This window comes from Flavobacterium salmonis, from assembly GCF_903819435.1.
Classification (GTDB): domain Bacteria; phylum Bacteroidota; class Bacteroidia; order Flavobacteriales; family Flavobacteriaceae; genus Flavobacterium; species Flavobacterium chungangense.
In genome coordinates this window covers 1-57671 of record NZ_CAIJDP010000070.1, presented here as the reverse complement: position 1 = coordinate 57671, position 57671 = coordinate 1, and the positions used below count along the sequence as shown (strand labels likewise).

The following is a 57671-nucleotide window of genomic DNA, read 5'->3' as shown; positions in this document are numbered from 1 at the left end:
TATCATTAATTACTATTTTACCGTATTTTCAAATGAAAAAAAGTATTGAACGAATGAAATATGATTTAGAAAGAGAATTCTACTATTTAACAAAAGAATAAAAACTGCCTACAACACACGCTACAACGGATTTGGGCATTTGGCTTAATGGAAAGTTGGTCTTGTACTTGGTATGATTTGGCAAATCCGAAAATAGAACTTAATTTACTTCAAAACCCGCTGTAATGCTAGACCTGAGGGTAAGCTTTGGCAAAATCTGTATAAAATAAAACAATCGTTCAAAGTTAATTTGTAATTTTGAAAAAAGAAAGACAGAAAAAATGGATTTGCAAACTCGAAAATTAAACTTTATAAAAGATTTTCTCAAACTAGAAAGTGAGAAAGCAATTTCTCATTTAGAAAAACTATTACAGAAAGAAACCCAAAATAGTTTTGAGTTGAAACCAATGACAATGAAAGAGTTTCAGAAAAGAATTGATCAATCAACAGAAGATTCTAAAAATGGAAAACTTACCGAGAACAGTAAATTAATTTCCGAAATAGAAAAATGGGATTAGAAATTTATTGGACTGATTTTTCAAAAAAAGAACTAAAAAATATCTTCGATTACTACAAAGAAGAGGCAAGTTTAAATGTTGCAAGAAATGTTGTTCTTGGAATTACAAAAGAAGCGGCGAAACTTAAAAAGAATCCAACTATTGGACAAGAAGAATTACTGGACAAAGACTCTAGAGATTTTCGCTATCTCGTTTTTAAAAATTATAAAATCATTTATTGGGTAAACTTAGAGAAAAACAGAATTGAAGTTTTTGATATATTTGATACGCGACAAAATCCAACAAAAATAAAGCGTACAAAATAAGCCACCTCTAATAAGATGTTTTAACAAATTTTGACTAAGTTTATAATGCAAAGATGTTATTACATTTGACTTCAGTCTGAATGGAATGTTGCAATATAAACCCAAACTTCTCCAAGCTCAAAAACGTCTGGCATAATTGCAAGCTAAAAGAACTCGAAATTATCTGATTACCAGTTACAGATTAGTTTTGAAACGTTACTTAATAATCCCCTCTTTATAAGTAGCAATCGCACGATCTCTCGCAAAAGCATGATCAACCATAGGCTCATTGTAACCAAAATCAAATTCAGGAATCCATTTGCGTATGTAGATTCCTTTTTCGTCAAATTTCTTCAGTTGAATTTCCGGATTGAAAACCCTGAAATAGGGTGCCGCATCACAGCCAGTTCCGGCAGCCCATTGCCAGTTGCCTACGTTGGAGGCCAATTCAAAATCTAATAATTTCTCTGCAAAATAGGCTTCTCCCCATTGCCAGTTAATGAGTAAATGTTTGCATAAAAAACTAGCCACTACCATACGCACGCGGTTGTGCATGTAACCGGTTTCATTGAGTTGTCTCATTCCGGCATCCACCATCGGATATCCGGTAGTTCCGGAACACCAGCGTTTGAAATCGTCTTCGTTATTGCGCCATTGAATTCCATCATAAGCTGACTTAAAATTATGATTGACACATTTCGGAAAGCTAAAGAGAATCTGAATGAAAAATTCTCTCCAGATCAGTTCGCTTAAAAAAGTCTGGTTTTTACGATTCGCCCAGTTCACCAATTTTCGGATACTTACCGTTCCAAAACGCAAATGCGGAGACAAATAAGAAGTTCCATCTAAAGCAGGAAAATCACGGATTTCCTTATAATTCCCAATCTGGGTTAAGTTATGAGGAAGTACTTTTATTGTACTTATCTCAAAACCAATTTGTGATAATTCGGGAAATGGAAATTGTTTTTTTACAAAGCTGCTCAATAATGGTTTGGTGTCATATTCAGGTGCTTGCCCGGAAAGATGATAGTTCTCCAGCCATTTGTTTTTGTAGGGCGTGTAAATCGTGTACGGAAGCCCGTCCGCTTTTGTGATTTCTTTTTCTTCAAAAATCACATGATCTTTGAAAGAAAACGATTCGATATTATTTTGCTTTAATACTTTACCAATGGCCAGATCCCGTTTGATGGCATACGGTTCATAATCTTTGTTAAAAAAAACATTTTGAATGTCGAATTCGGCAATAAGCGAATTCCATACTTCAAATGTTTTTCCTTTTTTGATTAAAAGTGAGGAATCAATTGTTTTAAGTTCCTTGTTTATTTTTTCAAGTGAGTCATAAATAAAACTTACCCTGGCATCATCTTTAGGAAGGTTTTCCAGAATCTCATCATCAAAGATAAAAAGAGGAATCACAGGAAAATCTGATTGCAACGCGTGAAATAATGCGGTATTGTCTTCTAAACGCAAATCACGTCTGAACCAGAAAAGAGTAACTTTTTGTTTTGCCATTGTATGAGTTTTTACTGAATATTTTTTAACACATAGGCACATAGATTTTAATTTCCTGAAAAGGGTATAAAAGAGAAACACATTACTAAATACATAGCTATGTGTTTTCATGCAAGTGAAACGCCTTTAACCACTAAGAGAATCTATGTTTCTATGTGTTTAAACTTAAAATCTGTAATTATAATTTCGAATTGAACAATTCCTCGATCTTATTTCGACGATAATCAAAGATGGTTTTCAGTTTGTTTTTTACTATCAATGTATTCATAAAACGGCCTAAAATTCCTAATGGCAACGCATAATGGACAATGTCTGTCATTTTTGTTTCTCCATTTTCTGTTGATTCAAAAAAATGTTTGTGATGCCATAAAGCATAAGGTCCAAAGCGCTGTTCGTCTATAAAGTATTGGTTTTCCTTGCATACTGTAATAATAGTAACCCAATTAATTTTGATTCCTAAAAGCGGTTTTAAAGTATAGGTGATAATTTGTCCGGGATACATGCGTTTGCCATCAAAATCCTGAATTTCGAAACTCATGTTGTCAAGTGTAATGGTTTGAAGGTTTTTTGGGCTTGAAAAAAAATCCCAGCATTCTTCAACACTGGCGTTTATAAGTTGTTCGGTTTCTATTTTGTATAATTTCATAAATACAATTATTTACGTATAGTTCCTGAAATACGGTTGCGTTAGGGGTTGTAGTGGAGCTCTTTTTGTGGCAGGCATTTATTTCGTTTGTCGCTATCGTTAAGGTCTGCCTGTCACAAAAAAGCGGGAACGGAAAACCCGACCCTTGGGGAACGCCCAAATTATACTACATTTTATAATATTTGAAAGGGACAAATAACATTCCGAAGCATTCTCCATGCTCTTTTCCTAAATGTTTGTGATGAATTTTATGTGCTTTTCGTAATCCGATCAGATATTTGTTTTTGGTATTTTTGAACCATTTAAAACGCTGATGAATTAGCACATCATGAATCATAAAATAGCATATTCCGTATGCCGTGATGCCACATGCTATAAAAAACAAATAATTTAACCCACCCTGCACTCCAAAATAAAAGAGAACAATACTCGGAATGGCGAAAATGACAAAAAAGATGTCGTTGCGCTCAAAAGTGTGCTCGTATTTGGGCTGATGATGGTCGGCATGAAAATACCACATCAATCCGTGCATAATGTACTTGTGCGTGAGCCAGGTCACACATTCCATAAACAGGAACACACCTAAAAAGATTAAAAAAGAAATCATTTTGTATTTGTTGATTTATTAAAATTATTGTTTAAAAAATTTAGGATTAAGCTTTAAATGATAAAAGATTAACTCTAAAGGTTTTTAATTCATTACTTCACTCAATCTTGTCATTCCGACAAAGGAGGAATCTCCGTTGCAAAATCGACAAAGATTATAACCTTTGATTACGGAGTTTCTTGTGAAGATTCCTCCTTCGTCGGAATGACAAAAGAACTAAAAAACCTAAACCAATTTCAGTTTGTAAGTTACAAAAGATTGCGCTAAAAGTCCGGCTTTGGTGTAATTAGAAACGCGGATTCTTGAATTTCCAATTTCTGAACACGGTGTGTTTTTTAGTTTTTTAAGCAATTTTTTATAATAAATAAATGCCGTATAAACACCAAACTTTGCTTCCATAGGCAGCTTCACAATTCCCTGATAGGCAACTTTGAAATCTTCTTCGATTTCGTTGATGATAGCAGTTTTTGCATTTTCATCGAATGAATTCAAATCGGCTCCCGGGAAATAATTTCGGTTTAAAACCAAATTGTCGTCTTTTAAATCCCTCAGGAAATTCACTTTTTGAAACGCAGAACCCAAACGCATTGCTTCATTTTTTAGCTGATCATACTTTTGATTGTTTCCTTTTACAAAAACTTTAAGGCACATTAAACCCACAACATCTGCAGATCCGTAAATGTAATCTTCATACTCAGCTTGTGAGTTGTAAGTTGATTTGATGAGATCTAATTTCATGCTTCGTAAAAATGCCTGAACCAAATCGTCTGTGATATTGTATTGTTTTACAGTGTGCTGGAAAGAGTTAAGTATAGGATTCAGGCTAATTCCTAATTGCATGGCTTTGTAATATTCTTTTTCGAAATCATCGATAAGATATTCCTTTTCGTAATCATGAAAAGAATCGACAATTTCGTCTGCAAAACGTACAAATCCGTAAATGCTGTAAATGGCATCGCGAATGCTGGGCGATAACATTTTAACTGCCAGCGAAAATGAGGTGCTGTAATTTTGTGTAATTAGCTTACTGCATTTAAAAGAAACGGCGTCGAATAGTGCTTTCATTTTTTAAGATCTAAGTGATTTTTGAATTAACTCAGCAACTAATTTTCCTGAAATTAAAGCAGGCGGAACCCCTGGTCCAGGAACAGTTAATTGTCCTGTAAAATATAAGTTACGAACTTTTTTGCTTTTTAGTTTTGGCCTCAAAAAAGCAGTTTGTAATAAGGTATTTGCCATTCCGTATGCATTTCCTTTGTAAGCATGGTAATCTGTTACAAAATCGTTTTTACAGAATGATCTTTTAAAGATAATGTTATTTTTAATTTTTTGTTGCGTAATCTGCTCAAATCGATTAATTATTTTTGCAAAATATTCTTCTCTAAGCAATTGACTGTCATTTATTCCCGGTGCAAGCGGAATTAGGAAAAACCCGGTTTCCATTCCTTCAGGTGCAGCAGTTTCATCTGTTTTTGATGGAAAATTAGCGTAAAATAATGGCGCATCAGGCCATTTTGGATTGTCATAAATATCAGCTGCATGCTGGTTAAAATCGACATCAAAAAATAAAGCATGGTGGGTAATGTTTTCTATTTTTTTATCGAAACCAACAAAAAATAAAAGAGATGAAGGGGCAAAAACTCTGCTTTCCCAATATGTTTCAGAATAAGAACGATGCTGTTTTTCGAGTAAAGTTTCGGTATGGTGATAATCGGCACCACTTAAAATGATGTCAGATTTAATTTTTTTTCCGTCAATTATGATTCCGGTTGCGGTTTGGTCTTCAATAATTATTTTTTCAACAGGAGAGTTCGTTTTTATTGTTACTCCTAATTCCAAGGCTAATTTTTCGATACCACGAACCACATCAAACATTCCGGTCTTAGGATGCCAGGTTCCTAAACCAAAATCGGCATAATTCATAAAATTGTAAAATGAAGGCGTCTTCGAAGGTTTAGCGCCCAGAAACAAAACCGGGAATTCCAGAATCTGAATTAATCTTTCATCTTTGAATTCTTTTCGAATATCAGAACTGACGTTGCTAAGAAACTGGTTAAGTTTTAAAATCGTTTTTGATGTAATTAGTTCCAGAGCAGAAACTCCGGGACGATATACTAAATCTTTTATCGCGATATCATAATTGCTTTTGGCGCTATTGATAAAACTTTGCAGTTTTTGACCACTACCTTTTTCAATGTTTTCAAAAGTCGATTTTATAGCCTCAAGATTATCATGGATAGAAATAAAATCATCTATTCCAAAATAAACCCGATAAGCCGGATTTAACTTTATAAGCTCATAATATTCAGATTGTTTTTTATCGAAGTCGTTAAAGAAACGTTCAAAAACATCCGGCATCCAATACCAGCTTGGTCCCATATCAAAGGTAAAGCCATTGCTTTTAAACTGTCTTGCCCGGCCACCAATTGAATCGTTTTTTTCGTAAATTGTTACCTCATGCCCTTGTTGTGCAAGGTAGCACGAAGCTGCTAAAGCAGAGAATCCAGAACCTATTATGGAGATAGTTTTTTTCATTTGTTTAACAAATGTACAAAAACTTTAAACAAAATTATATTTTATTAATTGTTTCTTCCATAGAATCGAAAACATAGGTTCTTTCAGATAAGTTTCTTCTGTCAATATGTTCTGTCATTTTTCCGATAAGCCAGATTTCATTGCTTTTAAGTAATAATTTTTGTTCCATTGTTTTTACATACTGATTCACTATGTTTCGGTCCGGCTGAACAGTCATGAAGGTCACAAAAGTGATTGTATTAAAATATTTGGTAAGGTCCTGCAGGTTTTCGATAGGCATGCTTTCGCCTAAATAAATAGTTTTATATCCTTGCAGTAAAATTTCATATTGAAGATACAGCAATCCTATTTGATGAATCTCATTCATTGGTAAGGAGAGCACAAAAACTTTATCAGTTTTGGTGGGTTTCAGGATTTGAAGATTTTCTGTATAAATTAATATTTTTTGTTTGATCAAATGGCTCATGAAATGTTCATTTGCCGGGCTTATAGTTTGCGATTGCCATAATAGCCCTAATTCTTTTAAGAGAGGAAGAAAATGTTCCTTAAAAACCTCCTGAAATGATTTTTCAGAAATTAACCAGTCAAAGGTGTTGAAAAAGATTTCCTGATCGAAATTCATCATAGACATCTTAAAGGAATTGATAGCATAGTTCTGTGAATTTTTCATAGAAATAATTTCACGAACTAACTGCGGTATTTTTTCTTCAGGGAAAGTGGCTATTTTAGATATTTTGTACCCATATTCGTGAAGTAATGTAATATTTAGCAGCTTTTGTAAACTGGCTAAATTGTATAGTCGAATATTGGTATCTGTTCGCATAGGTTCAAGAACATTATATCTTTTTTCCCATATGCGAATGGTATGTGCTTTTATTCCGGATAAGTTTTCAAGATCTTTTATGCTGAAAACGGTTTTTATATTGTTTATCATTTCGTAGTATTGGGATAAACAAAAATAGAATAAAAACTGAGATAACCTTACTAACGTGTTTAAAATGATAAAATATTAGAAAGTTACTCGTTCGAAGCTGTTTAACAAGTCTAAATGCAAAATTGTTTTTGAGCCATTTTTGCTTCGGTTGTACATGGTTTTAAACCTGGCGCCATATATAATTTCATTAAAAGTATATGAGGTTCTGGCAGCGACAGTATTACTGAACATATCATCAAAAGTGGTAATGAATACCAAAATTTCACCATGAATTTTCTTGAAATCTTCTTCTGTAAAATTATAGACAGGGCTGTTCTCTGTAATGGGGTGAACTAATGTCCAGCTTAACGAAAGAGCATTAATTCTGTCTAATTCTAAATCAAGATTGTAAAATTTATTGGTCATTATTCCGTTCTCTTCTACCGTCATTCCAAGGGTTACTTTTGCTTTGGCATCTGTAAAATTGGTGTTCTTAAAAGGTACAAGCCGAATCATTAAACCTTTATGGTCCTTGTAAGGAGCAATTAACGCATGGTGCGAAAACTTTAAAAATGCAGTTGGCTTACTGAATCTTCCAAAAAATAAACCGGTAGCAATAGCAAAACTCAAAAGACCAATCAAAGCTTCGGCAGCTGAAAGTGCACTCGTGAAAAATCCCGTTGGACTGATGTGTCCATAACCAACAGTGGTAAAAGTTTGGGCACTGAAGAAATATGCCTGTCCAAATTGTGTCAATACACTTTGAGATTGTGCAATTCCATCAAGATGCTCAATTCCGATTGCGTAATACAGAACGGCAAAAATAAAATTGATTACGATGTAAAATGTAAACAGAATGAGCATAAACTTCCAGTTGGGCATATCAATCATGGTATGGTACCAGCTGATTCGGCGTAACAAGTGCATACCTCTTTTCTCGATATTCGGGGTTCCGTTTTTATTTACAAAACGTCCGCCATAACTATTTGCATTGGTACCGAAACCCGAATTTTGATCTGTTTGGGCTTTGTTATTTATTTTTCTTAAGAGAGCCATTTATTTTATTTTGAGCAAATGTAATACTATCTTTTTAGGCTGGAGATATGCGTTTTTTACAAAAAAAGCAATCTGTAAAATTTGAATTCTACAGATTGCTCAGGAATATTTTTCAGCTACTATATTATTTACAAAAAGTAGCTCTGTTTTTTATTGCACTCTGGCTGCCTAATTCAATGGCTTTAGAGAAATCTTTGCAGCAATTTTTTTTGTCGCCTGATTTGTTATAAGCTAAAGCTCTAAGGTTATAAGCAACATAATCTTTAGGATTTAACATAATGGAATAAGAGCAATCCTTTATAGTTTCAGGATACTTTAATAATTTGTAATTAACGTTAGCCCTTCCGGTAAAGGCATCAGCGTTCATGTTGTCTAATTCGATTGTTTTGCTAAAATCGGCTAAAGCTCCTTCTAAATCGTTGAGCTTGTATTTGGCAACACCTCTGTTTTGATAAGCCTCAACAAATTTTGAATTCATACTGATTGCTTTCGTATAGTCTGCAATAGCGCCTTTAGTGTTTCCTGCTTCGGCTTTTTTCATTGCCTTGTCAAAATAGGCAGTTGCAGATTGTGACCATACAGAACAGGTCGCCATAAAAAATAAAGTAAGTAATACGTGTTTCATAAAAACTAATTTGGGGTTAAATTAATATGTGACGAATATAGAAATATTTATTTTCTAAGAGAAGGTGTTTTACTTAAAAAAATGGAAATTAAAAATTAAATTTTCTGTACAATGCAAGTAATCAATTTTTAAAGAATGAGGGAATATTTGGGATTAAAATATATTCCTTGATTATAGAATCTATTAAATGTCGCCTTTATTTGAAATTATATGTCAAAAACATCTAATAATGCGTTTAAAAAAACTATCATGTGTTGGCGGCCTGCAAAGCCGTAAAATCAAAATTAAATCTCGAAATAAATCAAAAACATCGTCTATTATTTACAAATAAAATCTGAAAATTAAATTGTTACGTTTTATATCCGCAATAGAAAACGTTTTCGTTGTTTTTAGTTGTTAAACCTTATTAAAATTTCTTTTTTTGTTTTGATACTTTGCTTACTTTCGCACCCATATGAAAAGAATAATTGTATTTATGGTATTTATGAATTTCCTTCTGTTTGGCGGAGGGCAATATCTAAGTGCGGGTACACATCAAAATTCTGGTCATACTTACGGGCACAAACACCATATAAAATATACCAGTCAGGAGCAGGGAAGTTCTATTATAGAAGAAGCCGATCTGGATCTGGATGAGGAATATTCCGGTGATGCTCTTAAAAACGGTTTAACAAATAAAGTTTTTACTGCAAATTACAGTCTGCTTGATAATTGGTATTTGACGTTCTCAGATCAAATTACGGTTAATTATCACAGCCACTTCAAATTTTTCGTGCCCTTCTGCGGCAATTCAAATCCTATTTATATTACGCAGCGCGTTTTAAGAATCTGATAAATATTATACATCAGTTGCCTGAGTTATGAGCATTCATATCTCATAGATGTATATTTTTTTACTTCTTTCATGGTACAGTTCTGTTCTGACTATGGTTACTGGTGCTTTTACTTTTAAGGGAATTTTTGCATTCCCGATATTCAATCGCTTAATTTCCATACTTAAATCATGAAGAGAATTGTTGTATTAGCAGGCTTAATAGCCTTGGTGTGCCTAACCAGTTGTACGTCTAAAAAAGAAGAAAAAGAGGAAGCGGAAAAATTCACGGTTACCAATCCGGTTAGAATTGACACTTCATTTACCAAAGAATATGTTTCGCAGATTCGCTCTGTACGAAACATCGAAATCCGCGCCCAGGAAAAAGGGTTTTTGCAAAATATTTATGTTGATGAAGGTCAGTTTGTTAAAGCCGGCCAGATACTATTCAGAATCATGCCGAAAATGTATGAAGCGGAACTGCTTAAAGCACAGGCAGAACAGAAAGCAGCTGAAATTGAATTGCTAAATGCCAAAACACTGGCAGATAAGAATATTGTTTCTAAAAACGAACAGGCAGTAGCGCTGGCCAAAGTGCAATCAGCTAAAGCTGAGGTTGCTCTGGCAAAACTTCATTTGTCTTTTACAGAAATCAGAGCTCCTTTTGACGGAACGATTGATAGAATTCCTTTAAAATTAGGAAGTCTTATTGACGAAGGCGAATTGTTAACCAGCCTTTCAGACAACAGTCAGATGTTTGCTTATTTCAACGTTTCGGAGCCGGAATACCTTCAATATCAAACCAATGTGAAAGACCGTGCCGAAAACACAGTAAACTTACTTTTGGCAAACGGTGAATCTTTTAAATACAAAGGTAAAGTAGAACTTATTGAAAGTGAATTTGATAATGAAACCGGAAATATTGCTTTTAGAGCAAGGTTTGCTAATAACGGGAAACTGCTTAGAAACGGAGAAACCGGAAAAGTTCAAATGCTGGTTCCTTTGAAGAATGCTGTTGTAATTCCGCAAAAAGCAACTTACGAAATTCAGGACAAAAAATATGTTTTTGTTGTAGGCAAAAACAATAAGGTAAGTTCAAAAGAAATTACGATTACAGGCGAAATTCCGGATTTGTATGTGATAAGCAGTGGAATAACTGAAAATGATAAAATTTTACTTGAAGGTGTTCAGAAAGTAAAAGAAGATGATAAGATCAATTACAGTTATATAGCTCCTCAAAAGGTGATCAAAAATTTACGATTAAAAGCGGAGTAAGTTTTGTTTAAGTTTTTTCAGGTTTTTAAAGTTTTACGCTGAGTTTTAAACCTGAAACTTGAAACATTCCAATTAGTCTAATCATTAAAAAATATTTAAATGTTTAATAAATTTATACAAAGACCTGTACTGTCGATCGTTATATCGTTGGTAATTGTCTTTTTAGGGATATTGTCGGTAATAAGTTTACCGATCACCCAGTTTCCTTCGATTTCTCCTCCGATGGTTAATATCACGGCAGATTATCCGGGATCGAATGGTGAGTTGATGATCAAATCGGTTATTATTCCGTTGGAACGCGCCCTTAACGGTGTTCCGGGAATGAAATATATGACATCTGATGCCGGAAATGACGGTGAAGCCAGTATTCAGGTGGTTTTCAATTTAGGTACAGACCCAAATCAGGCAGCTATCAACGTTCAGAACCGTGTGGCATCGGTTACCAATAAACTTCCTCCTCTGGTAGTTAGGGAAGGGGTAAAAATTACCCGTGAGGTTCCAAGTATGCTGATGTATGTGAACCTTTACAGTAACGATAAAAATACTGATATGAAGTTCCTTTACAATTATGCAGATATCAATATACTGTCAGAATTGAAAAGGGTAAACGGTGTTGGTTCGGGAGATATTTTAGGAACACGTGAATATGCTATGCGTATCTGGTTAAAGCCTGACCGAATGCTGGCGTATAAAATTTCAGCCGAAGAGGTAATGGAAGCATTATCAAGCCAGAGTTTAGAAGCTTCGCCCGGTAAAACGGGAGAGAGTTCCGGTAAACGTTCTCAGGCATTCGAATATGTATTGAAGTATTCAGGGCGTTTTACAACTAAGGAGCAATACGGTAATATTGTAGTAAGATCTAATCCTAATGGAGAACTTTTACGTTTAAAAGATATTGCCACTGTAGAATTTGGAAGCTCGATGTATGATATTTATTCCAATTTAAATGGAAAACCATCTGCAGCAATCGTATTGAAACAATCTTTTGGAAGTAATGCGAATCAGGTTATTGAAGATGTAAAATCCAAACTGGAAAAAATCAAAACCAAATTTCCAAAAGGAATGGATTATGAAATTTCGTATGACGTTTCTAAATTCCTTGATGCTTCTATCGAAAAAGTAATTCATACTTTAATAGAAGCCTTTATTCTGGTAGGTTTAGTAGTATTTCTTTTCTTGGGAGACTGGCGTTCTACCGTTATCCCGGCAATTGCGGTGCCGGTTTCGCTGATTGGAACTTTTGTATTCATGACCTTCTTCGATATTTCGCTTAACCTGATTACTTTATTTGCACTGGTACTGGCAATTGGAGTCGTCGTCGATGATGCGATTGTGGTTATCGAAGCTGTTCACGCCAAGATGGAAGAAGAACATCTGTCGCCATTTAAAGCTACAAAAAAAGCGATGCACGAAATTGCGGGGGCTATTATTGCAATCACTTTTTTAATGGCGGCAGTATTTATTCCGGTTGCGTTTATGTCAGGTCCTGTGGGGGTTTTCTACAGACAGTTCTCGATTACAATGGCAACTGCAATTATACTTTCGGGTATTGTGGCTTTAACTTTAACGCCTGCACTTTGTGCGATGATGCTGAAAAATAATCATGGTAAGCCTAAAAAGAAAACACCGGTAAACAGATTCATTGATGGTTTCAACAATAAGTTTAACCTGGCTCAGGGTAAATACCAAAATGTATTGGCAAAAATTGTAAACAGAAGAGCCGTAACTATTATTGCACTTCTTGGATTTTGTGCCGGAACCTGGTTAATCAGCAGCACGGTTCCTTCCGGATTTATTCCGAATGAGGATCAGGGAATGTTCTATGCCATTATCCAGACACCTCCGGGTTCATCATTAGAGCGAACAAATAATATTGCAGAGAGATTGCAAAAAATAGCCGAAGGCATAGAAGGGGTGAAATCAGTTTCATCACTTGCAGGTTATGAAATCCTGACGGAAGGTACCGGAGCGAATGCGGGAACCTGTCTGATCAATTTAAAAGACTGGAATGATCGTAAACAATCTGTTCAGGAAATTATGATCGAACTCGAAGAAAAATCGAAAGACATTCCTGGAGCCAATATTGAATTTTTCCAGCCACCTGCAGTTCCGGGATATGGAGCAGCTGGAGGATTTGAACTTCGTCTTCTGGACAAAACGGGTACAAGTGATTTCAAAAAACTGGAAGAAGTCAATAAAGAGTTTGTAGAAGAACTGAACAAACGTCCTGAATTAACAAACGTCTTCAGTTTCTTTAGTGCGAGTTTTCCTCAGTATATGATGAAAGTAGATAATGATCTGGCACAGCAAAAAGGCGTTTCGATCGAAAATGCAATGAACACTTTATCAACGCTTGTAGGGAGTAACTACGAAATCAGTTTCATTAAATACGGAATCAACTATAAAGTAATCGTTCAGGCGGCACCGGAATATCGTGCTCAGCCGGATGATATCTTAAAACTGTATGTAAAAAATGACCGGGATGAAATGGTTCCTTTTTCAGCTTTTATGAAACTGGAAAAAGTATACGGACTTTCAGAAATTACGCGTCATAATATGTATACTTCAACCGAAATCAGTGGTGGTCCTGCTATAGGATATAGTTCAGGAACGGCTATCAAAGTTATTCAGGAAGTAGCGGCCAAAAAATTACCGAGAGGATATGATATCGACTGGGCAGGTATTTCTGCCGATGAGGTAGCGCAGGGCAATCAGGCCATTTGGGTGTTCTTAATCTGTTTAGGATTTGTTTATTTGGTTTTAGCAGCGCAATACGAAAGTTTCATTTTACCATTATCAGTAATTCTTTCGTTGCCGGCGGGTATTTTTGGAGCTTTCTTTTTATTGAAATTAACCGGATTAGAAAATAACATTTATGCTCAGGTTGCCATGGTAATGCTTATTGGACTGCTGGGTAAAAATGCCGTACTGATTGTAGAGTTTGCGATTCAAAGGCATGCCGCAGGAAAATCAGTTTTGGAAGCTGCAATGGAAGGCTCAAAAGCCAGGTTTCGTCCTATTTTGATGACTTCATTTGCGTTTATCGCCGGATTATTACCGCTAGCTTTTGCAACCGGTCCGGGTAAAATTGGAAACAGAACCATTGGTACAGCAGCGGCAGGAGGAATGCTTATTGGAACTATTTGCGGAGTATTTGTGATTCCGGGATTGTATTACATTTTTGGTAAAATTGCCGAGAAACACAAATTGGTGAAACATGAAGAAGAAAATCCATTAACTGAAGAAATTGATAACAATCATGTATAAATTTAAATTATATCAATGCAGTATTGCAGCAAGTATTTGTCTTGCTGCAGTAAGCTGTAAGGCTCCCGCTCCAGAGGTGTCAACTGCCAGCAAACCGGTTCCTGAATCTTTTGGTTATGCCAAAACTCAGGACACAACCTCAACGTCAGCTATTGCGTGGAAGGACTTTTTTAAAGATAAAAACCTGACAGATTTAATTGATGTCGCCCTGAAAAACAATCAGGAGTTAAATATTACGCTTCAGGAAATTGAAATAGCCAAAAACGATATTCGTATCAAAAAAGGGGCTTACCTGCCAACAGTTGGTGTGCGTGCCGGAGCCGGAGTTGAAAAAGTGGGTCGTTATACCAGTCAGGGTGCCGGAGATGCGACCACAGAAATTAAACCAGGCAAAGAAACCCCGGATCCGCTTGGTGATTTTACGATTGCTGCTTACGCTAACTGGGAAGTAGATATCTGGAAAAAACTGCGTAATTCTAAAAAAGCGGCTGTAACCCGATATTTAGCCACGGTTGAAGGAAAGAATTTTGTAGTAACTAATCTTATTGCCGAAATCGCTGACAATTATTATGAACTGTTAGCCTTGGATAGTCAACTGGATATTGTAAAACAGAACATTCAGCTCCAAACCAATGCTTTGGAAATTGTAAAAGTTCAGAAAGAAGCAGCAAGAGCAACAGAATTGGCTGTTCAAAAATTTCAGGCTGAGGTTTTGACTTCTAAAAGTATGGAATTCGACATTCTTCAAAAGATAAAAGAAGCTGAGAACCGAATCAACTTCTTGTTAGGGCGTTATCCGCAGGAAATCAAAAGGGAAAAAACCAATTTTATCGATTTGGTACCGGCTACCGTAAATTCCGGAATTCCTTCGCAATTACTGCAAAACCGTCCCGATGTAAAACAAGCAGAATTAGAACTGGCAGCAGCAAAACTGGATGTAAAAGTAGCTCGTGCCGAGTTCTATCCATCACTGGATATTTCAGCTGCGGTGGGTGTACAGGCCTTTAATCCTTCGTATTTGTTTACGTTTCCGGAGTCTATTTTGTATTCATTAGCTGGAGATCTGGCTGCACCGCTGATCAACAGAAATGCCATCAAAGCAGAGTTTTCAAGTGCCAATGCAAGACAGCTTCAGGCCTTGTATAATTATGATCGTACAATTTTGAATGCCTATCTGGAAGTTTCCAATCAACTTTCAAAAATTGATAACCTGCAAAAAGGATACGATTTAAAATCACAGCAGGTAGATGCCTTAAATAAATCGATTGATGTTTCTAATGATTTGTTTAAATCTGCCAGAGTAGATTATTTTGAAGTTTTGATGACACAGCGTGATGCCTTAGAAGCCAAACTGGAATTAATAGACACCAAAAAAGAGCAATTAAACGCAACAGTTCATGTTTACAGGAACTTAGGCGGTGGCTGGAAATAATATCATTTTTTATATTAATAGTTGTAGGACTGAACCTCCCGGAAAGTAAAATTTCGGGAGGTTTTTTGGTTTGTGATTTGAGTACTGATTTTCTTTTGTAATAATAAGATTGTTATATTAGCTGAAATAAATTTCAGGTGTTCTTGATACAAAGTCCACTTTAGTATATGGAATTGTAGTTGTTTTTATGGCTGTTATGTAATTCAATCATTAATATGAAATATCGAAAGCTCAGTTATCTGTTTATTATAAAAATTTGTTGTATTATCTTTTTTGGATTTTGCTTTTGGTATTTAAATAATATTATAACCAATCTGTATAATTTTCAGGTTGATCAAAATTTAAGGCATAATAGTATTGGCGCTACGGAGATGCAAAAAATACAACTTAAAATTGCTGGCTCTGAAGCTAAAAGAAGTTTTTCAACTTTTTTGTCTTATTTTTTTATCTTATTTGTATTTGCATGTTTAATATTTAGTTTTATTAAATCTAAAGTTGATAAGGAAAATGAAAGGCTGGATACAGAAGAGTTAATGCAGAAGTAATACATTATAATCCTGCAGAGGCTCAAGTTGTGTTTAATGTATGTGATTATATAAACAGCAATTATAGAAATTACGAAGAAGATATACTGTTTTTTGTAATGTTGCAGTTGAGCCATTGTGGTAAACGAATAGCGTTGCAAACGCTTCGATTAGTGTTTTAAAGTAAACAGGTGCTCGTTTGCAAACATAAATTAAAAGAATTGTGGTAGCGTTTGCAACGCGGTAAACTAAGACATCAGTCATACAAACGAAAAAAATATATCTGAAACAATAAACAATGTCAGAAAAGTATATAGTAATAGACAGTACAGTTTTAATCTGGTGCTCGTTTGCAACGAGTACCTACATAAATTAAAAGGACGGTGGTAGCGTTTGTAACGCGGCTAACTAATAAAACAGTCATAACAAACGAAAAAAATATATCTGAAACAATAAACAATGTCAGAAAAGTACAAAGTAATAGACAGTACAGTTCCCACTTTTATAACAATAACAGTAGTTGACTGGGTAGATTTATTTATAAGATCTGTTTATTGTGACATTTTAGACGAATCATTAAATTATTGTATCAAAGAAAAGGGGCTAAGTGTTCACGCTTATGTGTATATGAGCAGTCACATTCATTTAATTGTAACTGCACCCGATGGTGAGTTGCAAAACATTGTGCGTGATTTTAAAAAATTTACCTCAAAAAAAATAATCGAAGCCATAAAAGAGCATCCGGAAAGCAGGGGTGAATGGCTTTTGCGAAAATTTAGTTTTGAAGCAGTCACAACAGGAAGAGCAAAAAACTATAAACTTTGGCAAGATGGATTTCATCCGGTTATATTGGATACATTAGAAAAAATAGAACAGAGAATAAAATACATACATTATAATCCTGTAGAGGCTCAGATTGTTTTTCATGAACGTGATTATATAAACAGCAGTTATAGAAATTACGAAGAAGATAATGCTGTGTTTTGTAATGTTGCAATTGAACCATTATGGTAAAGAAGTCGCGTTGCAAACGCTTCAATTTGTGTTTGAAGTAAGTAGGTACTCGTTGCAAACGAGCACCAGATTACGTTATAATAAACGAAATATCTGAAACAAGAAAAACGATTTTTGGCAAGTATAATGTAATAGACAGGCGCTCTGTTTATAAAGGCACTCAAATTTGGTAAGGAATAATTATATATTAAGAGAATAAAATATAGCGTTTGAAACGCGACTCTAACTAGACAAATCTACCAATTTTGATAATGAAATCTCCAAAGCATTAGCGATTTCCAGTAAAGTATAAAGTGTTGGGTTGACTTTTCCATTTTCCAGTTTTTCAATTGCCTGGCGGTCTTTATTGCATGCTCTGGCGAGGTCAGATTGACTCCAGCCTTTTTGTTCACGGAAATCAATAATCCGTTTATTTCTTTTTTAGTTTATCTCGTGTCATAACCCAAAAAAAATATTAGCTAATTTACTGACTGTCATATAAAAAGTTGACAAGTTGTTTTTTTATTTGATTTACATTTGTTTTATAATTGTATGACAAATGGCAAATTCAAGAAAACTCAAAATTCATACGAAATATCAGGCCAGAACTTATGGCAGTACAACTATACCCGAAATCAGGTTAGAAGGCAAATGGTTAGAAAAACTGGGTTTCAGGAAAGGGCAAATCGTAAACATTGAACAAAAGAAAAACAAGCTGACTATTACTATAGATAAAGAACAAAAATAATTTTAGAATTATTTGCTGTTGTTATTATTTAGTGTTAAAATTTAATCTTCCCAACCGCAAAGCGTTAATCCATATCCCTGTGCCTGAGATTCAGAAACTTTAGTTAATACATGTCGACAAGCCGTTAAGCCACGGCAGTTTTCTTTATAATGATATTTTTTTGCACCGGTTGGTCCGCATATAAATACTTGTGTTGGCGGAGGGCAAAAAGAAGAAAAACAAATAAACAGCAGGAGTAGGGTATATTTCATTTGGGGATTATTTATTTGACAATTAATTGATATTCGTTTCCTTTTTTATCAGTTGCTTTTAACTTTCCATAAGAGATCCATTCGGTGTTGATTTCAATATCTGCGATGCTGTCGTTCATTAAAATTCCGGCACCACATTTTCCTTCAACATTTATATTTCCAAAAACGGAATCGCCTTTTACATTTATTCCCTTTACATTATAATTGTATTCATAATGTCCTGAATTTCCTGTTCTATATTCGTATTGATAAGTTTCATCAACATGATAAGTTTTGGCTTCTTCGGGGGTAATTGTTTTTCGGTCATCTGCCGTAATTACTTTTTTGTAAAAGGAATTAATGTGTGGAGGAGGAGCATCGGCTTTTTTACAGGAAAGAGCTAAAAGGATTATAAATAATAAGATTAGGTAGTTTTTTAGCACAGGCATTTTTATTTTGAATGGTTAAACTTTAAAATTTATTTTTCCTGATTCATTGCGTCATCAATTTTGCCAGATAAAAAGATATTTCCCAAAATGCCAATGCCTATTGTTTTTGTTTTTCCTTCGAAAGTTACATTTGTTGTTGAAAAAAGAACATAATTAGATGAAGAAACCATATTATCAACCATCATGTTTATCATTGATTTTGCGAAAACATTTCCCATTGTATTTCCAGCTTTAGACCATTCGTTATTTTGATTTGTATTTTTTTCATTCATTTGTTTTTCAAGAAATACATTCATTTTTAATTTTACTTCTTCCTTATGTTTCTCAGTTCCGGGATTTGATAATGCTGCAATTAATGCAAATAAACAAAGTCCAATAATTACATAATGTTTTGTTTTCATACGTTATAGTTTTTTAGGAGATAGATAATTCTTTGATTTATTTTTAATGTCTGTGATAAATCTAATTAGAATAATTTTTTTAGAAATAAGTACTAATACCTGATTCTATTCAGTTTCGTAAAGTGCAATTGTTTCTAATAATTCCTTTTCAAATTGATAAATATCGTCAATAGATGAAATGGGTAATTTGGTTTCGGTTTTGTTTTCGTTAAATAAGCTGATGTATTTTTTTCCTCCGTTTAGATGTAATCTGCATAAAGGTTTACGATTGTTATCATCCAATAATATTCCAAAATAAGATTGTGTGTCGCGATGTACGATTCGGTTCGTTGGTAATTTTCTGCGTAAAATAGCAACCACTATACGATATCCGTCAAGTTCTTCCTCGGTCGTAATAATTTTATTATCATCTTCGATTATTACAATTTCTTCATCCTGCTGCTTAATTGTTTCTTTGGTCAACGCAGCATTTAATCGGTCATTAATTTTGTCGTTTATGTATTGACTGATCGATTTCTGAACTAAATCCTTAAATTCATCGACTACTTTTTCAGTAAGTCTTCCTGTGTAAACCTTACCAGCAAAAAGTTTAGTAAAATCATTCGAAGGACTTTCTAATTCGGCATTGATTTGTTTCTTAATTTCTTTGATATATTTTAAAGAACTGGCATTGCTTACAATATTATCTACATCGAAATTGGCTTTATGAAACTTCGCTATTTCGTTGATTGTATTTTCTTTTAAATTAGTAATATCAAATTCTAAAAATGGTTTTTCATCCATTTTATTCTGATCATCCAAATCAGTAAAAAACTGATAATGGATGCCATTGGTTAAAAGTGCAAATCGGGTTTTGGTCACATGAAAATAGCGGAATAGCTGTGAATTATGAATCGTTAGTTTTTCTTTCCAGCTTTTGCATTCCACAATTATGATAGGTTCTCCGTTTTGAAAAATAGCATAATCTACTTTTTCTCCCTTTTTAAGACCTAAATCGGCTGTAAATTCAGGTACAACTTCGAGTGGATTAAAAGCATCATATCCGAGAACATGTATAAATGGCAATACAAAAGCATGCTTTGTAGATTCTTCGGTCTCAATTTTGTTTTTTAACTGATTGATTTTATCTGCTAATGATTTAAGTTGAATATTGATTTCCATTGGTTTTGGTTTAAATTAATAATTCAAATGTAAAACCAATAAGAATCAGTATTTTATGGAAAACCGTAAAGTGAGAGAAGTTTTTGAAACTTTTATAAACAGAAAAAGAGGACAATAGAATTCCTCTTTTAAATTGTTTATTGTGAAGTATTATTCTTTATTCAAAATAAAATCTTTAATAATTTTATCTGTGTTCGAAGGCAGATCAGCACTTTTAATTTCAAAATGTTTGATGTTCATTTCTGTTAGCCATTTGCTCCAATAGGCTTTAATGACTTTTTCTTCGTAAGGATTATTTTTACCAGGGTTTATGCCAAGGACTAAAACTTCCAGATTCGATAAATCATTGTCAATTTTGATAAAACCAAAATTCTCACTTTCAAATTTTTTCTGCCAGTCATTTGTATTGAGTTCATTTTGTTTAATTAGCTGAGGTGTTAAATAGCTCGACAGAGTACCGTTTTTGATTTGTGTTCCTTCATAAAACATATAACCGTCGGTCAAAATAACCAGAATGTTTCTATACCCTTTATCAATACATTGATCTTGAACTTTGCTGTCGAAAAAATTCCAAATATCAGATCCGATATAGTTATCATCTTTAATTGCCGAATCGTATATTTTTGCTGTTTTTGAAGCATAGTTACCACTTATCGAGTTCAGTAAATCCTTTGAAGCATTATCTTTATCAACTTTAATTTTTAATTCATTTGCAATCGAATTAATTTCAGGGCTTTCCGGTTCCGGATTAAAAAACAGCTGCATTTTGTCATCAATCTGCCTTATTCTTTTTGATTTTAGATGTTGTGTAAAAGCTTCTGAAACCGATTTAATATATCCTAAATCCCTTTGATAATACTCCATTGTTGAATTTGGATTTTTTTTGAGACTAATTCGATCTGATAAATCTAAAAGGATACTGATATTGTAATTTTCTGCAACAGGATTTTTATGTACCGTTTCTTTTTCTCCATTTTTGTTTTCTTCTTTGCATGAAAGAAACAAAATCAATACTAATGAAGGTAGTACTTTTTGTAAAATATTTTTCATTTAATTAGTTTTTAGAATATACCAAATGTTGGAAATCAGGATCAGCTAAGTTTAATTTGTTGAGGTGTTCTTCAGAATGAAATTCACAGTTTTCCAGAAGTTCTGTTTTTTCTTTATGAGCCAAAGCAATCTCTGTGTTTATTGCCTGAAACCATCCTTCTTTGTATTGGTGGTGATAATGAAGATATTCTTTTACTGGAAAAACAAAACCGTCTATTTTTGATTGTAGCTCTGAATTTTTTCCGTTTAGAGTAACAATCTGTTGTTTGAAATCGTTGATTTTATTGATGTAATCTGCTTTTATTTTTTCCAGGGTAATTAAATTCTCTTTTTTACCCCGGATGAAAGCTCTTATTTTATCGATGTTTTCGAATTCTTTCATTACAAAATCAAATACAAGGCCCCAGATGATGTACACCACAAATCCGGCAAATATGATCATCCAAAACTCAGCTTCACCCAAAGCGATGTTCAAATTGTATGGAGCAGAATCGGTTGTTTTATTAAACTCATATATCTTTTTTTCTATTTGATAAGCGAGTAAAGCATCAAATAAGAAGGTGATAACAAATAAGGACATCATTCTTAAAACATTTTTTATGCCTTTTCCTTTTTGAACCATATGAATTACATAACCTAAACCCATAAATACAAAAGGAATTGTTACGACCAAAACACCTTCAAGCCAGCTCGCTTTAAAAGCATTTGTAAAAGCATCGGCATCAAAAATCGCAGCTGTTAAACTATCATTTGAAAATTCTTTGAAAAAAGCAGAATACGAAGCCGAAATATAAAAGACTAATACGTAGAGTGTAATAGGAAGCAGTAAAAACAAACCGATGTAAAATTGCGCTTTTAAACCTTTGCCATCTTCGATACCGTATTTGTCAGGATTACTTTTGACTTCAATAATCTCGTTTTTGATCTCGTCGATAGTATGGTTGATATCCTGTTCTTTTTTTTCGAAAATGCCAATAGCAGCTTCATACTTTTTAAGTTCAGTTCTGTTTTTTTCCTGTTCTTCGCGGTAAGGCTGTTTTAATCTGTCCTGTTCCATTTTTTGCTTTCGGCACTGATCTTCAAAACTCATATATAAATTTTGAAGACATGCTTTTAAAACAATTGGTTTGCCTGTTGCTTTTATCGAAGCTGCGAAACCGCTTTGATAGTACGTAATTCTTATTTGTTCTCTGTCTTCTTCATTTTCTTCAAAAGATTTAGAAGAAGAATCTTCAGTTTTTTTTAAACTAAATAATTGTGAAAGTGTTTTCATGGTTTAAGCATTTAGTTGACTAATAATTTCTTCTTTACCAATGTTTTTCTGTACACACTCAATGAGATAATCAGATAAATCATTGATGTTTTCTTCAACGAAATCAAATTTTCGGCAATACTTTCTGAGCATGTTCAATTCGTCATCGGTTATTTTTTCATCTGCCCAGATAATTCTGGTTAGGTCATACAGGTATTCAATCTTTGTATTTAAGGCTTCCGGTACTGTGAATTCAATATTGACAGGATTAAGGAAAAGTTTATCCAATTCTTCTTTCGGAATTCCTCTTTCATCTGCAAAATGATAAAGCATCTGAAGTTCTAATACATTAAATTGATCGTCTGATAATGCCATTTGATATAATCTCAAAAAATGGCTTTTTAGTTCTAGTGTTATCATGATTCTGATATTCTTTTGATTGGTTTATTTAATAAGTCTTTCAGCAATTTCTTCCTGATCAATTATTATTTGAGAAGGGAGAATCATTTGTATTTTATCGTTAATAGGATTCTTAAAAACCGTAAAGTTTCCTCTGCAATTTTTGTATCGAAACCAAAATGTCTTTAATCCATTGATAAAACCTTCTTTTTGAGTTGTTTCAAATACATAATTGGAACAGGATTTTTTAAAAATGCATTTTTTCCTTTTAGATGGCGGAATAGTTTTCCAATACATTTTAATAACAAATAGTATTAAATGTTTCATCTATTTTTGAAAGACAATTAAATGAGTGAAAAGGGTTTGAGCAGGTCTTGCCCCAAATCCAAAACATCCTAGTTCTGCATGGACAAAAGTTGTTATGTTTTCCACGCGGACATATTGCCATTCTTTTTCAGTATAATGTTTAATCAAACTTTCTAACTGTTCTGCGATTTGTGCTGAAGAATTTTTCTTTAGATCGATTGAAGCTGCAAATGGTACTACTTTATATTCCATAATTTTTTTGGTTTTAATTAATATTTAAATTGATTTAATAATTCAAACTTAAACCTATTTAAATCCAGTGTTTTACGGAAAACCATAATCGAGGTATTTTAAATTGCAGTCATAAAAAAAAGCCCCGAAAGAGCTTTTAAAGATTAATATCATACTACAATGAGATTTAAATAATCCCCATATCCTTAGTAATAGAAACCAGATGAACGGTATTATTTGCCTTAAAAAAGTCTTTGAGTTTAGACAGTCTTTTCTCAATGGCACTTTTACTGTTGGGTTTGATATCTGAAGTTTTAAAAATTTCTATGATTTCATCTTGTGAAGTGCCTCCAGCTAAATGTTTTAGGATTTGAATGTCCACATCGTCTATTTCGTAGTTGTTTTTTTCCTGCAAGGCAGAAGCAACTTCTGGGGAAATGTATTTTTGATCTGAGGTCGAAATAATGCTAATTGCTTTCTTTAATTCTTCAATACTGTTTAAACCTTTTAGAACAAAAGCATCAATTCCGGGATTATCAAAAAGGGATTTAATTCGGTAACTTTTATCTTCGACAGAATAGGCAATGATTTTAATATCAGGCTGCAATTCACGTACTTTTTGAATTAGTTCGTCTCCATTGGCAATTTTTACTTCACGATGATCTGTCTTGAATGAAAGATCGCTGATTAATAAATTGTAAGGTTCATTGTCCTGAATGGCTCTACGTATTTTTAGAAACGCTTCGTCACAATATTTTGAATGTTGAAAATTGACAATATTTAAATCTTTCAGGACTTGTTCTATTCCTAAATTGATGGCGTCAATGTCTTCGGCTATTAATACTTTTTTAAACATATAAAATTATTTAGGCATGGATATTTTTACTTTAAAACCTCTATCAGGTTCAGTTTCAAAAGTAATGGTTCCTTTTGTAGACAGAATACGGTTTTCCATATTTTGCAAACCATTTTTTATAATTTTATTTTGATCACAGCCTTTTCCGTTATCCGTATAGTCTATAAATATTTTTTTTGGACTGTTATCAAATTTTATGACTACTATTGATGCCTCACTATGTTTTTTCATATTTACCATTAATTCCTGTAAAATGCGGTAAATGGTAATCTTCTTTATTTTATCAATATCATTCCAATTGATTTTTTCGATACTATTTATAATGACATTTCTGGTATCAAGGTTGTAAGTCGAAAGTGTTTCTTTTAAGTTAGCTGAATAATTTGTTTCGGTATCAATATCATTATTCTCTCTCGAAATTCCCCGGACACGTGAGTAAATATGATCCAGTTTCTTAATTAAGGTTTCTTTTCTATTGTCACTTTCTAAGGGTTGTGTTTGAGTAAAAGTTATGGCATTAAAAACATCATTTGCCAGTTCATCATGAATGTCTTTGGCAATTCTGGTTTCGGTATCGTAGGCGGTTTTTATTTTTTCGATTCGGTTTCGGTTTTGATAAAATTTTCTCAAGTATAACAACAAAAGACAAAGAGATGTAATTCCGATTATAAAAAATATTCTTTGATATTTTGCTTCCTGAAGTGATAATTGATTTTCTGCTTTTTCTAAACGCAATTTTTGGTTTTCGTCTTTCTCTTTTTTAGAATCGTATTTTATTTTGGCAAATTTGTTTTTATAATTGTTTCTTATTTTAATTATGCTATCGTTTAGTGTGATATATTTTTGTGCATACTTTGTTCCTGAGCCATTAGCTATTAAAAAAGATAAAGCTTTCAAACGTTCATCAATACTATTGAATTTTGTAGCCGTTTGATATGCATATTGAGCATAGTGAATTGATTTTTTGACATCGATTTTTAAATAATATTCAGAGAGGTGTAAATTACTTTCAATATATCCATAAGGATCATCTATCCTATTTTTTGATTCCAAACTTTGTTGCATCAATAGGAGTCCTTTTTTACTCCATCCTTTTTTAAAATAAGCAAAACCTAAATTATCTGTTACGCGTGATTTGCTGGCTGGATCTTCATCAATAATTTTTTTGTTTAATATAAATTCTAAAATATGAATTGCTTTATCATATTCTTTTTGTTGAATATAAACTACGGCAATATTATTTAAAGGAGATTGTTTTGATATTTCATCTGTACAGTCTTTTATAGCTTCTTTATAATAATAAATAGCATCGTGATAAAGAGAAAGTTCTTTATCAGCAATTCCGAAAAAGTTATTGATTGAAGCACTGTAAATATTTTTGTTCTTAATATAAGGTAATGCTTCTGTCAGGGTTTCTTTACTGCCATAATAATCTCCGTTTATTTGCTGTATCGAAGCCATTTGGATAAGATTATAAACAATGTTGGCACTATCTTTTATTGTTTCAAATGCAATTTTTGATTTATTAAAATTATAAAAAGCAGTATTGAACTTTTTATCCTGAAAGCTTGTTATTCCTTTATTTCGAAGTAATACTGCTTCCTTTTTAACAGATTCGTTCGTGACAGGTTTAGTTATTTCTTCTTTGCAGGAAAGTAGAAATGCACAAAGAAGCAAACAAAAAAACGGGGATCGTAGCATAAAACTTACTTTCTCCGAAATTAGTAATTAATTGCAGATTAAATTATTTAATCAATTATTATTTTGGTTGTGGCGGTGGTACTTTAATAGGATCATCACCTGGTCCATCGGCATAAGTTGGTACTACTGCTTTTTTTGTATTAGTTTCATATTCGTCGGTAGTGCAAGAGAATAATGTAGTTGCCAATAGGGCAAATGTTCCCAATAAAAATAATTTTTTCATGCTTTCAGAGCTTTTTAAAATTTAAAATAAAATATTTCTAAGGGGTAATTTATAGAAAAAACGGTTCATTTTGTTAATAGAAAAGAAAACATATTTCGCTGTTAATTTATGATGGTATTAATTATGTCTACTGTTAAAACTTTTCTTTTGAAAGTTAGTAATGCCTTTTTTAAACGATTTCATTCTTTGGATATAAGAGTCATTATTTTGAAAGGAAAGGATAAATAGATAAGATTGTAATATAAAAACGGGGATCGCAGTATAAACTTACTTTCCCCGAAATTAATTATGATTAAGATTTTAGTATACCATTATTTTGTTGGCGGCGGTGGAACTTTTATAGGTAAATCTCCAGGTCCATCAGCATAAGTTGGAGCTATTTCTTTTTTTGTTTGAGTTTCATATTCGTCGGCAGTGCAGGAGAATAATGTAGTTGTCAATAGGGCAAATATTCCCAATAAAAATAATTTTTTCATGATTTTGTGAATTAAAAATTGATATAGGTATTGCTGTCCGGATTCTGTCCGGATCTTGTTTGGCAATACCAAATTTTGGTTGGGAAGTGAAGTGCGTAGAACTATAAAATTTTATTTATACTTCCCGGATAAAGTCCGTTTTACGGTTTTCCGCACTTATAATTGAACTAGTTTTGTACATTTGTTTTAGCCTGCAGATCAAAACGTTAACTTGATTCTGAGGCAAAGTAACAACCGTTGTAAACGTGAATTGATACGGAATTCCGGGATATACTAACTTTCCTGAGAATTCCGAAAAATCATGAAAAATCCGAGAAATAATCCTGAAAAATCCTGAAGGCCTATGAAAAAAAATACTCAAGAAGAAATTGAAAATGGTTATAAAGAAGCTATTAGAAATAAATACAGAGCTGAAAAAGTTGAAGGGATACATTCACATTATTTAAATAATCCATCACAAGCACTTTTAAGAGACCTCTGCTGGGAAATTTTTAATTCAAATCCTAAACCTGATGATTTAGCTGTTTATCGTAATTTTTTTAAGTTTGATTTTAATTCAAAAGAGGAAAATATTTCAACCCCATACACTGATAAGTTTAAAAAAGTGGGTGCTTTTCTTCGAGGAGATAAGGAGCCAGCAAAAATTACCACAATAGAATTAGCTGCAATTCTTGTCAATTATGAATTTCGACCATTTAAAAAATTTAGTAAAGAGGTATGGATTCAAATAGATAATTCTGTTGAAGAAACTCTTAAACCTATAAAAAACCCTCATCTACCCGAAGTGATTTTTATAAAAAATGATGATAACGAAGAGTTTGAAAAGAGTAATGGAATTAAAGAGGAAAGGGCCATTCCAGAAGAAAATCTAAATGAAGATTTATGGGAAGAAGAAAATTTAGATAAAACAGCATTTTCGAATGAAGAGAATATTTTAACTGTAGATGAAATTTTAATAGAAGCTCCGGAAGAAGAGATTTTAAAAGAAATTAAAACGACGAAACAGGCTATTAAACCATTAGAATTTTTTTTAGGTTTTAAAAAAGAATTACCTCAGGAAAAAATTGATAAAACAAATCGAAATAAATGGATCCGGACAGGAGTAGTTTCTTTTCTTGTAGTTTTAGGTTGGTATTATTTTCCTGAGAAAAAAGAATGTATGCAATGGACAAGCGACCATTATGAAATTGTAGATTGTGATTTAAAAAAAGAAGGTTTCATACCTGCAAATGCAATCGAAGTCTTGGATCCTGGTCTTGTTAATCTAAAAAAAATTACCATTTGCGATACCACAACTTGTTTTGATAAAAATGGAGTAGCAATTATTTGGTATGCAAAGACAGCAAACGGAGTTGACTTTTTTAATTCACACGGAATGCATCCTGAAAATAATAAGCCATTAAAACCCGTCACTCAATATATTATTGATAAATATGTAAAATAATATTTTACTGAATTTGCTGAAATAACTGTGGAAATCATGAAAAAATTATATAATGAAATATAAGATATTAAATACCAACAGTTCAAAAACTATTATCCTAATCAGAATTATGGTTGGAATAGTCTTTCTTTCAGAGGGCATTCAAAAATTTCTATTCGCTGATAGTTTAGGAAGCTGACGATTTGCAAAAATAGGACTCCCTTCGCCTGAATTTTTAGGAAGTCTTGTTGGTCTTTTTGAGATAATTTGTGGGGTATTAATTTTATTGGGCTTAATTACAAGACTCGCCAGTATTCCCCTTATTGTAATTATGCTTGTTGCAATCTCAACAACAAAAACAGAAATCTTAATCAATGACGGATTTTGGAAAATGATGCACGAAAGCAGAACGGACTGGGCAATGCTTTTAGGAAATATTTTTCTTTTCATAAACGGTGGCGGTTTCTGGTCGCTAGACAAAAAAATAATGAGAAATTAAATGTTGATTTAAAAATATTGTGAATCTTAAACAGGAGTTACGAAGCAGAGAACTTGTCGCAGCTTAAAGATAGTTGGAAATAATCAGGTTAAAATTAACTCATAAACACAATCTCCTGAGAATTTAGTTCAGGAGTTTTTTTGTTTTATTCTTTAGGTATTTAACATAAAATTACGATTTTAGTATATAAACGGCAATTATGTAAGTTATTTTGAAAATTATGAAACAGATTTGAATTACATCGAATGTAATTTCGTAAATATAAATCAAACATAATTTTTAAAACAAACAAACATGAAAACGAGAAATTTTTTATACGTATTAGCACTAAGTTTTGGATTATTCGCAGCAACATCTTGCAGTAATGAAGATAATGAAGGAGAAACAATAGTACCAATTCAGGGAAAATATGAACTAAGCAAAGTGGGAACAGCAGATTCGAACGGGAATGAAGTTTTAGTTAATGCTCCACAAAATGCAAGTGGATGTAGTAAAGATTATTTAGAACTAAAACTGAGTAATGTAGCAGTTATAGGGGATTATAGCGGCGAGAGTTGTAACAAAACTGAAACAACAGGAACCTACGTAAGATCTCATAATGATTTAACGATTACTATTGGTACTGCCAGTACAACCAGCGATATCATGAATCTTACTAATAAAGAGCTGAAATTAAAAGACAAAGCTACTGGTATTATCACAGTTTATACCAGATAATGACCTAAGTAGGAAATCTGATTCTTTAGAATTGGAATTAAAAACGGAAATAGCTGATAAAGTTATTTCCGTTTTTTTTGCTTTAGTTTGAAGGAAATTTAGGGTACTACATCTATTAGGATTTTAACGGAATTATCATTTTAATTTGTATTTTCGTTTTGCCGATAATCGGTTGAAATTAAAAGAATTCTAAAAGAGGAGTAATCTTTACAATATGAACAATAATACAATTGACAGTTTAAAAGAGGCATTAAAGCATTCTCCGGAAAACACACCATTACGATTTCTCTTAGCCGAGACCTTGCTAACTTTAAACAGACTGGAAGAAGCAGAAACAGAATATCTTACACTTTTAAGGAGTACAAACGATGTTAAAGCAAAAGTAGGACTTGCAACTACTTTCTTTAAAAAGGGAAGTTACTCAGCCTGTAATGTAATTTTGGAAGAAGTCATTGAGAAAGGGATTCAGGATGTAAACGTATTTGCATTGTATGCCAAAGGACTTTTAAAAGAAAATTCAATTGGAAAGGCAGTTGAAACCTATAAAAGAGCACTGGCAATTGATCCTAAATTTTTTGATGAAGAGTTAGATAATCAACTTAGATTAAAGGGCAGCAATGAAGTAATTGAATCAGATGAGGAAATAGACAGCAGATTTCTGGAAAAACCAACGGTTAATTTTGCTGATGTTGGCGGAATGGAATTTGTTAAAAAAGAAATCGAGCTAAAAATCATCAAGCCATTGCAGCATCCTGAACTTTATAAAGCATACGGAAAGAAAATAGGAGGAGGCATTTTACTTTACGGACCTCCAGGCTGCGGAAAAACATATATTGCAAAAGCAACAGCCGGACAGGTAAACGCAAAGTTTATAAGTGTTGGACTGAATGATATTTTGGATATGTGGATTGGCAGCAGCGAAAAAAATCTGCATGATATATTTGAACTAGCCCGAGAAAATACACCTTGCGTCTTATTTATAGATGAAATTGACGCTCTGGGCGCAAGCAGAAGCGACATGAAACAATCAAGCGGACGCCACTTAATCAATCAGTTTCTGCAAGAGTTAGATGGAATAGATAATAATAATGAAGGCATATTGGTACTTGGAGCAACAAATACCCCCTGGAATTTAGACCCCGCTTTCAGAAGACCTGGCCGTTTTGACAGAATCGTTTTTGTTCCGCCACCGGATGAAGCTTCGAGAGAATCAATTCTAAAGCTTAAACTAACCAATAAGCCGACAGAAGCAATTGATTATAGCAGTATTTCAAAAAAGACAGAAAATTTTTCAGGAGCAGATATTGAAGCCATTATTGATATTGCTATTGAAGAAAAATTAGAATCTTCTTTTGAGGATGGTATTCCAAAACCAATTAGTACAAAGGATTTACAAAATGCAATCAAAAAACACAAAGCCAGTACACAGGAGTGGTTTATGACTGCGAAAAATTTTGCCATGTTCGCAAATGATTCAGGATTGTATGATGATATTCTAACGTATTTAAAAATTAAAAAATAACATGTCAGAAGATCATAGAATAGCAAAGGTTACTATTTTAATTCAACAGAAAAAATACGCAGAGGCTGAAAAAGTATTGAAAGATTTAATTTCAGGCGACGTCAATAATATTTACTTTTTGTCATTGCTGGCAGAAGTTAATTTGCAACAGGACAAATTTGATACAGCCAAAACTATAATCGAAAACGCAATTGGTTTAGCACCAGATGAGCCTCATTTGTTTTATGTAAAGTCGAGAATTGCCATTCAGCAGGACGACTATAATGAAGGGGAAAAAAACATCTTGCAGGCAATAACGTTAGATCCTTATGATGCAGATTATTTTGCTTTTATGGCAAACATTAAGTTAGCTCGCAAACAATATGAAGAGGCCTTGGAATTTGCCAATAAAGCTTTAGAGATTGATTCTGAAAACTTATTAGGACTAAACACCAGAAGTACTGCTTTACTAAAATTGGACAGAAGTGAAGAATCATTTAATACCATCGAAGGCGCTTTAAGAGAAGACCCTAATAATACTTATACACATGCCAATTATGGCTGGAGTTTATTAGAAAAAGGAGATAATAAAAAGGCACTGAAGCACTTTAACGAAGCATTGAAAAGCGACCCTAATTTTCCTTATGCACAATCAGGAATGCTTGAAGCCATAAAAGCTTCTAATCCTGTATATAGAGGTTACTTAAAATATTCATTTTGGATGGGTAATTTAACGGCCAAGTATCAATGGGGAGTTATAATTGGGTTTTATTTTGGAGTTAAATTGCTTAGAAATTTAGCAGATAATAATGTCAGTCTTCAGCCGTATTTAAATCCTCTAATAATTGTTTTGGCTTTGTTTGCCTATTCCACCTGGGTTATAACGCCAATCGGAAATTTATTTCTCCGTTTCAATAAATACGGACAATTACTGCTCAGTAATGAGCAAAAACAAAGTTCTAATTTTGTTGCTTTAGGTTTAGCCATATTTGCTGTTGGTCTCTTGTTTTATTTTGTTTTACCGGATGAAAGATTTTTATCAGTAGCCGTTTTTGGGTGTGCGATGATGCTGCCTTGCAGTGTGATGTTTTCCCCAACAAAATACAAAAATTCACTATTAGTGTATACTATTGTTATGGCGGTTATAGGTCTTGTTGCAATAGCGTTAACTTTTATGACAGGAGATATATTTAATATGGCGTCAGTAATTTTTCTATTTGGATTTATAGGTTTTCAGTGGGCTGCTAATTTCCTTTTAATCAGACAAAGTAATCGTTAATAAATTAAATTCCTGCTGCTAAGCTATGAACCGGGTTTAGGTTTTTAGACTACCGGAAGTTTTTTGTAAAATGTATAAAAAGAAACATGAAAGTTATAGTAAGTGGAGAATATAATAACGATTTGCGGATTCAATTTTCACAAGGTACCTGGAATGTTACCTTTTTTACTCTTTTTGAAAATCAAAAGGTGGTTAGTGTAGATTTTCCAAGAGATCCCACATTGTTCAGGTTATCAATAAGGTATGATTCTGAAAATTATTATTTAGAAAATATATTGTATACTTCTAATCCAAATTTAGATAATTTGAAGTTTCATTTCTACAAGGAAAATAGTCGTATTTTTTGTCGGATAGAGTCAGAAATTGTTATAGAATTAAATAAAGAAATCGTGTTAAATCCGCTTGCAAGTGACTTAAAAGAGTTAAAAAATATAATGGAAAATTTTCAGAAAGATTCAGAAATCAGCTAATTAACTAAAAGCGATAACTATGGAAGATAAAAAAAATCACTCAGAGAACTCAGTTTCACGTGATGTAACACCTAAGGTGACAGGAATTGGGGGTATTTTCTTTTTTTCTGACAATCCACAGGAAACAAAAGACTGGTATGCCAAAAATTTAGGATTTGAAATCAGCGAATGGGGCACATCAGGGTTTGAATCCAGAAACATGGAAAGGCCTGATGAAATAAACACTCTTCAATGGAGCCCTTTCAAAAAAGGAGATGCATATTTTTCTCCATCTAAAAAAGATTTTATGATCAATTACCGTGTTCAGAATATTGAAGGATTAGTAAATCAACTGAAAGAAAACGGTGTAACCATACTGGATGATATTGTAACATATGACTATGGGAAATTTGTGCATATCATGGATTCAGAAGGTAATAAAATTGAATTATGGGAGCCTGCTTAGAATAAAAAGAAAAGAATTTACTCCTTTGATTATATTATTTGCTAAGAAAATAATAATTTAATTTTAAAGTTAAAAAGAACCCTCTCAGATTTAATTCTGAGAGGGTTCTTTTTTAAATTAAAGATATTTTAGTTAATCTTAGTTTCCTGAGTAATTTGGGCAGCCAAAACATTTACGTGCCATATTAAACTGATATGTTAATGATAGTTCATAAACACCTCCTGTTCTTCCTATTTTAGTAGTATTCAAATCATATGAAAGCCCTAATCGTAAATTTTCGTATTGCAGTCCGGTGAAAAAATTAACAGAAGTCAGTAATTCATTATTCATTCCATTTTTAGCAGGATTGGTAACGAAAGTTGTTCCGAAAAACATTTTTTCGAATAAAATAGAAGCTCCCATATCCAGTCGGTTATATCGCCCTTGCTGCATATAATTTGATGTGACAAACATTTTGGTTTCATATGGAAGAAACAATACGTCAATATAATCAGCTACTAGAAATTCATACCCGCTGCTTAGCGAGAAAAAAGTATTTAAAGGCAGATTTCCGTTAGCACTCAGAGCGATATTAGGTCTGTTGAGGTGTTTCATTGAAAGTCCAATCCAGAGATCATCAGTGTTAAAAACCATACCTGCAGATACATCAAAAAAAGTAACCCTGTCGTTGGCCAGTAAAGGATCTATTGAAGTCGCATTATTAGGTCCGCCTATATTAATCTGATCTTCCAGTAATAAATTACCAAATGCAAATGATTTTAATCCAAATCCTGCTTCGATACCCGGTCTGAATGTCCAGGTATCATTAATCCTCACCCTGTAGGCATAATTGGCATTGACTTGTGTAAAATTGTAATTAGTTGCGTTTTCCCTTTGGTTTAAAATGTTCAAGCCAATTCCGCTATTAAGGTTATCACTCCAGGTATTTACAAAGGCATAATCTGTGTCAACACTTAAATCTAATTCTGGCCATTGTTCACGATGAATGATTCCGGCGTAGGTAGTTTCCATAAAACCTGTGAAACCAGCATTTAGGGTTTCGGGAACTAAAAAGTATTGTGTAAAAATAGGATCTTGTGCTCTTGTTTTGGTATAAAAACAACATGTTATTAATATAACAAATAATAATTTTAATCTCATTTTTTAATCTGTTGTTTTATTTAATTAATGTGAGTGATCCTTTTTCTGTTATGGTATGATTGTAAAAGGTTTTAGCTGTTATCCTGAAATAGTAATTACCGTTTTCGGCATCTAAATCCTTAATTTTTCCACGCCATCCATGAATGTTTACTCCTGTTTCAGTATAAATAATACCTCCCCATGTGTCATAAATATCAAGGGTCACATTGTTTAATCCCTGAAAGACAGGTGCAAATGAATCGTTGATTCCGTCATTATTTGGTGTAAAAGCGTTTGGCATAACTAAGGTGTATCCTTTTTCTACAAGAATACTGGTTTCATAAGAATACTGGCATCCAAAAGGATAATTAACGACTTGTTTTATAGTATAGGTGCCCTCTCTGGTGTAAATGTGTTTTGGATTTGTTTCAGTAGAAAAATTGCCATCTCCAAAATCCCATGACATGCTTGTAAAATCTCCTGTGGCTAAATTTGTAAATATAACCGGGTCGTAAACGGCATAGAGGTCAAACATCTCTTTTCCGTACGAACTGGTAGAGAAGCCTGCTACACCTAAAACAGGTGTTTTAACATTATGAACTACGTCGGCAGTACAGCCAAAACTATCAGTAACGCTAAAAATGACTAATCCTTTATTATCGGTTTTCATTATTTCACCATTCACACCGGAAATAACTCCATCTGACCATTTTAATGTGTAAGGTGGAATCCCCCCTTTAACATGCCCCACAAATGTTTGATCTACAAATTTGGTTTCACAATTAAAATCAGTTAAAATTTCTATTGTTGGAGTAAGCTGTTCAAATCGCGTAATTTTAAACGTATCTGATTTTTTGCAGCCTCTTGAGTCTGTTACCGTAACAGTATAATTGTAAGGGGTGAGTTGGCTCAAGTCTTCAGTTCGTGCACCATTAGACCAAACATAGGTATAAGGAGCTGTACCACCTGTAACAACAAGATCAATGACACCGGTATTTGCTTTAACACAATCAAGCGGGTTTGAAACATCTCCTCTTATCTCTAATTCCAATGGATCAACAACAATATATTCTGCTTCTATTACACATAATTTAGCATCGGTAATTTTTACGTTATAACTTCCAGGGCCAAGGTTGTTTCTTTCGATTCCTGCAGTAGAACCATCACTCCATTCCAGTTTAAGCGGTGCCTGTCCGCCAACAAGGTTGAGTCGGATGTGTGCGTCATTTGCTCCATGGCAAGAAATGTTTTGAAAGTCCGGATTGATCATAAATACCGGGGCATTGTTAACCGTTATAGGAAAATCTTTCGGGCATCCCAAGGCATCAGTAATGGTAATTAAATAGTTTCCTGCAGACAAATTAGACTGTTCCATGCCAGTTCCTAAATTGCTCCATTTTATAATATACGGATCGCCGGTTGTAAAAGGTACTCCTCCTGTGATAGAATTAATTTTTATAACTCCATCTCTAACGCTGTAACAAGTTAAATGAGTAACAGAGGTATTTAATTTTATTTCAGGATTTTGAAGTATTTCAACCTTCAATGGAACGTTACATCCGGAATTATCCGTAACGGTTAAATTATAAGTACCGGCATAAAGGTTCTTTAAATTTTGAAGATTACTTCTAAACCCGTTTGGTCCAGTCCAGCTGTAACGATGAGCAGGTCTTCCTCCAGACGAACTCACATTAATTTCACCTGTATTATATCCGTAGCATAAAACATCTACCTGGCTTTCCCATTTTACTTCCAGTAATGGAGGCTCGATAATGGTAAAACTGGTTCCTGTAAGTTCGCCACAATTATTGACTTCTGTTATTTTTACCTGATAAACTCCTTTGTCCAGATTATTCAAATTCCCCGAATTCCCGGGATAAGGATTTCCATCTTTTGTCCATACAAAATTATATGGAGGTGTTCCTCCTGTTACAGAGGTATTGATGGTGCCGTTTTTTAATCCAAAACAGGTTATATCATTTTTACCTTCGCTTGCAATTCTAAATTCTCCTGGCTCTGATACATTATATGAAGTAGTAAAAGGACAGCCTCCATTATCTGTGATAGATAAAAAATACAAACCAGCTTTTAAATTAGAGATATCCTGATCTGAGCTAGTAAATCCGTTAGGGCTTGTCCAGGATATTGTATAAGGTTTTCCTGTTGTACGAGGTGTTCCTCCACTTATAATTAAGCTGATTGAGCCATCATTAGATCCGTAACATTTGCCATTTTTTATAGTTTGAACGACTTTTATAGTTGGTTCTACTGTAACTGTAACTGTAAAATCTGGGCCAGGACATGAAGCAGATATTGGAGATACAGTATAGGTTACTGTTGCCGGACTGGCTGTATTGTTTATTAATGTCTGGCTGATACTTGCTCTTGGGCTGGATTGCGCACTTGCACCGCTTATCGCACCCGGCGGAGAAACTACCGGATTAGACCACACATAAGTAGTTCCCGATGGTACATTATCTGTTGTTCCGTTACTGACAGGTATAATTTGAAAAGTATTTCCACTGCATATTTTTGCTGTTTTAGGGGTTATAACAGGCGAAAGAACCATATCTACAGAAAAGTTTCTGGATACTTCTGTTGTTCCACAGCTATTTGTTACCCTAAAAGTTGCAACATAATTACCGGTTGCAGTATAATTAATAGCTCCCGGATTGAGTGCTGTAGAAGTTGAAGGTGTACCTCCGGGAAAACTCCATGAATAAGTGATTTCTGATGGAGGGGAACATGTTTCTTCTACTTTTCCTTCAGGATAAATCGTTGCCGATTTACAAAAATCTGAGATTGGCTTTAGAGAAATAACAGGTTTCTTTTTTACCTGAATTTGCTGTGTGTTATAATTATAAATTCCGCAAGAATTGATTGTTCTTAATCGAACAGTATAAACTCCCGGAGTTGTAAAATTAAAAGCCGGATCTTTAGAGGATGAATTTGTTCCGTTTGCAAAATTCCACGATCCTCTTCCTGATCCGGGAGATGTTTCCTTACCGCAAAAGGCTTCATAATAACTTATAACTTCCCAATAGAAGCTTGAAGCTCCACAGCTTAAATTTGTATCGGTAGTATTGGTTATCTGAACTGTTTCTGAAGCACAGGCATTAACAAAAGTAAATTGTGGCTGCAATACAGGTTCAACACATATGTATTGTGCAGCAGGAGTGATTCCTACACCACATGGCGTTGTAGCGTTCAAGGTAACTTTATATCTTCCCGGTGCTGCATAGGAGTGATATGGATTAACCTCTCTAGAAGTTGTTCCATCCCCAAAATCCCAGGTATAAACATTTACAGTACTACAGCCATTAGTATAACCGGCATAGGTTGAATTATTGAAATAGACACCTGAATTTACACATGCAACAGATGGTATGCTAAAACTTATTACCGGTACATCTAAAATAATAATGGGTCCTGCAGTAAGATAGGTGCTTCCACAGGATGTTGTTATAGTTAAGGTTACGGTGTTTCCTGACGGACAGTTGGCTCTTGTAAACTTATGGGGAATAGGGAAATTTTGTGAAGCCTGAGGATTTAGACTGTTGTAATAAGAAGAAGCTTCCAGTTGAGACTGAGTATAAGTTTGAGTAGAGCCATCGCCATAATTAATATAATAATTAGTATCAGAAGGATTAAGAGCCCAGGAACCAATTGCAAAATCCATTGGATCTACCGGAACACATAAATTTGTTGTGTTTCCCGGAGCGATAAGTGCACCAATTGGGTTATTGGAATTTTTAACTACATAAGTTACAGAATTATTACAGCTATTATTTCCAACAGCTGTAATCACCATATTAAAAGAACCTAATTTCTGGTATTGGTGACTTTTTGGAAAAGTAACATTTGTATCTGTACTGCCATCTCCCCAGTCGACATTATAGGATGTAATACAAGAAACTGAACTGGAACTGTTTCCAACATTAATAGAGTATTTTGGATTTGAGTTATTATCCCCACATCTTTCAAAAGGTTTATTAGAACCCGGAGCATTCAGGTCAGTAAACTTCAAATCAGGTTTCTGTTTTACAGAAATAGATTTTGTAATCGAACCTGTCTGACCAGTAGCGTCAGTTACGGTTAGTTTTATACTAAAATTTTGGATTCCGCATCCAACAGCTGTAAAGCTATGACTTGGATTCATCTCAGTAGAAGTTTTTCCGTCTCCAAAATCCCATTTATAAGAAAAGGGAGTGCTGCCGGCTACTATTGGGGTAAACGTAACAGGAGTTCCTGAGCAGGCACCATCATTAGTAAAGCTAAAATCTACGACTGGTGCTGTAAAATTGCAGTAATCTTTATATGTAAAATTATTCCTATCGTTACGATTATAACTATGGGCAGCAGTAGAAATGATTAAAATAAAAAGTAATGATAAGAAGTAAAGTTTCTTCATGTAGTATAATTCGGTTATTTTCGGGCGTAAAAGTATGTGTTTTTTTTTAATCAAAAAAAGATTACGAATAATCATTTTTTTAATTTTATACTTCAATATAAAACTTACGGTATTAATGGTGGTTTTGTATTGTCTGATAACATATTTATTTAGATTATTCTATAAAATTCTTTAATTTATAGAATAAAATAAAACTTAAAGGATCAATTCTAACTTAATTGTATCATACTTTGGTTTTGTATAAAAATCAAAAGAATGACGGGAAGAATAATATGTTTTTTGTTATCTTGTAAAAATTGTCGGGCAGATGTCGGGTAATTACATAATAAAAAAAGCGCAAACCCTTATTTGTAAAGGAATGCACTTTTAAAATTTTGACCTCCTTGGTACAGAATTCGAACCTTTTACTTGAAGATTTCCAAGTTTTAAGCGAGTTGACAGAGTTTTAATAATGAAGGCATTTGATTGACCGAGTTTATTAAAAAGTTGCAACTAGCCTAAATGGGGCTTCTACAAAGCACATCTAATTGTATGAAATACAAAGTCCCTTAAGTTTAAGGATATCTAGTAAATCAACAAAAAGTTTATCATTTGTTCCAGCAATATTGAAAGGTTAGACTTAATAACATTGTATTTATATATGTAATAACTCGAAAGGCTTATTGATAAAGTTTAAAGTTAGTTTTCTATAACTCATCTTCCACGATTAGGTCAACATTTTTTAGAATAAGTTCTTCTAATTTCCGTTTGTGAATAACAATTTTCAACTTTTCTTGCAAAATATTTTTCAATGAAATTTTCTACATTACTAATTTCATCATTTAGTAAATGATAAAAATTTCATAGTCTCGAACGACTCGATTTTTAATAATTGTACCCTTAAAAAAGAAAGATTCAACAACTTTGAGAAAGGCGTTTGAAAAGGAGTTTAGAAAGCTTCCTGACAACTTAAAGCTGTCTTTGACCTATGACAACGGAACAGAGATGGCGCAACACAAAACCTTTACTAAAAACGCCAAAGTAAAAGTCTATTTTGCCCATCCCTATAGTCCGTGGGAAAGACCAACAAATGAGAATACAAATGGATTAATTAGAGACTATTTCCCCAAAGGAACTGACTTTAATTTAATATCAAAAAAGCAACTCAAAGAAGTACAAAATCAGCTTAATGAAAGACCTGGAAAAACCCTAGAATATGAATCACCACTAAATACAATTAGCCGATTATATAGGAACCAAAATTTTATTTAATAATTAGCTAAATTCAAATCCCAAGTTATTGGAGTTATGCATTTTTCTAGAATTTATTTTACGATAACTTTTTTAGTAACACGTTTTGCATTCTCTTTTTCGATTACAATAAAATAGATCGCTGGAGAGAGATTACTACAATCCACTGCCAAAGTACAATTACCTATTGCAAATTTTTGAGAAGCTATGTCTTTAACCGCAGCCCCACTAGAATCAACTAATCGAACAGTTATATTTTGTTCTTTTTCATTATAAAACTCTAAATTCGTATTGCCATCAATAGTTGGGTTAGGAAATACGATTATTTCGGTTTCGTCCGATTCAATTTGCGTTACAAATTCTTTTGATGTTGCCATACGATTGGTAGCAGCTGCAAATGCAATATAACCATTGCAATGCATCATCTGGCTGCTTCCGCCACCACCACAAGTGTTGTTTGAATAAAATGCTGTATTAACCGTTTGATTTTCGGCTTGTAAAACCGCACTATCCACTTGCAAATAATCTACCTCTACATCTCTATTTGCGATATCATTTACAACTTCTAGACGTACAGCACCTGTAGCTGTTGACGACGTGCTATAATTTGCAAAAGCCGTAGTGAGGTTGTATGTAGCAATTACATTTCCGTTGATTCGCAATTGTAATTGAGCACCAGTAGCGGTACCACGAGCTCTAGTTACAAAATTACGAGTTGCCACAGTAGTACCACAACCACCAAATGGAGCGGGTGCAGGACAACAAGAAAGCGATGGGCGACCGCCTAAATAAGATTTTAACCATGTCATTGCTGGGCGATCTACAAAATTTCCATAAAGTAATCCAGAATCAGTTCCGCCAGCACCAGAGGCACCATTACCATTGATCCATGTATTGCCTTGAATATAACCCCACAATGTAATACCGGCTACTCTTGGATGTTCCCAGGCTACTGGAATTAGACTAGCGTAAACATCTCTTTGTTTGGTCTCGTTAGGATTAGCGGGTTGGTCAAACTCAGTAATATGAATTGGAACACCAGTTTTTGTCCAGATTTCATCGATACATGCTTTAAAATTTGCAGCAGTTAAATTTTCAATACCATGTGCCTGTAAACCTACACCATCAATCAGATTTTTTGTTCCATTTGTAAGGTTTGGAGCATTTTTTACAGCATTTACCATCGCAATATAAGGTGCACGACAGTTGTTCCAGTTCATTTCTACATTGTATTCATTAATCAATAACGTAGTATTTGGAAAATTTTTTCTAGCCAGTTGAAAACACCAAATTACCCAACCATATTGATTATTGATATCACCTGCATTGGCTGGTTCTGCTCGATAACCTGCAGTAAGAGCAGCCTTATAATTAGCTGTCATTGGTGTATTTACTGGCTCATTTAATACATCAATCATTTTTAGACCGCCCAAAGGGTTGTAATGGTCAGCTGTGGCTTTTATGAAGGCTTGTACCGAAGCTTGTATCGTTGCTACACTAGCACTTGCAACCCAACCTGGTGTTTGAGCACCCCAAACTAAAGTATGAAACTTGAATAGTCCGCCACTGTTTTTGGCTTGATTGTAAGACACATCAGAACCAGACCAATTGTAAACTCCTTTTGTACCTTCAATCGAGCCCCATTTTGAAGCATTTTCACTAGTAGTCTGATTCCAAAATGTATTGTAATTACTTGGAACACTGTTTTGAATAATATTTCCAAAATATTTTCCTTTACATTTTCCCAATTGAGCTTGCGCATTATTGCCCAATACTATAGCTACTAGTACTAACAATACCCACTGAATTCTAATTGAAATTCTATTATTTTTCATAATTATGTTTTTTATTAATATTTAGGTGTAATCTTTATTTCTTAAAAGTTTTGCATTAATCCTAAATCGTAAGGAATTTTGATATAACTACCAAAATTTCCATTTACCACACCTTGTATAAGGACTTCACAACGATCAATATTATTTATTTCCATTAATTGATTGTTTCCTGAACGCAATATTTCACCATGTGAAATCTGATCTGTCCAATGCTCATTCCGTTCTGTTAAATTTGCTTTTGTAGCCCATGTTTCTGAAACTTTAGTCCATGTTCCGTTAAGCGTAGTAGCCGACCAAAGCTCGAAGTACCTTGCAGCATCTTCGACCATCATATAAAATTTACCATCTGCTTTGTTTTTATATACATGAGGGGCTTCAAAAGTATTTGTTGCAGCAATTGTTGGCGCTTCCCAACCATTTGGAAAATTAGCGATCGTAGTTCTACGTCTTTTAATAGTATTTGAACCATCTTGTGCAGAATAAAAACAATATACATGGCTATTATCAGCAATGCACCAAAAGTCGATACCATCATTAATTCCCATTGTTTTACCTGCTGCCCAACCTCCGTAATTGGATACACTCGTATTGGTAGAATATGTGGCACCTAAACCCGATTGATAGATTAAATACCATTTTCCTTTTACAGGAAAGTTGAATACTTGCGGGGCACAAAAATATCCTCCACCATTTAACGAATTCATAAACCTACGAGGATCGGCTTTCATATTGAATAATGAGACTGTGTTTACATAACCCATCTTCCAGTTGTTTCCATCTGTACCGGTATAAAACACATGCCATTTACCACCGTCGTAAACAAGTGTTGGATCTTTTACGGCAACAGATTCAAAAGAACCCGCTGCACCTTGTTCAAAAATTTTGCCAGTAACACTCCATTTTGGACTTGAAATTACACTGACTTTTGCGTTTTTTTCAGTTTTACCGATAACCTCTGTTGATGAAATGACTTCATCAGGTTTACTACAACTACATGCCATAATCACAAAGGAAGTTACAGCAAATTTTAATAAATTGTTTTTTTGATTTTTCATAATTATTTTTAAGAATTAACTTACCAAAGATAATAAACAAAATAATTAAAACGTAAATAATTCTGACAAAAATTAAACTATTCTTTTTTTAAATAAGTTTTTTATGTAGTAATCATTAAAAAAATAACAAATTATTGAAATAAAAGTATTTGTAAGTTTTAACAAAATCATCAAAAAAACACCCAACTACGTACCCAATTATACTTCAATTTAAAGGAACTCAAAAGTTCTTAAAGCCAGATTTTACGAAAGTTTACAATGTAAATTATCTCGAAGCTAAGAGACAAAAATGAGTTCAAAGACATCAATACGTTTTAAATTACCAAAGGAGAAACCGATGTTATTTATGTTTGGAATGGCAGTTGGCAAATTGCAACCTACAATGAGAACTAAAGTATTTTCATGATTTTAACATATAAGTTAAAAACATTACAGGATTCGAACCAGAAAACTCAACAAACATAAGGGTTTGTTAATCACTCTAAAATATCGAAGCTTTTGTCGAATGAGAAAAAAGCCTGTAAAATCAATGCTTTACAGGCTTTTTATTTTTTCTTGTGACCATGGAGGGATTTGAACCCTCACGCCCTTGCGAGCACCACCCCCTCAAGATGGCGAGTCTACCGTTTCTCCACATGGCCTAAAAATAAAAAAGGTCAAGTAAATGAATACTCGACCTTTTGTGACCCGACTGGGGCTCGAACCCAGGACCCCATCATTAAAAGTGATGTGCTCTACCGACTGAGCTATCGAGTCATTGCTTTCAAGAAATTTAATTTGTTTATCACAAAATTTGTGACCCGACTGGGGCTCGAACCCAGGACCCCATCATTAAAAGTGATGTGCTCTACCGACTGAGCTATCGAGTCATTTAATTCCTTGAATGCGGGTGCAAATATAAGGAGTTTATTTTATTAATTGCAAGCAAATTTATTATAAATTTGTCTTTTTTTAATCAAATTTTACAACACCTTAGTTTATAAGGTTTTATTACAATGAAAAAAATCATCTTATTAGGTTATATGGGTTGCGGAAAGTCTACAATTGCCCAAAATTTATCAAAAATTACCAATATTCCATTTTTAGATTTAGACAAATGCATCGAAAAAAGAGCGAATTTATCCATAAATGAAATTTTCGAACAGCACGGAGAAGTATATTTTCGAAAATTAGAACACGAAATGTTTGTAGAATTACTTCAGTCTTCAGAAAATAATATAATTGGTTTGGGGGGCGGAACACCATGTTATGCTAATAACCATGAATTATTAAAACGGGATGATGTTGTTTCTGTTTATTTAAAAGCATCGATTGATACCTTATATAGTAGATTGGTGCATAACAAAAGCAAACGCCCGTTAATTGCCAATATGAACGAAGAAGAAATGAAAGAGTTTATTGCGAAACATTTATTCGACAGAAGCTTTTATTACAACCACGCGCAGCATAAAGTTTCTGTCGATGATAAAACCGTTGAAGAAACAGTTCAGGACATTTTGGAAATATTAGCTTAAAAAAGCATAATCGTTTCCGTTTTCGCCAAAAACAACCTGTACATGTTCTAATAAGGATGTAGAAAGAGAAATTCCTTTAAAATCGGCTTTTACCGGGTATTTTTTGTGATTTCTGTCAACAAGTACCGCGGTTTTGAATTTCTTTAAAGGGACGTTCAGGAAATGACGAACAGCGTAAATTAATGTAGTCCCCGAATTCAAGACATCATCAACCAATACCAAGCCTTTATTTTCATATTGTGTGATAGTAAGGGAAGTTTGTATTGGTAAGTGAGGATTTTGTTTGTCTACGATAACTTCGCACAAAGAGATTTTAAGGGTAGAGATAGTGCTTAAAGCTAAAGCAATTTTTTCGGCAAAAATAGATCCGTTAGAAGCAATTCCGGCAATTACAACTTCTTCTTCATCAACAAAAGTCTCGTAAATCTGATAGGCAATACGTTTTATTTTATGTTCAATTTCCTGATTGGTTAAGATGATGTTTTTGCTCATGATTTATTTTTTTTGCTAATATATAACTAATTTAAATTCCAATATAGAAAATCCAAATTCCAATTTTGAAATGTATACGAGACTTTTTTTAAAAATTTTGGAATTTGGCATCGAATTTTTAAGTTTTGGGATTTGGAATTTAAATATTGGATTTTCTTAAATTTTGAAATTTAAATCTCATCCTGATCTTCTTCATGTATTTCATCTCCATAGTCATCAATATCTCTACGGTCTTTTTTGGTTGGTCTGCCTGTACCGCTTTTGCGATAATGTTCTTTGGAGAGTTTTAACAACTCTAAATGAGCATAAGTCTCAGGAGGAGTTTCGTTCTTTCTGTAGATATCAACTAATTTTGCGCCTACACGGCTTTCAGGAATATCTAACACAGTTATAATTTGTGTAATTTGATCCTTTCTAAACGTAATTCTATCTGTAGGAAAAACTTCTTTTGAGGGTTTTGCTACCTGACCATTAACCGTAATGTGGTTCTTTTTGCATGCCTCAGTAACCATATTTCGTGTTTTGTAATATCTTACGCACCACAGGTATTTATCTATTCGCATAATTTTTCTAAAATCGGAGTTAAATTCTTTACAAAAATAAATCAATATTGTATCTTGCGCACCTAAAAAATTAACAATAATGAATAAATTTAAATATTTTTTTATTTTACTGATTACAGGTGTTATTTTGGTTTCCTGTAATAAAAACGACGACGATGATGATGTAAAGCCGGTTCCGTTGAGAGATTATACGGAACAATATAATACGGATAATACTAATATTGAAGAGTATTTAAATACATATTACATTACAGTTATTGATAGTCCTGGTAGCCAGGAAGATCAGGATGTTGCAATATCTAAAATTACTGATCCCGCAACTCAGCCTTCTATCATGTCGTACCTTAATAGTGCTTCTTTTCCAAAACTTTTAACAAGAAATATTAGTTTAAATGGTGTTGCGTACAAAATGTATTATTTGGTATTGAGAGAAGGTACGGGTACTTCGCCTATGAACACAGATGCTGTTTTAGCTGCTTACAAGGGAGAGTATATGACTCGTGTTGAGGCAACTACTACAGCGCCAATAGTGCCGGCTCATTTAACAACAACGCTTTTTCAGGAAATCAAATTTCCTCAGGCTCCCCTTGATTTGTATGGTAGTGTTATGGGATGGAGCGAAATCTTTCCTCAGTTTAAAACCGGAACCAGTGCTGTACAGACAGATGGAACTGTAAAATATGAAAATTTTGGTGCAGGTGTATTGTTTATTCCATCAGGATTAGGGTATTATACAGGGAATTCAAGAGGAAGTGTAGTTATTCCGCCTTATTCGCCATTAATTTTTAGTTTCAAATTATATGATCTGGAAAGAATGGATCATGAGCTTGGGGTAGTAAATGGTGTTAGTGCATATGTTGGTGATGGAGTTTTTGATTATCAGGAAGATATTAATGGCGACGGATACGTATATGATTATCGTAATACAACATTATATCCTAATGCACCGGTAAATTTAGATGATACAGATGGTGATGGTATTCCTGATTTTATTGATATAGATGATGATGGTGATGGATATAGAACCATTGTAGAAATTGCAAAACCAACTGCTGAGGTTGGAGGTAGTTTTGGTCCAAGCAGGTATTATCCGTTTGAAGCATTTAAGATTGTAGACGATCCAATGACTCCAAATGTAAATGAAAGTTTAAATAGTGAGCCAAAAGGAATTCCACGAAGACCTACAGGTGTTCTTACTAATCCTAATTTGCCGGAGTCTTCAAGTAATCCTAGAAAGTTTACAGAGGAGGATTACATTGCCTCAGGAAGATTAAGAATACATTTAGATAATTCTTATCCTTATAAAAACTAAAAGTCAAGAAAATCATAAAAAACCTCGAAATGTGAATTTCGAGGTTTTTTTATGATTAAGAAAATTGAAATTATTTTCTTTTGATAACTTTTTCTACAGCTTCAACAATTGCCTGATTGTTTAGTTTGTATTTCTCCATTAATTGCTCTGGAGTTCCTGATTCACCAAAACTATCGTTTACAGCTACAAATTCTTGTGGAGCAGGAGTGTTTAAAGCCAATACTCTTGAAATGCTTTCTCCAAGACCTCCAAGAATGTTGTGTTCTTCTGCAGTTACAACACATTTAGTTTTTGCAATTGATTTTAGAATAGCTTCTTCATCAAGAGGTTTAATGGTGTGAATGTTGATTACTTCTGCAGAAATCCCTTTTGCTTCAAGAGCTTCAGCAGCAACTATTGCTTCCCAAACTAAGTGTCCTGTTGCTACGATTGTAACGTCAGTTCCTTCGTTTAATAAAATTGCTTTTCCAATAACGAAAGGTTCGTCAGCAGGAGTGAAGTTAGGAACAACCGGACGCCCAAAACGCAAATAAGCCGGACCGTGGTGATCAGCTAATGCTAACGTTGCAGCTTTTGTCTGATTGTAATCGCAAGTGTTGATTACAGTCATTCCAGGTAACATTTTCATTAATCCTATATCTTCTAAGATCTGGTGAGTTGCTCCGTCTTCTCCAAGGGTTAGACCAGCGTGAGAAGCGCAAATTTTTACGTTTTTATCAGAATAAGCAACAGATTGACGAATTTGATCGTAAACTCTTCCTGTAGAAAAGTTAGCGAAAGTTCCTGTAAAAGGAATTTTTCCTCCAATGGTTAAACCTGCAGCGATTCCAATCATGTTCGCTTCTGCAATTCCGATTTGGAAAAAACGCTCCGGGTGATTTTTTTTGAATTCATCAAATTTTAATGATCCAATTAAATCAGCACAAAGGGCTACTACTTTTTCGTTTTTTTGACCTAATTCAGTCATTCCCGCTCCAAAACCTGAACGGGTATCTTTACTTCCTGTATTTGTATATTTTTTCATTTTGTTTTTTTGCTTTGGGCGATAGGCTTTAGATAATAAACATGTCGTTTATTGCTTTTGGCTTAAAGCTTTTTTTTAATAATCGATTTGATCTGCAGAATAGTTTTGAGCCAATGCAGCCGCTAACTGATCGTTGTTTGGTGCTTTTCCGTGCCATGCATGTGTATGCATCATAAAGTCAACACCATTACCCATTTCAGTATGTAATAAAATACAAACCGGTTTTCCTTTTCCTGTTCTCGATTTAGCATCAGTTAAACCTGCAATGATAGCATCGATATTATTTCCTTCAGCAATTTCTAAAACATCCCAGTCAAAAGCTTCAAATTTAGCTCGAATACTTCCCATTGCTAAAACTTCGTCAGTTGTTCCGTCAATTTGTTTTCCGTTAACATCGATAGTTGCAATCAGGTTGTCTACTTTTTTAGCAGAAGCATACATGATAGCTTCCCAGTTCTGACCTTCCTGTAATTCACCGTCTCCGTGTAAAGTGAAGATTAAGTGATTATCGCCATTTAATTTTTTAGCCTGAGCTGCTCCAAGAGCTACAGATAAACCTTGTCCTAATGAACCAGAAGCCATACGAACACCAGGTAAACCTTCATGTGTTGTTGGGTGACCTTGCAAACGAGAGTTTAATAGTCTGAAAGTTGCAAGTTCTGAAACAGGGAAATAACCGCTTCGTGCTAAAACGCTATAAAATACAGGTGAAATATGTCCGTTTGAAAGAAAGAATAGGTCTTCTCCAATTCCGTCCATATCAAAACCTTCTTTGCGTTCCATAATATTTTGGTATAGCGTTACCAAAAATTCAGTACAACCTAGTGAACCACCTGGGTGACCTGAGTTGACAGCATGTACCATTCGAAGAATATCTCTTCTTACTTGGATAGTTAAATCGCTTAATTGTTGTGTGTTAGGCTTCATTTTATATGTAAAAGTTAAACTGGTGCAAAAGTAAATTTTATTTTGCGGTAAGACAAATGATTTTTTGCTTTAGTTTGCCGTAATTGTTAAATTCAGGTAGTTTTTTTATTGATCTTGAAAAAAACGTTGAAATGTTTTAAGTTTTTTGAATTAGAGATCTGTATTTGATTGTCTTTTGACGAAAATTTAAAACAACAAAGCCCTATCATGGAGCTTTGTTTGGAATGAAATTAATGTATTGTTATTTTGTGTCGCCTTCGCTGTAGAAATTGTTTTCTTCGTCTTCCGATCCAATTTCTTCCTGTTCATCATCAAGCTCAGAACCCGGAATATCTAAATCATTTCCGATTTTGTCACTGTTTTGTTTCCACTCATGATCTTCCTGATTTATAATGAGTTTTTCTCCTGAGATCCCTTCCGGATCAATGTCTTCGAGGTTTTCTTCCTGATTGTAAATGTCTTCGGTTGGAGGATAATCTAAGTTTTCCAGATTTCTTTCGATGTTTTTTTCAATTTGAGCATCCTTAATCTGATCTGTTTTTTCTTCTGAGTTTATCATGATTTCTAATGTTTAGTTGATAATTATTTCTTATAAAATTATAAAAGGAAACCATTTACATTGTTATATTTTACTATTGTGATTGTTGTAAGTTTTACATTTGATTATTGTTGGTAATAGATAAATCCTGGTCTTGCGTTAGGGATAGCAGCGACATCTCCCGATTTAGAAAAACAAGGCTTTTTAGCCGTAGTTTTTGTTATTGGGAATACAGCGAATAGCCCGACCGTAGGGAACGCCCAAAATAAATTTGAAAGACCAGGTGCAAAATCTGAAAATTCAGTGGTTAAGGTTTAATGTTTCAAGTCCTTGAAAAACATTATCTGATTTTCTAATTGACAAATTTTCTAATTAATAAAAATTCCCTCAAATTAATCTATCTTTGCGCTCTGAAAAAAGAAACAGATGAAGTTTGATTTATTACAAAAAGATCCGCAGTCTAAAGCAAGAGCGGGGAGTATTACTACAGATCATGGCGTAATTGAAACGCCTATCTTTATGCCTGTTGGAACAGTTGCTTCTGTAAAAGGCGTACATCAGCGTGAATTGAAAGACGATATTAATCCGGATATTATTCTCGGAAACACATACCATCTGTACTTGCGTCCACAAACGGAGATTTTGGAAAAAGCAGGTGGACTGCATAAGTTCATGAATTGGGATCGTAATATTTTGACTGATTCAGGAGGATATCAGGTATATTCTCTTTCGAATAACAGAAAAATTAAGGAAGAAGGAGTAAAGTTTAAATCACACATTGATGGTTCGTATCACTTTTTTACTCCGGAGAATGTAATGGAAATTCAGCGTACCATTGGAGCCGATATCATTATGGCTTTTGACGAATGTACACCGTATCCTTGTGATTACAGATACGCACAGCGATCTATGCACATGACACACCGATGGCTGGATCGTTGTATTAACCATTTAGATAAAGTTCCTTATAAATACGGATACGAACAAACGTTTTTTCCTATTGTTCAGGGAAGTACTTATAAAGATCTGCGTCGTCAATCTGCTGAATATATTGCTAATTCAGGTCAGCAGGGAAATGCAATCGGAGGACTATCAGTAGGGGAGCCTGCTGAGGAAATGTATGCGATGACAGAAGTGGTTTGCGAAATTCTTCCGGAAGACAAACCCCGTTATTTAATGGGAGTTGGAACGCCAATTAATATTTTGGAAAATATTGCGTTAGGAATTGATATGTTTGATTGTGTGATGCCAACGCGTAATGCGAGAAACGGAATGTTGTTTACTGCAAACGGAACAATCAATATCAAAAATAAAAAATGGGAAGCTGACTTTTCTCCAATTGATGAAATGGGACATACTTTTGTAGATACAGAATATACAAAAGCATACTTACGTCATTTGTTTGCAGCCAACGAATATTTAGGAAAACAAATTGCAACGATTCATAATCTTGGTTTTTATATGTGGTTGGTTCGTGAAGCCAGAAGACATATCTTAGCAGGAGATTTTAGACCATGGAAAGAAATGATGGTTAAAAATATGAGTCAAAGACTATAAAAAATGTTTCAGGTTATTTTTGTTTCAGGTTTCAGGTTTCTGTAGAGAAACTGAAACCTGAAACTTAAAACTTGAAACTTTTGAACCTGAAACAAAAGTTTTATGTTAACGATAATAGATAAGTATATTTTAAAAAGATATTTAGCCACTTTTTCGGTGATGATTCTTTTATTTATTCCGATTGGGATTGTAATTGACGTTTCTGAAAAGGTGAATAAAATGCTGGAGAACAAAATTCCGTTTACCGAAATTGCGATTTATTATTACAATTTTACGGTTTATTTTGCGAACTCCTTGTTTCCGATATTTTTATTTTTATCAGTAATCTGGTTTACTTCTAAACTGGCCAATAATACAGAGATTATTGCGGTTTTAAGTTCGGGAATTTCATTTACACGTTTTTTAAGGCCTTACATTATTGGGGCTTCTATTGTTTCTGTTTTTGTTCTTTTAATGGGTTTCTTTATAGTTCCGGCAGCCAGTGAAGGGTTTAATAATTTTAGGTATACGTATCTAAAAGGGAATGGAAAACAACTGATGCGTGGTGAAAACACGAATGTTTACAGACAAATAAATGACAACGATTTTATTTTTGTAAATAGTTTTAATGAGGAGACTAAAACAGCTTTTAATTTTTCATTGGAACATTTTGAAAAGGACAAACTGACTTATAAAATTACCGCAAGCCGAATTACCTGGGATCCTAAAAAGAAAACCTATATTTTGTATGATTATACCAAGAGAACTCTTGGGGAATTGAATGATAAAATTGAAAAATCTCCAGACAAAAAAGTTCATTTTAAGTTTGAACTGGCAGATTTAACCCCGGTGGTTTACATTGCCGAAACACTTTCACTCGGAAAATTAATCGATTTTATTGAAAAGGAAAGAAAAAGAGGTTCCGGAAACATCAATACTTATTTAGTAGTGCTTTATAAAAAATACAGTGTACCGGTTTCAGCTTTTATTCTAACTATTATTGCAGTTGCAGTTTCGTCAATGAAACGCCGTGGCGGAATGGGAACTAATCTTGCAATTGGAATTGCAATTGCATTTTCATTTGTTTTTTTTGATAAAATATTTGGTACACTTGCCGAAAAATCTACATTTTCACCTTTATTAGCTGTTTGGTTTCCGAATATTGTATTTGGAATTTTGGCAGTTTACTTATTACGTAATGCGAAACGATAATTTAAAAAGTTATTTAAATCTTCATTTAATTGTTTTTATATGGGGGTTTACAGCAATTTTAGGCGCTTTAATAACTATTGATGCAGAGAATCTGGTTTGGTACAGAATGCTGCTTGCCGGAGTTTTTCTGGCTGCTTTTATAGTTTATAAAAAACAATCTTTTGTCATATCAGGAAAGTCTTTTGCTAAATTAATTTTTGTCGGATTATTAATAGCGCTTCATTGGATTTTCTTTTTTAAAGCAATTCATGTTTCTAATGTTTCGATAACATTGTCAATATTCTCTCTGGGTGCTTTTTTTGCATCATTGTTAGAACCTCTTTTTTATGGAAGGAAAATATTGTGGTATGAAGTTTTTTTTGGATTAATAATCATTGGAGGCTTAGCTTTGATTATGCAGGTTGAAGTAAAATATCTGAATGGAATGTATTACGCTTTGGCTTCGATTATTTTAGGGGTTTTATTTACTTTAATGAATGGGAAATTGATTTCTGATCATCAGCCTTCTGTTATTACATTTTATGAATTTGGTGCAGGAGTTTTCTTTATATCCATTTATTTTTTGGTGCAGGGAAAATTCACAGCTGATTTTTTTACCATGTCATTAAACAATTGGGGGCTGTTACTTATTTTAGCTTCGGTTTGTACTGCTTATGCTTTTACGGCATCGGTAAAAGTAATGCAGAAATTAACACCTTATACAGTAATGTTAACGACTAATTTAGAACCTGTTTACGGAATTATGCTTGCCTATTTTATTTTGGGAGGAAAAGAAAAAATGAGTACTGAATTTTATATTGGCGCTCTGATAATTGTAATTACAGTTATTTTAAACGGTGTTTTCAAACATTATAAAAACAAAGAAAAAGTGTAATATTTACCTTATGTTTATTTTGCATTATTCTATTTAAATACAAATTATTTATACCAATGATATAATATTTTTATATTTGCGGTTCGATTTAAAAACAAAATTCAAAAATCCATGGAATATTTAGATTTTGAGCTTCCAATAAAAGAACTTGAAGAACAATTAGAAAAGTGTGTTATAATTGGAAAAGAATCTGACGTTGATGTTACGCCAACTTGTAAGGAAATCAACAAGAAATTAGAACAAACTAAGAAAGATATATACAAAAACCTTACGGCCTGGCAGCGAGTACAATTGTCAAGGCATCCAAACAGACCTTATACTTTAGATTATATCAGAGCCATTTGCGGCGAAACTTTTTTAGAGCTTCATGGAGACAGAAACTTTAAGGATGATAAAGCTATGGTGGGAGGCCTTGGAAAAATAAACGGTCAGTCGTTTATGATTGTGGGACAACAAAAAGGCTTTAATACAAAAACACGTCAGTACCGTAATTTTGGTATGGCAAATCCTGAAGGATACCGCAAAGCTTTACGTTTGATGAAAATGGCAGAGAAATTCGGAATCCCGGTTTTAACTTTAGTAGATACACCGGGTGCATATCCCGGACTAGAAGCTGAAGAAAGAGGGCAGGGAGAAGCAATCGCAAGGAATATTTTCGAAATGGTTCGCCTTAAAGTGCCAATTATTACGATTATTGTTGGAGAAGGAGCTTCAGGCGGAGCTTTAGGAATAGGTGTTGGAGATAAAGTTTATATGTTAGAAAATACCTGGTATTCTGTAATTTCTCCAGAATCATGTTCTTCAATTTTATGGAAAAGCTGGGAGTACAAAGAACGTGCTGCTGATGCTTTAAAATTGACTTCATCTGACATGAAAAAGCAAAAATTAGTTGATGATGTTATTCCGGAACCACTTGGCGGAGCACATTATGACAGAGAAACTACTTTTAAAACCGTAGCTGAATATATTACGAAAGGATATAACGAATTGAAAGATTTATCAACAGCCGACTTAATTGCCCAAAGAATGGACAAGTACAGTAATATGGGTGAGTATAAGGAATAAATTTATATAAATTGATTTAAAATCCGAAACCTTACAGTTTCGGATTTTTTTTGGTTATGAACAAAAAATACTTATTTATAAACAATTATTACTTATAACTCAATAGTAATGTTTTTTTTAATTTCGCTAATTTCGCTATATGGAAAATTTCAAAAATATAAACCCTGTAAAGGTAGATAAAACCACTATTATTAATCTGGAGAAAGGAAAATTGCCACCGCAAGTTCTTGATTTAGAGGAGGCTGTGCTTGGTGCTATGATGATTGATAAAAAAGGGGTTGATGATGTAATTGATATTTTACAGCCGGATGCTTTTTACAAAGAGGCACACAAACATATTTTTGAAGCCATTATACAGCTTTTTACAGAAACGCAGCCAATTGATTTACTTACGGTATCAAGTCAGTTAAAAAAGAATGGCAAATTAGAATTAGTTGGAGGTGATTTTTATTTAATACAGCTTACACAAAAAATTGCGTCTTCGGCACACATCGAATTTCATTCACGTATCATTCTTCAAAAGTTTATCCAAAGAAGTTTAATTCGAATTTCATCTGAAATTATTGAGGCATCGTATGACGAAACTACGGATGTTTTCGATTTATTAGACCAGGCCGAATCAAAACTATATGAAGTAACTCAGGGAAATATCAAACGTAGTTCTGAAACTGCACAAAGTTTAGTTTTACAAGCTAAAAAGAAAATTGAAGAAATTTCTAAAAAAGAGGGATTAAGTGGTGTGGAAACCGGTTTTACTAATTTAGATAAACTGACTTCCGGATGGCAACCCAGTGATTTAATTATTATTGCAGCAAGACCTGCGATGGGAAAAACGGCGTTTGTACTTTCTATGGCCAGAAATATTGCTATTCAATTTGGACACGCAGTAGCCTTGTTCTCTCTGGAAATGGCATCTGTTCAGTTGATTACCAGGTTAATTTCGTCTGAAACAGGATTGTCATCAGAGAAATTACGTACTGGTAAATTAGAACCTCACGAATGGACTATGTTGAGTACCAAAGTAAAGGACTTAGAAAAAGCCCCTTTATTTATTGATGATACCCCATCGCTTTCTATTTTCGATTTAAGAGCAAAATGCCGTCGTTTAGCTTCGCAACACGGTATTAAAATTATCATTGTCGATTATTTACAGTTAATGACTGCAGGAGGAAATAATAAAGGTGGAGGAAATCGTGAGCAGGAAATCTCTACCATTTCCCGAAACTTAAAAGCTTTGGCAAAAGAACTTAATGTTCCGGTAATTGCACTTTCTCAATTATCGCGTGCTGTAGAAACACGTGGATCCAGCAAACGTCCTTTACTTTCAGATCTTCGTGAATCTGGAGCAATTGAGCAGGATGCTGATATTGTTTCGTTTTTATACCGACCAGAATATTACAAAATTGACGAATGGGATGATGATGAAGCTTCGCCAACCGCTGGTCAGGCAGAAATCATGATCGCAAAACATCGTAATGGTGGCATCGAAAATGTTCGTTTAAAATTTATAGGGCACCTTGGGAAATTCGATAACCTTGATGATTTTTCAGGCAGCTATGATGATTTACCATCAAAAATGAATCACGATGACAACCCTTTTATCACTAAAAACCTTCCTTCTGCGAATGAAGCTTTCGGAAGTAATTTAAATGATGACGATGATGACAGTGATGTGCCGTTTTAAAACGGCATAAAATAAACTTACTATAAAGAAGAGGGGAAATCATTGGATTTTTCCCTCTATGAGGTTAAAGGAGTATAGAAGCTTTTTCATAAACAAAATAAACACCATCTGCAAGTTGCAAACACAGTTCAAAAGAATACTTTGAAAAGAGAATGTGTTGCAAAAAAAAAAAGGCCTTGATTTTGACTCAAGACCTTTCGTATTATTTTAAAAAATGAACTTATTTAAAATTCCATCCTAGTGTTACACCAAAAGCTACAGGTTTAATTTCAGCATCTTTATCAGTACTGTACAAGCCATTAGTTTTCCTATCAGATGCAGATGTTGGGTTATAACCAATATAGGATTCATTCTTGTTTTGGTCTAAAATTGTACCATATCCATTTTCCAGAAACATGGCCGCATATAACGAATTCTTCCTTCCCATATCAAATGTAAATCCTAACTCAAAAGAACTCATTATAATTCCTTTCGTTTTATACTCTCCTGATGAGGAATAATTATCCTGGCCACCAAAACCATATTCTGGTAAATCATCAATAGTCAGGTTTACATCTGGATAATAAGCGCTGCCATTTACGTAATCGGCTGTTGCTTTAATTTTATAGTTTACAGGTAAAAAATATTTAGCTCCGGCTCTAAAATTAAAATCAATACCCTTGTTAATATTTGTTTTATACTGCACAAAAAGAGGGATTTGCACAGCATGTAAAGTTTGTTTTTCTCTATAATTGTTGGTAGTAACGTTATAAACAAATGCTGAAGTTGAAGCATCAACTTCAAAAGTAGAAAGTGTTGCAGAAGGCTGAGACAAAGAAACTTCTTGTTTGTATTGTGAGAACTCTAGCCCTGAACCAATACCAAAATGAGTATTTAAAGAGTAGATATAACCTGCTTTTACAGCTCCGCCAAGGCGATTACCTGTTTGTATACCAGTAATATCACTCTGAATATTCCCTATTCCCGACTGTATACCTACATAAAACTGTGCAGCTATTCCTTGGGAAATTAAGAAAGCTATAGTTCCAATTATGTTTTTAATATTGAGTTTCATAGATGTAAAATTTATTTTTTAGTGTCCCTATACGTTATCGCCTTTTTACTCATTGCTTTTTGTTCACACAAATTTGTTGTTAATGACGATTTCATACTTGTTTTTAAATTAGAATAATCCATCCTCATTCATTAAAAATGAGGATGTCATATTCTGTAAATTATTTTTAATTTTTAACGAGAAGGTTTTTTGTAAAATATTTACCATTTGCTAAGGTCATTTTTACAATATAAATTCCTTCAACGCTCGGAGCACTCATGTCAATAGTATTTTGACTTGGGTTTGTAATAGTAGTCAGTAAGTTACCTGTTAAATTATAAAGTTCAACACGTGCATTTTGTAATCTGCTTGTACTAACATTCGTTATCAATTGGAAACTTGCATTGCTTCTAACAGGGTTTGGAACAATTCTTATGTACTCTTCTTCTATTGTTGGAGAGAAAGTCAACGTACAGGTTGTAATTAATGTTCCGTCTAATTTTGTTGCTACGGCATAATAAGTTCCATTCAAGGCAGCACTTTCTTTGAAATATTGTGAAGTTTGACCCGGAACTAAAACCCCATTTTTATACCAGCTATACGATTTAAAACTCTTAGAACTATTGTCAAAGAATATAATATTTTCAAATTGTTTTCTAATCAGGTTAGGCTGACTAGATACTACCGGTAAAACTACAGCCGGAGCTGCGTTGTAATTCATGTTGCCTGGTTGCGAAGCTGTTATAGTTGCAGACCCATAATTTTGGAAAATTAATGAATTATTTGAAACAGTAGCAATGTTAGTATTGGAAGAAGCATAATTTACAGCTAAACCACTATTAGCAACAGCAGTCAAAACAATACTAGTTTCTCCATTACAACCTAATCCCAAAGTCTGATTCCAGGTAATTACCTGATCTGCTTTCGTAATAGTAAAATTTGAGCCATTATACATAATGGTATAATTTCCACCGGCACTTAAGGTACCTTGTGTGATAGTGTAAACACCCACGTTCTCTCCAGCAGTTCTGCTTAAAGCTCCAGTGAAAGAATCACCACTTACTAAACTTGGAGAAACCGTATAAGCAAAAACAGGATCTGTTGTTCCATATACTTTGGTTTGTGAAGCATTTGCTGTTACTGTGATAGGTTTTGCCGTAATAGTAAAATCTTTGCTTACATAAGTAATGGTATAATTAGATCCAGCACTCAAACTTCCTTGTGTGATAGCATAGTTTCCAATATTCTCTCCAGTAGCTCTGGTTAAAGTTCCAGTGAAAGAATCGCCACTTACTAAACTTGGAGAAACCGTATAAGTGTAAACAGGATTTACTGTTCCATAAACTTTTGTTTGTGAAGCATCTGCCGTTACTGTAATAGGTTTTGCCGTAAT

General features: G+C 33.8%; 57 protein-coding genes, 3 tRNA genes and 1 pseudogene (1 of these 61 running past the window's edge). 25 read left to right on the top strand and 36 right to left on the bottom strand.

All coding sequences use genetic code 11. The annotated features are described in order from the left end of the window. From FLACHUCJ7_RS13165 to FLACHUCJ7_RS13155, 3 genes are all read left to right on the top strand, one after another. A protein-coding gene (locus tag FLACHUCJ7_RS13165; RefSeq protein WP_180909190.1) for a hypothetical protein crosses the window boundary here: on the top strand, positions 1 to 101 show its end. It extends 232 nt beyond the left edge of the window; the window shows 101 of its 333 coding nt (coding positions 233-333); its start codon lies beyond the left edge, outside the window; it ends in the stop codon at positions 99 to 101. Positions 102 to 320: 219 nt separating this feature from the next. Next, positions 321 to 557, top strand: coding sequence for a hypothetical protein (locus tag FLACHUCJ7_RS13160; protein WP_078225975.1), 237 nt, complete (start codon positions 321 to 323; stop codon positions 555 to 557). Continuing rightward, positions 548 to 862, top strand: a complete 315-nt coding sequence (locus FLACHUCJ7_RS13155; protein ID WP_180909189.1) for a type II toxin-antitoxin system RelE/ParE family toxin — start codon at positions 548 to 550, stop codon at positions 860 to 862. The genes FLACHUCJ7_RS13160 and FLACHUCJ7_RS13155 overlap by 10 nt, the downstream gene beginning before the upstream one ends. A gap of 195 nt (positions 863 to 1057) precedes the next feature. On the opposite strand, the gene FLACHUCJ7_RS13150 is transcribed toward FLACHUCJ7_RS13155, so the two are convergent. The 8 genes from FLACHUCJ7_RS13150 to FLACHUCJ7_RS13115 form a co-directional block, all read right to left on the bottom strand. Then, positions 1058 to 2353 carry a cryptochrome/photolyase family protein gene (locus FLACHUCJ7_RS13150; RefSeq protein ID WP_180909188.1) on the bottom strand — a complete coding sequence of 432 codons (1296 nt, stop codon included), beginning with the start codon at positions 2351 to 2353 and terminating at the stop codon, positions 1058 to 1060. Positions 2354 to 2531: 178 nt separating this feature from the next. Beyond that, on the bottom strand, positions 2532 to 2999 hold the full coding sequence (locus tag FLACHUCJ7_RS13145; RefSeq protein ID WP_078225977.1) for an SRPBCC family protein: 468 nt from the start codon (positions 2997 to 2999) through the stop codon (positions 2532 to 2534). Positions 3000 to 3165: 166 nt separating this feature from the next. Further along, positions 3166 to 3606, bottom strand: coding sequence for a sterol desaturase family protein (locus tag FLACHUCJ7_RS13140; protein WP_078225978.1), 441 nt, complete (start codon positions 3604 to 3606; stop codon positions 3166 to 3168). A 225-nt stretch (positions 3607 to 3831) separates the two neighbouring features. Continuing rightward, the gene (locus tag FLACHUCJ7_RS13135; RefSeq protein ID WP_180909187.1) at positions 3832 to 4671 is read right to left on the bottom strand and encodes a phytoene/squalene synthase family protein; all 840 of its coding nucleotides are present in this window, start codon (positions 4669 to 4671) and stop codon (positions 3832 to 3834) included. A gap of 3 nt (positions 4672 to 4674) precedes the next feature. Further along, positions 4675 to 6141 (bottom strand): phytoene desaturase family protein, encoded by a 1467-nt coding sequence (locus tag FLACHUCJ7_RS13130; RefSeq protein WP_180909186.1) that lies wholly within the window; start codon positions 6139 to 6141, stop codon positions 4675 to 4677. A gap of 34 nt (positions 6142 to 6175) precedes the next feature. After that, on the bottom strand, positions 6176 to 7075 hold the full coding sequence (locus tag FLACHUCJ7_RS13125; protein WP_031457353.1) for a MerR family transcriptional regulator: 900 nt from the start codon (positions 7073 to 7075) through the stop codon (positions 6176 to 6178). Positions 7076 to 7150: 75 nt separating this feature from the next. After that, complete coding sequence (locus FLACHUCJ7_RS13120; RefSeq protein WP_031457354.1) at positions 7151 to 8110, bottom strand: ion channel; 960 nt, start codon at positions 8108 to 8110, stop codon at positions 7151 to 7153. 124 nt (positions 8111 to 8234) lie between these two features. Further along, on the bottom strand, positions 8235 to 8735 hold the full coding sequence (locus FLACHUCJ7_RS13115) for a tetratricopeptide repeat protein (protein WP_031457355.1): 501 nt from the start codon (positions 8733 to 8735) through the stop codon (positions 8235 to 8237). Positions 8736 to 9189: 454 nt separating this feature from the next. Between FLACHUCJ7_RS13115 and FLACHUCJ7_RS13110 the strand changes: the two genes are divergently transcribed. The 6 genes from FLACHUCJ7_RS13110 (at position 9190) to FLACHUCJ7_RS13085 (ending at position 17058) form a co-directional block, all read left to right on the top strand. Beyond that, entirely contained in the window at positions 9190 to 9567 is a 378-nt protein-coding gene (locus tag FLACHUCJ7_RS13110; RefSeq protein ID WP_031457356.1) for a hypothetical protein, read from the top strand. 171 nt (positions 9568 to 9738) lie between these two features. Next, the gene (locus FLACHUCJ7_RS13105) at positions 9739 to 10821 is read left to right on the top strand and encodes an efflux RND transporter periplasmic adaptor subunit (protein ID WP_078225982.1); all 1083 of its coding nucleotides are present in this window, start codon (positions 9739 to 9741) and stop codon (positions 10819 to 10821) included. A gap of 99 nt (positions 10822 to 10920) precedes the next feature. Then, the gene (locus tag FLACHUCJ7_RS13100; RefSeq protein ID WP_180909185.1) at positions 10921 to 14088 is read left to right on the top strand and encodes an efflux RND transporter permease subunit; all 3168 of its coding nucleotides are present in this window, start codon (positions 10921 to 10923) and stop codon (positions 14086 to 14088) included. Continuing rightward, on the top strand, positions 14081 to 15520 hold the full coding sequence (locus tag FLACHUCJ7_RS13095; protein ID WP_180909184.1) for a TolC family protein: 1440 nt from the start codon (positions 14081 to 14083) through the stop codon (positions 15518 to 15520). Before FLACHUCJ7_RS13100 ends, FLACHUCJ7_RS13095 begins: the two co-directional genes overlap by 8 nt. A gap of 215 nt (positions 15521 to 15735) precedes the next feature. Further along, entirely contained in the window at positions 15736 to 16065 is a 330-nt protein-coding gene (locus FLACHUCJ7_RS13090) for a hypothetical protein (RefSeq protein ID WP_219634093.1), read from the top strand. A 438-nt stretch (positions 16066 to 16503) separates the two neighbouring features. After that, positions 16504 to 17058 carry an REP-associated tyrosine transposase gene (locus tag FLACHUCJ7_RS13085; protein WP_180909183.1) on the top strand — a complete coding sequence of 185 codons (555 nt, stop codon included), beginning with the start codon at positions 16504 to 16506 and terminating at the stop codon, positions 17056 to 17058. A 222-nt stretch (positions 17059 to 17280) separates the two neighbouring features. Here FLACHUCJ7_RS13085 and FLACHUCJ7_RS13080 read toward each other — a convergent pair whose 3' ends face one another. After that, positions 17281 to 17460 carry a helix-turn-helix transcriptional regulator gene (locus tag FLACHUCJ7_RS13080; RefSeq protein ID WP_230408824.1) on the bottom strand — a complete coding sequence of 60 codons (180 nt, stop codon included), beginning with the start codon at positions 17458 to 17460 and terminating at the stop codon, positions 17281 to 17283. Between the two features lie 136 nt (positions 17461 to 17596). Between FLACHUCJ7_RS13080 and FLACHUCJ7_RS13075 the strand changes: the two genes are divergently transcribed. After that, positions 17597 to 17785 carry a SymE family type I addiction module toxin gene (locus FLACHUCJ7_RS13075; protein ID WP_180909182.1) on the top strand — a complete coding sequence of 63 codons (189 nt, stop codon included), beginning with the start codon at positions 17597 to 17599 and terminating at the stop codon, positions 17783 to 17785. A gap of 41 nt (positions 17786 to 17826) precedes the next feature. Here the strand turns inward: FLACHUCJ7_RS13075 and FLACHUCJ7_RS13070 are convergent, their stop codons facing one another. From FLACHUCJ7_RS13070 to FLACHUCJ7_RS13010, 13 genes are all read right to left on the bottom strand, one after another. Next, positions 17827 to 18036, bottom strand: coding sequence for a hypothetical protein (locus FLACHUCJ7_RS13070; protein ID WP_031457366.1), 210 nt, complete (start codon positions 18034 to 18036; stop codon positions 17827 to 17829). A gap of 11 nt (positions 18037 to 18047) precedes the next feature. Then, positions 18048 to 18464, bottom strand: coding sequence for a hypothetical protein (locus FLACHUCJ7_RS13065; RefSeq protein ID WP_051872975.1), 417 nt, complete (start codon positions 18462 to 18464; stop codon positions 18048 to 18050). Positions 18465 to 18493: 29 nt separating this feature from the next. After that, on the bottom strand, positions 18494 to 18865 hold the full coding sequence (locus FLACHUCJ7_RS13060; protein ID WP_078225991.1) for a DUF4359 domain-containing protein: 372 nt from the start codon (positions 18863 to 18865) through the stop codon (positions 18494 to 18496). Between the two features lie 105 nt (positions 18866 to 18970). Continuing rightward, positions 18971 to 20026 carry a type I restriction endonuclease gene (locus FLACHUCJ7_RS13055; protein WP_078225992.1) on the bottom strand — a complete coding sequence of 352 codons (1056 nt, stop codon included), beginning with the start codon at positions 20024 to 20026 and terminating at the stop codon, positions 18971 to 18973. Positions 20027 to 20176: 150 nt separating this feature from the next. Then, the gene (locus FLACHUCJ7_RS13050; protein WP_180909181.1) at positions 20177 to 21076 is read right to left on the bottom strand and encodes a hypothetical protein; all 900 of its coding nucleotides are present in this window, start codon (positions 21074 to 21076) and stop codon (positions 20177 to 20179) included. Between the two features lie 4 nt (positions 21077 to 21080). Continuing rightward, positions 21081 to 22349, bottom strand: coding sequence for a sugar ABC transporter permease (locus tag FLACHUCJ7_RS13045; protein ID WP_078225994.1), 1269 nt, complete (start codon positions 22347 to 22349; stop codon positions 21081 to 21083). A 3-nt stretch (positions 22350 to 22352) separates the two neighbouring features. Beyond that, positions 22353 to 22748 (bottom strand): hypothetical protein, encoded by a 396-nt coding sequence (locus FLACHUCJ7_RS13040; RefSeq protein WP_031457372.1) that lies wholly within the window; start codon positions 22746 to 22748, stop codon positions 22353 to 22355. Positions 22749 to 22772: 24 nt separating this feature from the next. After that, a complete protein-coding gene (gene yidD / locus FLACHUCJ7_RS13035; protein WP_180909180.1) occupies positions 22773 to 23054 on the bottom strand; it encodes a membrane protein insertion efficiency factor YidD in 282 nt (93 codons plus the stop codon). Beyond that, positions 23055 to 23285: a hypothetical protein gene (locus FLACHUCJ7_RS13030; protein ID WP_180909179.1), complete on the bottom strand. Its 231-nt coding sequence runs from the start codon at positions 23283 to 23285 to the stop codon at positions 23055 to 23057. Between the two features lie 166 nt (positions 23286 to 23451). Then, positions 23452 to 24120 (bottom strand): response regulator transcription factor, encoded by a 669-nt coding sequence (locus tag FLACHUCJ7_RS13025; RefSeq protein WP_180909178.1) that lies wholly within the window; start codon positions 24118 to 24120, stop codon positions 23452 to 23454. A 6-nt stretch (positions 24121 to 24126) separates the two neighbouring features. Then, positions 24127 to 25821: a tetratricopeptide repeat-containing sensor histidine kinase gene (locus FLACHUCJ7_RS13020; RefSeq protein WP_078226000.1), complete on the bottom strand. Its 1695-nt coding sequence runs from the start codon at positions 25819 to 25821 to the stop codon at positions 24127 to 24129. A gap of 58 nt (positions 25822 to 25879) precedes the next feature. Next, complete coding sequence (locus FLACHUCJ7_RS13015) at positions 25880 to 26026, bottom strand: hypothetical protein (RefSeq protein WP_180909196.1); 147 nt, start codon at positions 26024 to 26026, stop codon at positions 25880 to 25882. A 329-nt stretch (positions 26027 to 26355) separates the two neighbouring features. Beyond that, positions 26356 to 26520, bottom strand: a complete 165-nt coding sequence (locus tag FLACHUCJ7_RS13010) for a hypothetical protein (protein WP_180909177.1) — start codon at positions 26518 to 26520, stop codon at positions 26356 to 26358. Between the two features lie 343 nt (positions 26521 to 26863). On the opposite strand from FLACHUCJ7_RS13010, the gene FLACHUCJ7_RS13005 reads away from it, so the two are divergent. The 7 genes from FLACHUCJ7_RS13005 to FLACHUCJ7_RS12975 all read left to right on the top strand — a co-directional run bounded on the left by FLACHUCJ7_RS13005 (position 26864) and on the right by FLACHUCJ7_RS12975 (position 32854). Then, positions 26864 to 27964, top strand: coding sequence for a hypothetical protein (locus tag FLACHUCJ7_RS13005; protein WP_180909176.1), 1101 nt, complete (start codon positions 26864 to 26866; stop codon positions 27962 to 27964). Positions 27965 to 28154: 190 nt separating this feature from the next. Then, the gene (locus tag FLACHUCJ7_RS25365; protein WP_317170915.1) at positions 28155 to 28442 is read left to right on the top strand and encodes a DoxX family protein; all 288 of its coding nucleotides are present in this window, start codon (positions 28155 to 28157) and stop codon (positions 28440 to 28442) included. Between the two features lie 294 nt (positions 28443 to 28736). Further along, entirely contained in the window at positions 28737 to 29159 is a 423-nt protein-coding gene (locus FLACHUCJ7_RS12995) for a lipocalin family protein (RefSeq protein WP_031457380.1), read from the top strand. A gap of 214 nt (positions 29160 to 29373) precedes the next feature. Continuing rightward, on the top strand, positions 29374 to 30681 hold the full coding sequence (locus tag FLACHUCJ7_RS12990) for an AAA family ATPase (RefSeq protein ID WP_180909175.1): 1308 nt from the start codon (positions 29374 to 29376) through the stop codon (positions 30679 to 30681). Position 30682: 1 nt separating this feature from the next. After that, positions 30683 to 31939 carry a tetratricopeptide repeat protein gene (locus FLACHUCJ7_RS12985; RefSeq protein WP_078226004.1) on the top strand — a complete coding sequence of 419 codons (1257 nt, stop codon included), beginning with the start codon at positions 30683 to 30685 and terminating at the stop codon, positions 31937 to 31939. An 86-nt stretch (positions 31940 to 32025) separates the two neighbouring features. Then, positions 32026 to 32409, top strand: a complete 384-nt coding sequence (locus FLACHUCJ7_RS12980; protein ID WP_078226005.1) for a hypothetical protein — start codon at positions 32026 to 32028, stop codon at positions 32407 to 32409. Between the two features lie 19 nt (positions 32410 to 32428). Then, positions 32429 to 32854 carry a VOC family protein gene (locus FLACHUCJ7_RS12975; protein ID WP_180909174.1) on the top strand — a complete coding sequence of 142 codons (426 nt, stop codon included), beginning with the start codon at positions 32429 to 32431 and terminating at the stop codon, positions 32852 to 32854. Between the two features lie 138 nt (positions 32855 to 32992). Here FLACHUCJ7_RS12975 and FLACHUCJ7_RS12970 read toward each other — a convergent pair whose 3' ends face one another. Both FLACHUCJ7_RS12970 and FLACHUCJ7_RS25590 read right to left on the bottom strand, forming a co-directional pair. Further along, on the bottom strand, positions 32993 to 33994 hold the full coding sequence (locus FLACHUCJ7_RS12970; protein WP_180909173.1) for a PorP/SprF family type IX secretion system membrane protein: 1002 nt from the start codon (positions 33992 to 33994) through the stop codon (positions 32993 to 32995). A gap of 16 nt (positions 33995 to 34010) precedes the next feature. Continuing rightward, positions 34011 to 38384: a PKD domain-containing protein gene (locus FLACHUCJ7_RS25590; RefSeq protein WP_317170913.1), complete on the bottom strand. Its 4374-nt coding sequence runs from the start codon at positions 38382 to 38384 to the stop codon at positions 34011 to 34013. Positions 38385 to 39233: 849 nt separating this feature from the next. Between FLACHUCJ7_RS25590 and FLACHUCJ7_RS12960 the strand changes: the two are divergent. After that, positions 39234 to 39635 (top strand): annotated as a pseudogene (locus FLACHUCJ7_RS12960) (IS30 family transposase); the annotation flags it as partial. Positions 39636 to 39688: 53 nt separating this feature from the next. On the opposite strand, the gene FLACHUCJ7_RS12955 reads toward FLACHUCJ7_RS12960, so the two are convergent. The 5 genes from FLACHUCJ7_RS12955 to FLACHUCJ7_RS12935 all read right to left on the bottom strand — a co-directional run bounded on the left by FLACHUCJ7_RS12955 (position 39689) and on the right by FLACHUCJ7_RS12935 (position 43373). After that, on the bottom strand, positions 39689 to 41449 hold the full coding sequence (locus tag FLACHUCJ7_RS12955) for an endo-1,4-beta-xylanase (protein WP_180909171.1): 1761 nt from the start codon (positions 41447 to 41449) through the stop codon (positions 39689 to 39691). A gap of 41 nt (positions 41450 to 41490) precedes the next feature. Then, a complete protein-coding gene (locus tag FLACHUCJ7_RS12950) occupies positions 41491 to 42504 on the bottom strand; it encodes a non-reducing end alpha-L-arabinofuranosidase family hydrolase (protein WP_078226011.1) in 1014 nt (337 codons plus the stop codon). Between the two features lie 558 nt (positions 42505 to 43062). Further along, a tRNA-Leu gene (locus tag FLACHUCJ7_RS12945) sits at positions 43063 to 43145 on the bottom strand. Between the two features lie 42 nt (positions 43146 to 43187). Beyond that, positions 43188 to 43260: transfer RNA gene (locus FLACHUCJ7_RS12940), tRNA-Lys, on the bottom strand. 40 nt (positions 43261 to 43300) lie between these two features. Beyond that, positions 43301 to 43373 (bottom strand) — tRNA-Lys (locus tag FLACHUCJ7_RS12935). A gap of 126 nt (positions 43374 to 43499) precedes the next feature. Between FLACHUCJ7_RS12935 and FLACHUCJ7_RS12930 the strand changes: the two genes are divergently transcribed. After that, positions 43500 to 44018, top strand: coding sequence for a shikimate kinase (locus FLACHUCJ7_RS12930; RefSeq protein WP_078226012.1), 519 nt, complete (start codon positions 43500 to 43502; stop codon positions 44016 to 44018). On the opposite strand, the gene FLACHUCJ7_RS12925 is transcribed toward FLACHUCJ7_RS12930, so the two are convergent. After that, positions 44010 to 44510, bottom strand: a complete 501-nt coding sequence (locus FLACHUCJ7_RS12925; RefSeq protein ID WP_180909170.1) for a phosphoribosyltransferase domain-containing protein — start codon at positions 44508 to 44510, stop codon at positions 44010 to 44012. The two genes, FLACHUCJ7_RS12930 and FLACHUCJ7_RS12925, sit on opposite strands and share 9 nt — an antisense overlap. 170 nt (positions 44511 to 44680) lie before the next feature. Continuing rightward, positions 44681 to 45073 carry an RNA-binding S4 domain-containing protein gene (locus FLACHUCJ7_RS12920; protein WP_078226014.1) on the bottom strand — a complete coding sequence of 131 codons (393 nt, stop codon included), beginning with the start codon at positions 45071 to 45073 and terminating at the stop codon, positions 44681 to 44683. Between the two features lie 79 nt (positions 45074 to 45152). On the opposite strand from FLACHUCJ7_RS12920, the gene FLACHUCJ7_RS12915 reads away from it, so the two are divergent. Beyond that, positions 45153 to 46385 carry an FKBP-type peptidyl-prolyl cis-trans isomerase gene (locus tag FLACHUCJ7_RS12915; protein WP_180909169.1) on the top strand — a complete coding sequence of 411 codons (1233 nt, stop codon included), beginning with the start codon at positions 45153 to 45155 and terminating at the stop codon, positions 46383 to 46385. Between the two features lie 70 nt (positions 46386 to 46455). Here the strand turns inward: FLACHUCJ7_RS12915 and FLACHUCJ7_RS12910 are convergent, their stop codons facing one another. The 3 genes from FLACHUCJ7_RS12910 to FLACHUCJ7_RS12900 all read right to left on the bottom strand — a co-directional run bounded on the left by FLACHUCJ7_RS12910 (position 46456) and on the right by FLACHUCJ7_RS12900 (position 48895). After that, entirely contained in the window at positions 46456 to 47409 is a 954-nt protein-coding gene (locus tag FLACHUCJ7_RS12910) for a transketolase family protein (protein ID WP_031457391.1), read from the bottom strand. Between the two features lie 75 nt (positions 47410 to 47484). Continuing rightward, the gene (locus FLACHUCJ7_RS12905; RefSeq protein ID WP_031457392.1) at positions 47485 to 48336 is read right to left on the bottom strand and encodes a transketolase; all 852 of its coding nucleotides are present in this window, start codon (positions 48334 to 48336) and stop codon (positions 47485 to 47487) included. Positions 48337 to 48577: 241 nt separating this feature from the next. Further along, on the bottom strand, positions 48578 to 48895 hold the full coding sequence (locus FLACHUCJ7_RS12900; protein WP_078226016.1) for a hypothetical protein: 318 nt from the start codon (positions 48893 to 48895) through the stop codon (positions 48578 to 48580). A 405-nt stretch (positions 48896 to 49300) separates the two neighbouring features. Here FLACHUCJ7_RS12900 and tgt point away from each other — a divergent pair, with 405 nt between their 5' ends. The 5 genes from tgt (at position 49301) to dnaB (ending at position 55245) form a co-directional block, all read left to right on the top strand. Beyond that, positions 49301 to 50431, top strand: coding sequence for a tRNA guanosine(34) transglycosylase Tgt (gene tgt / locus FLACHUCJ7_RS12895; RefSeq protein ID WP_031457394.1), 1131 nt, complete (start codon positions 49301 to 49303; stop codon positions 50429 to 50431). 102 nt (positions 50432 to 50533) lie between these two features. Then, positions 50534 to 51622: an LptF/LptG family permease gene (locus tag FLACHUCJ7_RS12890; protein WP_180909168.1), complete on the top strand. Its 1089-nt coding sequence runs from the start codon at positions 50534 to 50536 to the stop codon at positions 51620 to 51622. After that, complete coding sequence (locus FLACHUCJ7_RS12885) at positions 51609 to 52496, top strand: DMT family transporter (protein ID WP_180909167.1); 888 nt, start codon at positions 51609 to 51611, stop codon at positions 52494 to 52496. The genes FLACHUCJ7_RS12890 and FLACHUCJ7_RS12885 overlap by 14 nt, the downstream gene beginning before the upstream one ends. Positions 52497 to 52607: 111 nt before the next feature. Further along, the gene (locus FLACHUCJ7_RS12880) at positions 52608 to 53561 is read left to right on the top strand and encodes an acetyl-CoA carboxylase carboxyltransferase subunit alpha (protein WP_031457397.1); all 954 of its coding nucleotides are present in this window, start codon (positions 52608 to 52610) and stop codon (positions 53559 to 53561) included. A gap of 139 nt (positions 53562 to 53700) precedes the next feature. Further along, the gene (gene dnaB, locus FLACHUCJ7_RS12875; RefSeq protein WP_078226019.1) at positions 53701 to 55245 is read left to right on the top strand and encodes a replicative DNA helicase; all 1545 of its coding nucleotides are present in this window, start codon (positions 53701 to 53703) and stop codon (positions 55243 to 55245) included. Between the two features lie 220 nt (positions 55246 to 55465). On the opposite strand, the gene FLACHUCJ7_RS12870 is transcribed toward dnaB, so the two are convergent. Beyond that, positions 55466 to 56299: an outer membrane beta-barrel protein gene (locus FLACHUCJ7_RS12870; RefSeq protein WP_180909166.1), complete on the bottom strand. Its 834-nt coding sequence runs from the start codon at positions 56297 to 56299 to the stop codon at positions 55466 to 55468. Positions 56300 to 56465: 166 nt separating this feature from the next. Continuing rightward, positions 56466 to 57671: MBG domain-containing protein (locus tag FLACHUCJ7_RS12865; protein ID WP_180909165.1), on the bottom strand; the 1206-nt coding region annotated here is incomplete at its 5' end.

Bases quoted from the DNA above. Each gene is read 5' to 3' on its own strand.
- FLACHUCJ7_RS13160 (WP_078225975.1), top strand. From the start codon at position 321: ATGGATTTGCAAACTCGAAAATTAAACTTTATAAAAGATTTTCTCAAA.
- FLACHUCJ7_RS13155 (WP_180909189.1), top strand. From the start codon at position 548: ATGGGATTAGAAATTTATTGGACTGATTTTTCAAAAAAAGAACTAAAA.
- FLACHUCJ7_RS13150 (WP_180909188.1), bottom strand. From the start codon at position 2,353: ATGGCAAAACAAAAAGTTACTCTTTTCTGGTTCAGACGTGATTTGCGT.
- FLACHUCJ7_RS13145 (WP_078225977.1), bottom strand. From the start codon at position 2,999: ATGAAATTATACAAAATAGAAACCGAACAACTTATAAACGCCAGTGTT.
- FLACHUCJ7_RS13140 (WP_078225978.1), bottom strand. From the start codon at position 3,606: ATGATTTCTTTTTTAATCTTTTTAGGTGTGTTCCTGTTTATGGAATGT.
- FLACHUCJ7_RS13135 (WP_180909187.1), bottom strand. From the start codon at position 4,671: ATGAAAGCACTATTCGACGCCGTTTCTTTTAAATGCAGTAAGCTAATT.
- FLACHUCJ7_RS13130 (WP_180909186.1), bottom strand. From the start codon at position 6,141: ATGAAAAAAACTATCTCCATAATAGGTTCTGGATTCTCTGCTTTAGCA.
- FLACHUCJ7_RS13125 (WP_031457353.1), bottom strand. From the start codon at position 7,075: ATGATAAACAATATAAAAACCGTTTTCAGCATAAAAGATCTTGAAAAC.
- FLACHUCJ7_RS13120 (WP_031457354.1), bottom strand. From the start codon at position 8,110: ATGGCTCTCTTAAGAAAAATAAATAACAAAGCCCAAACAGATCAAAAT.
- FLACHUCJ7_RS13115 (WP_031457355.1), bottom strand. From the start codon at position 8,735: ATGAAACACGTATTACTTACTTTATTTTTTATGGCGACCTGTTCTGTA.
- FLACHUCJ7_RS13110 (WP_031457356.1), top strand. From the start codon at position 9,190: ATGAAAAGAATAATTGTATTTATGGTATTTATGAATTTCCTTCTGTTT.
- FLACHUCJ7_RS13105 (WP_078225982.1), top strand. From the start codon at position 9,739: ATGAAGAGAATTGTTGTATTAGCAGGCTTAATAGCCTTGGTGTGCCTA.
- FLACHUCJ7_RS13100 (WP_180909185.1), top strand. From the start codon at position 10,921: ATGTTTAATAAATTTATACAAAGACCTGTACTGTCGATCGTTATATCG.
- FLACHUCJ7_RS13095 (WP_180909184.1), top strand. From the start codon at position 14,081: ATGTATAAATTTAAATTATATCAATGCAGTATTGCAGCAAGTATTTGT.
- FLACHUCJ7_RS13090 (WP_219634093.1), top strand. From the start codon at position 15,736: ATGAAATATCGAAAGCTCAGTTATCTGTTTATTATAAAAATTTGTTGT.
- FLACHUCJ7_RS13085 (WP_180909183.1), top strand. From the start codon at position 16,504: ATGTCAGAAAAGTACAAAGTAATAGACAGTACAGTTCCCACTTTTATA.
- FLACHUCJ7_RS13075 (WP_180909182.1), top strand. From the start codon at position 17,597: ATGGCAAATTCAAGAAAACTCAAAATTCATACGAAATATCAGGCCAGA.
- FLACHUCJ7_RS13070 (WP_031457366.1), bottom strand. From the start codon at position 18,036: ATGAAATATACCCTACTCCTGCTGTTTATTTGTTTTTCTTCTTTTTGC.
- FLACHUCJ7_RS13065 (WP_051872975.1), bottom strand. From the start codon at position 18,464: ATGCCTGTGCTAAAAAACTACCTAATCTTATTATTTATAATCCTTTTA.
- FLACHUCJ7_RS13060 (WP_078225991.1), bottom strand. From the start codon at position 18,865: ATGAAAACAAAACATTATGTAATTATTGGACTTTGTTTATTTGCATTA.
- FLACHUCJ7_RS13055 (WP_078225992.1), bottom strand. From the start codon at position 20,026: ATGGAAATCAATATTCAACTTAAATCATTAGCAGATAAAATCAATCAG.
- FLACHUCJ7_RS13050 (WP_180909181.1), bottom strand. From the start codon at position 21,076: ATGAAAAATATTTTACAAAAAGTACTACCTTCATTAGTATTGATTTTG.
- FLACHUCJ7_RS13045 (WP_078225994.1), bottom strand. From the start codon at position 22,349: ATGAAAACACTTTCACAATTATTTAGTTTAAAAAAAACTGAAGATTCT.
- FLACHUCJ7_RS13040 (WP_031457372.1), bottom strand. From the start codon at position 22,748: ATGATAACACTAGAACTAAAAAGCCATTTTTTGAGATTATATCAAATG.
- yidD (WP_180909180.1), bottom strand. From the start codon at position 23,054: ATGAAACATTTAATACTATTTGTTATTAAAATGTATTGGAAAACTATT.
- FLACHUCJ7_RS13030 (WP_180909179.1), bottom strand. From the start codon at position 23,285: ATGGAATATAAAGTAGTACCATTTGCAGCTTCAATCGATCTAAAGAAA.
- FLACHUCJ7_RS13025 (WP_180909178.1), bottom strand. From the start codon at position 24,120: ATGTTTAAAAAAGTATTAATAGCCGAAGACATTGACGCCATCAATTTA.
- FLACHUCJ7_RS13020 (WP_078226000.1), bottom strand. From the start codon at position 25,821: ATGCTACGATCCCCGTTTTTTTGTTTGCTTCTTTGTGCATTTCTACTT.
- FLACHUCJ7_RS13010 (WP_180909177.1), bottom strand. From the start codon at position 26,520: ATGAAAAAATTATTTTTATTGGGAATATTTGCCCTATTGACAACTACA.
- FLACHUCJ7_RS13005 (WP_180909176.1), top strand. From the start codon at position 26,864: ATGAAAAAAAATACTCAAGAAGAAATTGAAAATGGTTATAAAGAAGCT.
- FLACHUCJ7_RS12995 (WP_031457380.1), top strand. From the start codon at position 28,737: ATGAAAACGAGAAATTTTTTATACGTATTAGCACTAAGTTTTGGATTA.
- FLACHUCJ7_RS12990 (WP_180909175.1), top strand. From the start codon at position 29,374: ATGAACAATAATACAATTGACAGTTTAAAAGAGGCATTAAAGCATTCT.
- FLACHUCJ7_RS12985 (WP_078226004.1), top strand. From the start codon at position 30,683: ATGTCAGAAGATCATAGAATAGCAAAGGTTACTATTTTAATTCAACAG.
- FLACHUCJ7_RS12980 (WP_078226005.1), top strand. From the start codon at position 32,026: ATGAAAGTTATAGTAAGTGGAGAATATAATAACGATTTGCGGATTCAA.
- FLACHUCJ7_RS12975 (WP_180909174.1), top strand. From the start codon at position 32,429: ATGGAAGATAAAAAAAATCACTCAGAGAACTCAGTTTCACGTGATGTA.
- FLACHUCJ7_RS12970 (WP_180909173.1), bottom strand. From the start codon at position 33,994: ATGAGATTAAAATTATTATTTGTTATATTAATAACATGTTGTTTTTAT.
- FLACHUCJ7_RS25590 (WP_317170913.1), bottom strand. From the start codon at position 38,384: ATGAAGAAACTTTACTTCTTATCATTACTTTTTATTTTAATCATTTCT.
- FLACHUCJ7_RS12955 (WP_180909171.1), bottom strand. From the start codon at position 41,449: ATGAAAAATAATAGAATTTCAATTAGAATTCAGTGGGTATTGTTAGTA.
- FLACHUCJ7_RS12950 (WP_078226011.1), bottom strand. From the start codon at position 42,504: ATGAAAAATCAAAAAAACAATTTATTAAAATTTGCTGTAACTTCCTTT.
- FLACHUCJ7_RS12930 (WP_078226012.1), top strand. From the start codon at position 43,500: ATGAAAAAAATCATCTTATTAGGTTATATGGGTTGCGGAAAGTCTACA.
- FLACHUCJ7_RS12925 (WP_180909170.1), bottom strand. From the start codon at position 44,510: ATGAGCAAAAACATCATCTTAACCAATCAGGAAATTGAACATAAAATA.
- FLACHUCJ7_RS12920 (WP_078226014.1), bottom strand. From the start codon at position 45,073: ATGCGAATAGATAAATACCTGTGGTGCGTAAGATATTACAAAACACGA.
- FLACHUCJ7_RS12915 (WP_180909169.1), top strand. From the start codon at position 45,153: ATGAATAAATTTAAATATTTTTTTATTTTACTGATTACAGGTGTTATT.
- FLACHUCJ7_RS12910 (WP_031457391.1), bottom strand. From the start codon at position 47,409: ATGAAAAAATATACAAATACAGGAAGTAAAGATACCCGTTCAGGTTTT.
- FLACHUCJ7_RS12905 (WP_031457392.1), bottom strand. From the start codon at position 48,336: ATGAAGCCTAACACACAACAATTAAGCGATTTAACTATCCAAGTAAGA.
- FLACHUCJ7_RS12900 (WP_078226016.1), bottom strand. From the start codon at position 48,895: ATGATAAACTCAGAAGAAAAAACAGATCAGATTAAGGATGCTCAAATT.
- tgt (WP_031457394.1), top strand. From the start codon at position 49,301: ATGAAGTTTGATTTATTACAAAAAGATCCGCAGTCTAAAGCAAGAGCG.
- FLACHUCJ7_RS12890 (WP_180909168.1), top strand. From the start codon at position 50,534: ATGTTAACGATAATAGATAAGTATATTTTAAAAAGATATTTAGCCACT.
- FLACHUCJ7_RS12885 (WP_180909167.1), top strand. From the start codon at position 51,609: ATGCGAAACGATAATTTAAAAAGTTATTTAAATCTTCATTTAATTGTT.
- FLACHUCJ7_RS12880 (WP_031457397.1), top strand. From the start codon at position 52,608: ATGGAATATTTAGATTTTGAGCTTCCAATAAAAGAACTTGAAGAACAA.
- dnaB (WP_078226019.1), top strand. From the start codon at position 53,701: ATGGAAAATTTCAAAAATATAAACCCTGTAAAGGTAGATAAAACCACT.
- FLACHUCJ7_RS12870 (WP_180909166.1), bottom strand. From the start codon at position 56,299: ATGAAACTCAATATTAAAAACATAATTGGAACTATAGCTTTCTTAATT.